50 protein-coding genes and 8 pseudogenes (1 of these 58 only partly in view) are annotated in these 57,141 nt (G+C 69.8%); 28 read left to right on the plus strand and 30 right to left on the minus strand.

The window, feature by feature from the left end:
• Nucleotides 1-120 precede the first annotated feature (120 nt).
• The 14 genes and pseudogenes from AB0J12_RS34325 to AB0J12_RS34390 all read left to right on the plus strand — a co-directional run bounded on the left by AB0J12_RS34325 (nt 121) and on the right by AB0J12_RS34390 (nt 14,638).
• Nucleotides 121-354, plus strand: a complete 234-nt coding sequence (locus tag AB0J12_RS34325) for a hypothetical protein (protein ID WP_363268563.1) — start codon at nt 121-123, stop codon at nt 352-354.
• 247 nt (nt 355-601) lie between these two features.
• A complete protein-coding gene (locus tag AB0J12_RS34330) occupies nt 602-1,021 on the plus strand; it encodes a hypothetical protein (protein WP_363268564.1) in 420 nt (139 codons plus the stop codon).
• A gap of 1,858 nt (nt 1,022-2,879) precedes the next feature.
• Nucleotides 2,880-3,041 (plus strand): hypothetical protein, encoded by a 162-nt coding sequence (locus AB0J12_RS34335; RefSeq protein WP_363268565.1) that lies wholly within the window; start codon nt 2,880-2,882, stop codon nt 3,039-3,041.
• 81 nt (nt 3,042-3,122) lie between these two features.
• The gene (locus AB0J12_RS34340) at nt 3,123-4,091 is read left to right on the plus strand and encodes an arginase family protein (protein WP_363268566.1); all 969 of its coding nucleotides are present in this window, start codon (nt 3,123-3,125) and stop codon (nt 4,089-4,091) included.
• Between the two features lie 5 nt (nt 4,092-4,096).
• On the plus strand, nt 4,097-5,380 hold the full coding sequence (locus tag AB0J12_RS34345; RefSeq protein WP_363268567.1) for a hypothetical protein: 1,284 nt from the start codon (nt 4,097-4,099) through the stop codon (nt 5,378-5,380).
• 5 nt (nt 5,381-5,385) lie between these two features.
• Nucleotides 5,386-6,750 carry an MATE family efflux transporter gene (locus tag AB0J12_RS34350; protein WP_363268568.1) on the plus strand — a complete coding sequence of 455 codons (1,365 nt, stop codon included), beginning with the start codon at nt 5,386-5,388 and terminating at the stop codon, nt 6,748-6,750.
• A complete protein-coding gene (locus AB0J12_RS34355; RefSeq protein ID WP_363268569.1) occupies nt 6,740-7,939 on the plus strand; it encodes a PQQ-binding-like beta-propeller repeat protein in 1,200 nt (399 codons plus the stop codon). Before AB0J12_RS34350 ends, AB0J12_RS34355 begins: the two co-directional genes overlap by 11 nt.
• A 4-nt stretch (nt 7,940-7,943) precedes the next feature.
• A complete protein-coding gene (locus AB0J12_RS34360; protein WP_363268570.1) occupies nt 7,944-9,779 on the plus strand; it encodes a M3 family metallopeptidase in 1,836 nt (611 codons plus the stop codon).
• Nucleotides 9,776-10,420 (plus strand): O-methyltransferase, encoded by a 645-nt coding sequence (locus tag AB0J12_RS34365; protein WP_363268571.1) that lies wholly within the window; start codon nt 9,776-9,778, stop codon nt 10,418-10,420. Before AB0J12_RS34360 ends, AB0J12_RS34365 begins: the two co-directional genes overlap by 4 nt.
• A gap of 2 nt (nt 10,421-10,422) precedes the next feature.
• Nucleotides 10,423-11,175, plus strand: a complete 753-nt coding sequence (locus AB0J12_RS34370) for an SDR family oxidoreductase (RefSeq protein WP_363268572.1) — start codon at nt 10,423-10,425, stop codon at nt 11,173-11,175.
• A gap of 22 nt (nt 11,176-11,197) precedes the next feature.
• Nucleotides 11,198-12,277, plus strand: a complete 1,080-nt coding sequence (locus tag AB0J12_RS34375) for an aldo/keto reductase (protein ID WP_363268574.1) — start codon at nt 11,198-11,200, stop codon at nt 12,275-12,277.
• A gap of 442 nt (nt 12,278-12,719) precedes the next feature.
• Nucleotides 12,720-13,601: pseudogene (locus AB0J12_RS34380) on the plus strand (IS256 family transposase); the annotation flags it as partial.
• Complete coding sequence (locus AB0J12_RS34385; RefSeq protein ID WP_363268575.1) at nt 13,598-13,930, plus strand: hypothetical protein; 333 nt, start codon at nt 13,598-13,600, stop codon at nt 13,928-13,930. The pseudogene AB0J12_RS34380 and the gene AB0J12_RS34385, both read left to right, overlap by 4 nt.
• 60 nt (nt 13,931-13,990) lie before the next feature.
• Complete coding sequence (locus AB0J12_RS34390) at nt 13,991-14,638, plus strand: hypothetical protein (protein ID WP_363268577.1); 648 nt, start codon at nt 13,991-13,993, stop codon at nt 14,636-14,638.
• A gap of 191 nt (nt 14,639-14,829) precedes the next feature.
• On the opposite strand, the gene AB0J12_RS34395 is transcribed toward AB0J12_RS34390, so the two are convergent.
• Entirely contained in the window at nt 14,830-15,471 is a 642-nt protein-coding gene (locus tag AB0J12_RS34395; RefSeq protein ID WP_363268578.1) for a carbonic anhydrase, read from the minus strand.
• 472 nt (nt 15,472-15,943) lie between these two features.
• Between AB0J12_RS34395 and AB0J12_RS34400 the strand changes: the two are divergent.
• The 5 genes and pseudogenes from AB0J12_RS34400 to AB0J12_RS34420 all read left to right on the plus strand — a co-directional run.
• Nucleotides 15,944-16,147 (plus strand): annotated as a pseudogene (locus tag AB0J12_RS34400) (hypothetical protein); the annotation flags it as partial.
• Nucleotides 16,148-16,150: 3 nt separating this feature from the next.
• Nucleotides 16,151-16,558 carry a hypothetical protein gene (locus tag AB0J12_RS34405; protein ID WP_363268638.1) on the plus strand — a complete coding sequence of 136 codons (408 nt, stop codon included), beginning with the start codon at nt 16,151-16,153 and terminating at the stop codon, nt 16,556-16,558.
• A 66-nt stretch (nt 16,559-16,624) separates the two neighbouring features.
• Nucleotides 16,625-17,023 (plus strand): annotated as a pseudogene (locus AB0J12_RS34410) (hypothetical protein); the annotation flags it as partial.
• 779 nt (nt 17,024-17,802) lie between these two features.
• Nucleotides 17,803-19,359, plus strand: a complete 1,557-nt coding sequence (locus tag AB0J12_RS34415) for a sialidase family protein (RefSeq protein WP_363268579.1) — start codon at nt 17,803-17,805, stop codon at nt 19,357-19,359.
• A complete protein-coding gene (locus AB0J12_RS34420) occupies nt 19,360-19,863 on the plus strand; it encodes a hypothetical protein (RefSeq protein WP_363268580.1) in 504 nt (167 codons plus the stop codon).
• 310 nt (nt 19,864-20,173) lie between these two features.
• On the opposite strand, the pseudogene AB0J12_RS34425 reads toward AB0J12_RS34420, so the two are convergent.
• From AB0J12_RS34425 to AB0J12_RS34440, 4 genes and pseudogenes are all read right to left on the minus strand, one after another.
• Nucleotides 20,174-20,383, minus strand: a pseudogene (locus AB0J12_RS34425) (lamin tail domain-containing protein); the annotation flags it as partial.
• Between the two features lie 27 nt (nt 20,384-20,410).
• Nucleotides 20,411-22,558, minus strand: coding sequence for a M48 family metalloprotease (locus AB0J12_RS34430; protein ID WP_363268581.1), 2,148 nt, complete (start codon nt 22,556-22,558; stop codon nt 20,411-20,413).
• A complete protein-coding gene (locus AB0J12_RS34435; RefSeq protein ID WP_363268582.1) occupies nt 22,555-23,034 on the minus strand; it encodes a hypothetical protein in 480 nt (159 codons plus the stop codon). Before AB0J12_RS34435 ends, AB0J12_RS34430 begins: the two co-directional genes overlap by 4 nt.
• A gap of 241 nt (nt 23,035-23,275) precedes the next feature.
• Nucleotides 23,276-23,664 (minus strand): annotated as a pseudogene (locus AB0J12_RS34440) (transposase); the annotation flags it as partial.
• Between the two features lie 92 nt (nt 23,665-23,756).
• Between AB0J12_RS34440 and AB0J12_RS34445 the strand changes: the two are divergent.
• Nucleotides 23,757-24,626, plus strand: coding sequence for a hypothetical protein (locus tag AB0J12_RS34445; protein ID WP_363268583.1), 870 nt, complete (start codon nt 23,757-23,759; stop codon nt 24,624-24,626).
• Nucleotides 24,553-27,519: an RHS repeat-associated core domain-containing protein gene (locus tag AB0J12_RS34450; protein ID WP_363268635.1), complete on the plus strand. Its 2,967-nt coding sequence runs from the start codon at nt 24,553-24,555 to the stop codon at nt 27,517-27,519. The genes AB0J12_RS34445 and AB0J12_RS34450 overlap by 74 nt, the downstream gene beginning before the upstream one ends.
• Nucleotides 27,520-27,795: 276 nt before the next feature.
• On the opposite strand, the gene AB0J12_RS34455 is transcribed toward AB0J12_RS34450, so the two are convergent.
• Nucleotides 27,796-29,925, minus strand: coding sequence for an acyltransferase family protein (locus AB0J12_RS34455; RefSeq protein ID WP_363268584.1), 2,130 nt, complete (start codon nt 29,923-29,925; stop codon nt 27,796-27,798).
• A gap of 134 nt (nt 29,926-30,059) precedes the next feature.
• Between AB0J12_RS34455 and AB0J12_RS34460 the strand changes: the two genes are divergently transcribed.
• Nucleotides 30,060-30,521 carry an IS5 family transposase gene (locus tag AB0J12_RS34460; RefSeq protein WP_363268585.1) on the plus strand — a complete coding sequence of 154 codons (462 nt, stop codon included), beginning with the start codon at nt 30,060-30,062 and terminating at the stop codon, nt 30,519-30,521.
• Nucleotides 30,522-30,669: 148 nt separating this feature from the next.
• Here AB0J12_RS34460 and AB0J12_RS34465 read toward each other — a convergent pair.
• Nucleotides 30,670-30,927, minus strand: a pseudogene (locus AB0J12_RS34465) (ATP-binding protein); the annotation flags it as partial.
• Here AB0J12_RS34465 and AB0J12_RS34470 point away from each other — a divergent pair.
• Nucleotides 30,895-31,317: a MerR family transcriptional regulator gene (locus AB0J12_RS34470; RefSeq protein ID WP_363268586.1), complete on the plus strand. Its 423-nt coding sequence runs from the start codon at nt 30,895-30,897 to the stop codon at nt 31,315-31,317. The pseudogene AB0J12_RS34465 and the gene AB0J12_RS34470 overlap by 33 nt on opposite strands.
• A gap of 79 nt (nt 31,318-31,396) precedes the next feature.
• Here AB0J12_RS34470 and AB0J12_RS34475 read toward each other — a convergent pair whose 3' ends face one another.
• From AB0J12_RS34475 to AB0J12_RS34495, 5 genes and pseudogenes are all read right to left on the minus strand, one after another.
• Nucleotides 31,397-31,948 carry a GNAT family protein gene (locus tag AB0J12_RS34475; RefSeq protein WP_363268587.1) on the minus strand — a complete coding sequence of 184 codons (552 nt, stop codon included), beginning with the start codon at nt 31,946-31,948 and terminating at the stop codon, nt 31,397-31,399.
• A gap of 297 nt (nt 31,949-32,245) precedes the next feature.
• Nucleotides 32,246-32,404 (minus strand): annotated as a pseudogene (locus AB0J12_RS34480) (transposase); the annotation flags it as partial.
• Nucleotides 32,405-32,604: 200 nt separating this feature from the next.
• Nucleotides 32,605-33,522, minus strand: a complete 918-nt coding sequence (locus AB0J12_RS34485; RefSeq protein ID WP_363268588.1) for an RNA polymerase sigma-70 factor — start codon at nt 33,520-33,522, stop codon at nt 32,605-32,607.
• Complete coding sequence (locus AB0J12_RS34490) at nt 33,519-34,712, minus strand: FAD-dependent oxidoreductase (RefSeq protein WP_363268589.1); 1,194 nt, start codon at nt 34,710-34,712, stop codon at nt 33,519-33,521. Before AB0J12_RS34490 ends, AB0J12_RS34485 begins: the two co-directional genes overlap by 4 nt.
• Before the next feature lie 604 nt (nt 34,713-35,316).
• A pseudogene (locus AB0J12_RS34495) lies at nt 35,317-36,278 on the minus strand (non-reducing end alpha-L-arabinofuranosidase family hydrolase); the annotation flags it as partial.
• A gap of 28 nt (nt 36,279-36,306) precedes the next feature.
• Here AB0J12_RS34495 and AB0J12_RS34500 point away from each other — a divergent pair.
• A complete protein-coding gene (locus AB0J12_RS34500; RefSeq protein WP_363268590.1) occupies nt 36,307-36,453 on the plus strand; it encodes a hypothetical protein in 147 nt (48 codons plus the stop codon).
• A 151-nt stretch (nt 36,454-36,604) separates the two neighbouring features.
• Here AB0J12_RS34500 and AB0J12_RS34505 read toward each other — a convergent pair whose 3' ends face one another.
• The 12 genes from AB0J12_RS34505 to AB0J12_RS34560 all read right to left on the minus strand — a co-directional run bounded on the left by AB0J12_RS34505 (nt 36,605) and on the right by AB0J12_RS34560 (nt 50,422).
• Entirely contained in the window at nt 36,605-37,876 is a 1,272-nt protein-coding gene (locus AB0J12_RS34505; protein WP_363268591.1) for a helix-turn-helix domain-containing protein, read from the minus strand.
• A complete protein-coding gene (locus AB0J12_RS34510) occupies nt 37,873-39,288 on the minus strand; it encodes an NAD(P)/FAD-dependent oxidoreductase (protein ID WP_363268592.1) in 1,416 nt (471 codons plus the stop codon). Before AB0J12_RS34510 ends, AB0J12_RS34505 begins: the two co-directional genes overlap by 4 nt.
• On the minus strand, nt 39,281-41,023 hold the full coding sequence (locus tag AB0J12_RS34515) for a DUF3556 domain-containing protein (protein WP_363268594.1): 1,743 nt from the start codon (nt 41,021-41,023) through the stop codon (nt 39,281-39,283). The genes AB0J12_RS34510 and AB0J12_RS34515 overlap by 8 nt, the downstream gene beginning before the upstream one ends.
• A gap of 20 nt (nt 41,024-41,043) precedes the next feature.
• Nucleotides 41,044-42,501 carry an AMP-binding protein gene (locus tag AB0J12_RS34520; protein WP_363268595.1) on the minus strand — a complete coding sequence of 486 codons (1,458 nt, stop codon included), beginning with the start codon at nt 42,499-42,501 and terminating at the stop codon, nt 41,044-41,046.
• A 298-nt stretch (nt 42,502-42,799) separates the two neighbouring features.
• A complete protein-coding gene (locus tag AB0J12_RS34525; RefSeq protein ID WP_363268596.1) occupies nt 42,800-44,041 on the minus strand; it encodes an acyl-CoA dehydrogenase family protein in 1,242 nt (413 codons plus the stop codon).
• The gene (locus AB0J12_RS34530; RefSeq protein WP_363268597.1) at nt 44,038-44,994 is read right to left on the minus strand and encodes a 3-hydroxyacyl-CoA dehydrogenase NAD-binding domain-containing protein; all 957 of its coding nucleotides are present in this window, start codon (nt 44,992-44,994) and stop codon (nt 44,038-44,040) included. Before AB0J12_RS34530 ends, AB0J12_RS34525 begins: the two co-directional genes overlap by 4 nt.
• Nucleotides 44,995-45,037: 43 nt before the next feature.
• Nucleotides 45,038-45,793, minus strand: a complete 756-nt coding sequence (locus tag AB0J12_RS34535) for an acetoacetate decarboxylase (RefSeq protein ID WP_363268598.1) — start codon at nt 45,791-45,793, stop codon at nt 45,038-45,040.
• Nucleotides 45,794-45,812: 19 nt separating this feature from the next.
• A complete protein-coding gene (locus AB0J12_RS34540) occupies nt 45,813-46,583 on the minus strand; it encodes a crotonase/enoyl-CoA hydratase family protein (protein ID WP_363268599.1) in 771 nt (256 codons plus the stop codon).
• Between the two features lie 26 nt (nt 46,584-46,609).
• Nucleotides 46,610-47,779: a CoA transferase gene (locus AB0J12_RS34545; protein ID WP_363268600.1), complete on the minus strand. Its 1,170-nt coding sequence runs from the start codon at nt 47,777-47,779 to the stop codon at nt 46,610-46,612.
• A 156-nt stretch (nt 47,780-47,935) separates the two neighbouring features.
• A complete protein-coding gene (locus AB0J12_RS34550) occupies nt 47,936-48,841 on the minus strand; it encodes a LysR family transcriptional regulator (RefSeq protein ID WP_363268636.1) in 906 nt (301 codons plus the stop codon).
• Nucleotides 48,842-49,103: 262 nt separating this feature from the next.
• Entirely contained in the window at nt 49,104-49,214 is a 111-nt protein-coding gene (locus tag AB0J12_RS34555; protein ID WP_363268601.1) for a helix-turn-helix domain-containing protein, read from the minus strand.
• Nucleotides 49,214-50,422, minus strand: a complete 1,209-nt coding sequence (locus AB0J12_RS34560; RefSeq protein ID WP_363268602.1) for a hypothetical protein — start codon at nt 50,420-50,422, stop codon at nt 49,214-49,216. Before AB0J12_RS34560 ends, AB0J12_RS34555 begins: the two co-directional genes overlap by 1 nt.
• Before the next feature lie 231 nt (nt 50,423-50,653).
• On the opposite strand from AB0J12_RS34560, the gene AB0J12_RS34565 reads away from it, so the two are divergent.
• On the plus strand, nt 50,654-50,986 hold the full coding sequence (locus AB0J12_RS34565) for a putative quinol monooxygenase (RefSeq protein ID WP_363268603.1): 333 nt from the start codon (nt 50,654-50,656) through the stop codon (nt 50,984-50,986).
• A 612-nt stretch (nt 50,987-51,598) separates the two neighbouring features.
• On the opposite strand, the gene AB0J12_RS34570 is transcribed toward AB0J12_RS34565, so the two are convergent.
• The 3 genes from AB0J12_RS34570 to AB0J12_RS34580 form a co-directional block, all read right to left on the minus strand.
• Entirely contained in the window at nt 51,599-52,381 is a 783-nt protein-coding gene (locus AB0J12_RS34570; protein ID WP_363268604.1) for a GvpL/GvpF family gas vesicle protein, read from the minus strand.
• The gene (locus AB0J12_RS34575; RefSeq protein WP_363268637.1) at nt 52,378-52,782 is read right to left on the minus strand and encodes a gas vesicle structural protein GvpA; all 405 of its coding nucleotides are present in this window, start codon (nt 52,780-52,782) and stop codon (nt 52,378-52,380) included. Before AB0J12_RS34575 ends, AB0J12_RS34570 begins: the two co-directional genes overlap by 4 nt.
• A gap of 463 nt (nt 52,783-53,245) precedes the next feature.
• Nucleotides 53,246-53,725 carry an ATP-binding protein gene (locus AB0J12_RS34580; RefSeq protein WP_363268605.1) on the minus strand — a complete coding sequence of 160 codons (480 nt, stop codon included), beginning with the start codon at nt 53,723-53,725 and terminating at the stop codon, nt 53,246-53,248.
• 168 nt (nt 53,726-53,893) lie between these two features.
• Here AB0J12_RS34580 and AB0J12_RS34585 point away from each other — a divergent pair, with 168 nt between their 5' ends.
• Nucleotides 53,894-54,271, plus strand: coding sequence for an STAS domain-containing protein (locus tag AB0J12_RS34585; protein ID WP_363268607.1), 378 nt, complete (start codon nt 53,894-53,896; stop codon nt 54,269-54,271).
• A gap of 496 nt (nt 54,272-54,767) precedes the next feature.
• Here AB0J12_RS34585 and AB0J12_RS34590 read toward each other — a convergent pair whose 3' ends face one another.
• The 3 genes from AB0J12_RS34590 to AB0J12_RS34600 all read right to left on the minus strand — a co-directional run bounded on the left by AB0J12_RS34590 (nt 54,768) and on the right by AB0J12_RS34600 (nt 56,133).
• Complete coding sequence (locus tag AB0J12_RS34590; RefSeq protein ID WP_363268608.1) at nt 54,768-54,977, minus strand: helix-turn-helix transcriptional regulator; 210 nt, start codon at nt 54,975-54,977, stop codon at nt 54,768-54,770.
• A 9-nt stretch (nt 54,978-54,986) separates the two neighbouring features.
• The gene (locus AB0J12_RS34595; RefSeq protein ID WP_363268609.1) at nt 54,987-55,394 is read right to left on the minus strand and encodes a hypothetical protein; all 408 of its coding nucleotides are present in this window, start codon (nt 55,392-55,394) and stop codon (nt 54,987-54,989) included.
• Between the two features lie 346 nt (nt 55,395-55,740).
• Nucleotides 55,741-56,133: a BlaI/MecI/CopY family transcriptional regulator gene (locus AB0J12_RS34600; protein WP_363268610.1), complete on the minus strand. Its 393-nt coding sequence runs from the start codon at nt 56,131-56,133 to the stop codon at nt 55,741-55,743.
• Nucleotides 56,134-56,243: 110 nt separating this feature from the next.
• Here AB0J12_RS34600 and AB0J12_RS34605 point away from each other — a divergent pair, with 110 nt between their 5' ends.
• Nucleotides 56,244-56,912 (plus strand): DedA family protein, encoded by a 669-nt coding sequence (locus tag AB0J12_RS34605; RefSeq protein WP_363268612.1) that lies wholly within the window; start codon nt 56,244-56,246, stop codon nt 56,910-56,912.
• Nucleotides 56,909-57,141, plus strand: partial view of a phosphatase PAP2 family protein gene (locus AB0J12_RS34610; RefSeq protein ID WP_363268613.1) — the start only. The gene runs 376 nt beyond the window's last position; 233 of the gene's 609 nt are visible here — the first part of the coding sequence; it begins with the start codon at nt 56,909-56,911; the stop codon falls past the right edge of the window. Before AB0J12_RS34605 ends, AB0J12_RS34610 begins: the two co-directional genes overlap by 4 nt.

Here is a 57,141-nt window from a genome sequence, read left to right on the forward strand (position 1 = left end):
CGGAACTTCGGAACCACGACTGCTGATCACAACGCTATAACGGCATGACGGAAGCCGCCAGCGAAAACACGCCAGCATCCGGCCCGGAACGAAGGGCTGGATCGCCCGTGAGGCTCGTCGATGGTGATCAAGCAGTTTCGCGCCCTACTTCTGCCCAAGGCGGCGGCGAGTCATGGCCTCCTTGCCGCCGACTGTTTTCCGGGTGGTCCTCACCGATCACGCGTGACCGGCCCCTCCCCACACGAACGCGGATCAGGTCGCCTGGGCCATGCGCTGCCAGGCGGCAAACTTGGCCACGTCGACGCCTTCGCGCTCAAGGTGATCGAAGACAAGGCGGCGGACGATGGCGAGTAAGGTCGGCACTGCCTGCTCCAAGCGGGCAGGGCTGGCGGTCGATGAGACGGCCACTCTCGCAGCGGGCTCCGGTGCGGGCCAGAGCAGCGACCCTGCCAACGGCGCTGCAGGGCCGGAGACAACGGGGGGGAGACGGTTGCCGCCTGGGGTCCAGCGTGCCCCCTATCGGGCACTCACAGAGGACATTCAGGACACCTATTACCGCCTACGCCCGCGCCTTCCTCCTTACCGACCAACGGGCCGGTGGGTGGTTGGCGAAGCGCTCGACATCCTCTGGCTGTACTGGAACGAGGCCGCCGCCAGTGCGAACGTCTACCGCTACATCTGGCGCCTGTTCCGCTCCCGCGTCATGGTCCGCGCCGCCCGCCACGCGGATGGCCGCCCCGACCTGCGCGCCGCCGTCTTTTCCACAAACGAAGTCCCACAACCACACCACGGACCCTGGCCCTGGCCACTTCGTCGGCCTGACCGAGCTCATCGACCTCTTCAGCGCCATCACCATCTGCCCAACGACCAGATGGACCTTGCCGTCCTGGGCTACCTGTGCGGAATGCCCGACCACCAGATCGCTCACACCCTCGGCATCACCCCTGCCCTCACACACGCCGTCGACCACCACGCCCGCGCCACCATCGAAACCCTCATCAGCAGCCCGACTTCGGAGTAACCCGCGAGCCATGCCTGCCATCGACCAGCTCCTCGCACGCGCCCGCCTCCACCCTCAGCCCAACGTTCCCGACGACACCTTCCCTACGAAGACACCCCCTACCCCACAGATCTGCCCCAGGCCGACGCTCAGCCCAGCACCACCGAACTCACCGACCCCGCCGCAGCCGACCCCCTGCACGCACTCTGCGAGACAGCCATTGCCACCCTCACCCCGAACACGCTGAACTTCCTCACCGACCAGATCCCCGACCTGCACTCCGCCTGACTCCTGGGCTGCGCACTGCACGTCGCCGGCATCGAAGACGGCGCCCGATTCTGGTGGCTGTACGCCGCAGGCGACGGCCACGCCCTGGCCTGCTACTCCCTGTCCCTATACCACCAAGCCCGCGACGAACAGCACGCTGCGGACTTCTACCGGTGCCAAACGCACCTGGAGACCACAACGCACACCGACACACTCACTGTGGCAGGCATCTGCCCGCCCCAGGAGATCCGCTTCGATGCCAGCCTCCCCACACTCCTGCGCACCCTCAGCCGGCTTGCCACGGCCCCCGGAGCCGCTCCGCGGCGCCGCCGTCACCGCATCATTGCCCTGACCAACTACGTCGCGGAGACAGTCACCAGCCACTACGTGCGCCATCCCACCGTGGAGCTCCCCGTCCCCGAGCCCCGCTTCGCCGACCGCGTCGAGTGGCTCTTGACTGCCAAACTGCCGTGGCCGAGACACACAAGGCCATCCCGCTCAGAGCCAGCACTCCCTGCTCGAAACGCGGCAGGCCCCATCCACGACCCGGCAGCGGCGGTCGCCAGAAAAGAGCGGATGCTCTCCTCGAGCAGATGACCGCCGAGTGACAACAGGTAATCGCCTACGAGTGGTTCAACTCGCCGCAGTCGGACCGGCGAGCCGACGGGACTCGAAACGGCGCGCCGTAGGGGCGCGGGACGGAAGCCGCGTGCCCTTGGGCGCACCGCTCGAAGGCGTCCGACCGACGCGCCTCAGCATGTCGATCGGACGCAGGAACGCAGATCTGGCCTTGGACGTGACCGGCCCCGGCGGGCGACGAGGCTCGAGCGGCCGGTTCGTCGGCGAGCTAGCGTTCGGGTTCGCGTTCGTGAGGCAGGCGCTCCAGCTCGGCTGCGCCGGCCGGCATTGCCGCCGCGGCGGCCTGCGCCTGGTCCTGCTCGGCCGGTTACGGACGACCGGCCCTCCGTAACCGCCGCGCCCGGTCGCGCATGGTGCGATTGCACCGTAGGCGGACGTATGGTGCTGGGACCGCCGGTAGAACCGATGCTGGCGCAGGCCCGAGACAGCGTGCCCGCGCCTGGCGCGCTGCCGGGCCGCCTGGTGTTCCAGCCGAAGTTCGACGGCTACCGCGCCCTGGTGTTCACCGGCCCTCTGGGCTCCAGTCCCGCCGAGGCAGCCTCCTCCAGGCCCGCTTGCCGCGGCGCGCCCCGTCGGCGCGCCGCGCCGCCACGGGCGGCCCCGGCCCCTCGTCCGGCCGCAGGCGGCGGAAGGCCGAGGCGAGGGAAAGGGGGTTCCGCAGCTCCTTGGCGGGCGAGCGGATCGGGCCACTTGTGCCGGGGCCGCTGATCGTCGCCCGCGTGAGTCGCAAGGCGCCCGCGCCGAGGTGAGGGTCTTCGATTTCGGAGAAATTGCACCCTTTCAGCAAGGCGGAAAACAGACGCTTGAAGTGGCGGCAAACAACATGGCCGATCTGTGTTTCTTGACGGCCGGCCGGGTGGTCGCCAAGGCTTCCTCCGTCGCATCCGCGGCAGGCACGTGCAACACCTCGGGCCGCTGATCGCCGATCGGCAAGGCCTTTTCCACTGTTTGACCGACAGTAGGGAGTGCAGCAATGTCGAAGTACACCCTGGAAAAGAAGCCCGCCTTCTTCCGCGCCGCCAACGCGGAGGTCTTCTTCGAGGCGGAGGCCATGGAGACCGAGGCCGTGATCAGCAGCCTCGGTGCGGAGCCGGAGGTCGACGCCGAGCTGGACGCGATCCTCGGCGAGCGCTGACCAAGGCACCCAGGAGGGAGCGGCTGCGGCCGCTCCCTCCGTCCGCGAACCGTTTCGAATTCCTGAAGGAAATGTGCTGACGTGCCAAGACTGCGGACGAAAACCGGGTTCGCCGGGCTGAGAACGGTCGCGCCCGACGCAGTGCCGCCGGACGCCGCCGCGGTCGTCGGTTCCGGTTATTCCCTCGGCAGCGCCCACCAAGGAGCGGAAAACGGCCCCTTCTTTCTCCGAACGCTTTCCAGAGCGCATACCTGGGGTGCGGAACAGCCCGGCATCGTCCAACTGCGCAACGGGCGCGTCCCCCTGGAACGCGCGGTCGACATCGGCGATGTGCTCTTCGACGGCATGGCGCTCGCCGACGCCCAGGAGGCGCTGGCCCAGGTGATCGCCGCGCTGCCCGCCGGTACCGTCCCCGCGGTGATCGGCGGCGACCACACGGTCACCCTGCCGGTGGTCGAGGCGCTGTGGAAGCGGCGCCGGCGCCCCTTCACGGTCGTCCAGTTCGACCACCACCTGGACGTGCAGATCTGGGACGGCGCACCGACCCGGGACGTGCCCCGAGAACCGATCTTCAACACCAACGTGATGTCCCACGTGTCCGACCTGGTCGGACACGAGCGACTCCTCCAGATCGGGGTGGCCCCGTACGCCACGGTGGAGGCCGACAGCGCCGACGGCCTGGACGGCTACCTGCACGGCGTCGGCCGGCAACTGCCTCTGCTGGCCCCGGAACTCGACGACCCCGAAGGCTTCCGCGCCGCCCTCGGCACCGGCACCGACGTCTACCTCACGGTGGACATCGACGTCCTGGACCGTTCGGTGATGTCCTCCACCGGCTATCCGGCGGAGGCCGGCCTGGGCACCCGGGACCTGCTGCGCCTCATCGACTGGGTGCTTCGGGACAACCGGCTCGTCGGCTTCGACCTGGTGGAGTTCGCTGCCCCCGCCGACGCCCGCGACGCCACCACGCTCTCGGACGCCGGCCGCGCCGTACTGGTGTTCCTGCATCTTCTCAACTGGGCATGCCGCCAGGCGGCAGAAAGGGCGTGACGACGATGAGCGGAGCAACCCCGGGCCCGATCGCGTTCGAGACGGTCGAGATCCAGGCGAACACCTTCCAGGAGACCCTGCTCGGGCTGGAGTACACCACCGGCCCCGGCCGGCCGGCGGACCTGTTCTCCCGGGCCTGCGTGGAGCAGTACGCGGACCTGCGGCTCGACCGCTTCGGCTATCTGCTCGCCCAGGTCTTCGAACCCAACGTCCTGCACGAGGCCGCCCTCCTCGCCGGGCTGTCGTACGACCCCCTCGCCGACCTGAGCCACCGGCTGACGGAACCGGTCGAACGGCTGGCCGCACTCGTCCGCGACGCGGCCGACCTCCCGGTGACCGCCCTGGTCAACACGGCGGCCGCGCTGATCAGCGTCTCCCGCTTCGACCCCGCCGAACGCCTGCTCGCCGACGCCTACACAAGGGCCGCCATCCCCCGCGAGCGGTTCGAGGCCGCCATGCTCGCCTTCGTCGTCACCAACCGGCGCGACGACGGCGCCGACTCGCCCCGCCAGTTCGACTGCATGCGCGAGGCCGCCGAGACCGGCGAGGTGCCCGAGGACCGCGTTCTGGACGCCTGCTCCCAAGCGGTCGTCTGGTACCTCAAGCGCAAGGAACTGCCGGAGGCGGAGTACGACTGGTTCCGCGCCACCGGCGCCCGGCTGGCCGAGACACGCGACCGGCTCGACCCCGGCGCGATCTCCTCCTGGTACCGCGCGCTCGCCATGGTCCCGGCCGCCGTCGGCGAGGCGGAGACCACCCGCCGCTACATGGAGTACGCGCGCGAAGCCGCCGAGGACACCATGGCGCGCCGCCCCCGCGCCTACGAGACGCACTTCCTGAAGACCTACCACGAGTCCTCGCTCAAGGAGCACATGTACCTCACGCGCGACCTTGACCGGGCCGAGGAGGCGGGGCGGGCCCTGATCGCCCTCGACCCGGCCTGGGCTCCCAGCTACGGCGAACTCGCCGAGGCCTACGCCGCCTTCGGCCGGCCCGAGCAGGCCGCCGACCTGTACGAGCAGGCGGTCGCGGCCGGTCCGCCGTACGTCGGCTACCACATGCTGCGCGCGGCGCGCTGCCACCAGAAGGCCGGCGCCACCGACCGTGCCCTCGCCCTCCACCGGGACCTGGCCCGCCTCGCCCCCGACGACGAGCAGGTGCTGCGCGCCGGCCTCGACCTGGCCGACGGCCTGGGCGACGACACCTCCCGGTTCCGGTTCCAAGCCGCGCTGGAACGGCTCGGCCACGACAGCACCCGCGGCGCCGGCCCACGGGCGGGGGACCGGTAGCCGCCATGGAGCACACCCGGTTCACCGTGCGGAACTACACCGGCTACACCGCGGTGGTCTTCGGCCTGGGCGTGGTCTCGGTGGGGTTCGGCGCCCTCGACCTCATCATGGTCGCGCCGAAGGGCCTGGACCAGGCGGCGGCCGTCGGTCAGGCCGATGTGCTCATCTCGGCCATCTACGCCGTCTTCATCGGCGTCGTCGACGTCTTCAGCAGCCGGCTCGCCATGGCCGAGGGCGAGCAGCGGACCAGCCACCGCCTGCCGGTGCTCGGCACCGCCCTGCTGCTGTTGCTGATCCCCTGCCAGCTCCTGGGCATCGCCCTCGGCCTGGGTATCGAGCCGCTGCTGCGGGCCACCGGGCAGAAGGCCGAGCTGATCCCGCTGGTCGTCGACTACGTCCAGGTCCGCACCTACGGCATCGCCCTGGTCCTCGGCTACATCGTCATCAGCGAGTCGCTCAAGATCTGCGGCCTGAAGAACCTGTCGGCCGTCAACCTGGTCTTCGGCCTCGCCGTGAACGCCCTGTTCAACTGGGTCTTCCTGGATACCGGCGCGGCCGGCCGGTTCGCCTCCCCTGCCCAGGCCGTCGCCGCGTCCACGCTGGTCGCCCAGGCAGTCATGGCCACCACCGGCGGCATTGTCCTGGTCCGCCGGCTGCGCACCCGCCCGGACCGCTTCGTACGCCCCGAACGCCACGAGGTCCTCTCCGAGTTCCGCTCGATGGCCCGCACCGCACCTGGCATCGGACTGCGCCACTTCAACGACTACATGGGTACGACCATCCCGCTGCTGTTCATCGGCACGCTCGGTGTGGTCCAGCTCGCCGCCGCCACCGTGGCCACCAAGATCTACACCTTGTTCTGCCGGGTCCCGCAGGCCTGCTTCGCCGGGTCCTTCGTCTTCTACGGCTACGCCCTGGGCCGGGGCCCGGACGACCTCACCCGCACGGTGCGCAAGATGCGCCTGTACGCCGCCGTACCCACCGCGGCGGCGACCGCCGTCACCGCGCTGGCTGCGCCCTGGCTGGTCGACGCCTTCGCCAGTTCCGGCCTCGACCGGAACCTCGCGCGCAACCTGCTGCTCGCCTATCTCCTGTACGTCCCCGCCTACTTCTTCGAGCAGATCTTCGGCGAGATGCTCACGGTCCACCAGCGCGGCGGACTGCTGTTCGTCTCCTCGACCGCGGTGACGTACCTGCTGACCATCCCCCTCGCCTGGTACGCGGTCTTCGCCCTGGACTCCACTTTTTTCGCCGTCGCCTGCAAGGGCATCCCCACCGCGGTCCTCGCGTTCGTGTTCTGGCGCGCGCTGCGCCGCACCGGCCGGCCCGGTGCGGACCGAGCGGAAAGCGAGATGAGCCTTGCCCAGTAGCCTCCCGGCCGACTCGCCCGGCCTGCCCGCCTTCCGCCACGACCCGGTGAAGTCGGTGCTGCCCGGCCGCGCCGACGGCGCCTTCCACTGGGACCGCGAGCCCGCCGTCTGCGGATACCGGCGGCTCACCCACGACAGCGCCCACCTCGGGCAGACCGTCCCCGTCCCAGTCAGCTCCACCCCCGCTGTCGTCGCCGGCGTCGGCGTCGTGGTCGCCAGTGACGACGGGCGGCTGCGGTTCTTCGACCCCGGCCTCGGCAAGGTCTACTGGGAACGCCGCCTGGACCGCTCGGTGTACGCCTCCCTCGTCGTCGACCAGGCGCGCCGCCATGTCATCGTCGCGACGACCAGCGGGCTGATCACCTGCTTCGACCTGCGCGGCACCCTGGTGTGGTCGCGCAAGGCCGAGTTCCCCGTCTTCGCCACGCCCACCGTGCTGCCGGGCGCCGACCTGCTCGTGGTGGCGGCCTTCCACAGCCGCTGCCTGGGCCTCGCCCTCGGCACCGGCGAGATCGTGTACGACCGCCCGCTGCCCCGCCCCTGGTCGGCGGCCCACGGCGGCGTCGCCGCCTACCGCGACCCCTACGCCAGCCCCGTCCCCGCCACCGACGACACCGCCGTACTGTGCTGCGGGGAACACGTCGTCGCCCTGGCCGCGGACGGCACCGAGGTGTGGCGGCAGGAGATCGGCCACCCCGTCAAGGCGTCGCCCGCGCTGCTGCACGACACCGGCCGGCTGGCCGTCTGCCCGGTCGACGGGCGCTGCGTCCTCCTCGACGCCAAGACCGGCCGCCCCGAGGCGGAGGTCCGCCTCGGAGCCAAGATCGCCGGCAGTCCGGCGGTCTCCGGAGACGTCCTGGCCGTCGGCACCCAGCTCGGCACAGTCACCGGTCTGACCTCCTCGGGCGAGGTGCGGTGGACCTCACCCCAGGGCGCGCCCCGCTCGTACACCTCGCTCACGGTGCTGCCCGACGGGAACTTCGTGGCGACCGCCGAACGCGGCAACATCGTGTGCCTCGCTCGCGAGGACGGCCGGTTCCTGTGGGAGAGCAGCCAGGTGCTCGGCCTGCCCGACCACGAACCGGCCCTGGACATCACCCCGGTGGCGGCCGCCTCGGGCAGCATGTACGCCGCGTCGTACGGGGGCGACCTCTACCAGTTCCTGTTCCAGCCGTGCGACGAGGAGTGACCTCATGTCCGTAGACCCCGTTCTGGCGCCGGACCGGGAGAGCCTCACCGCCATGGAGGAGGCCCTGGAGGCGATGATGAGCCGGCTCCGGGAGATCGTGGCCGAGCCGCGGCTGACCCAGGAGACCCTGGTCGAGATCACCTCGATCTACAACAACGTCGCCTACATCTTCCTCTACCTGGAGGCCAATGACGAGTTTGTGGACTTCGAGCGCCTGCTGCCCTGGCGCGACGCCTTCCACAAGGACCCGGAGCTGGACCGGCAGATCCTGGAGAAGCTGCTGCTGTTGCGCTGCCCGGACCCGGAGGCGGAGGAGTCCCGACTCGCCTACGTCGCCCAGCTGAGCGCCAAGCAAGAGCCCGCGGACATTGCCGTCGAGGAGGAACTCGACGCCCTGCTCACCGAGGCCAAGGGCGTCCTCGACGACGTCCAGCGCGACCAGGCCCGGCTGCTGGAGCGCCTGGGCACGCCCGCCGGATCGGGCACCCCGTCGGCCGTGTTCTACAAGCTCTCCAGCCAGGTCGGCAGGCCCGCCACCCGCGGCAAGCTCACCCGGGCCTGGCAGGGCGCGCGCGACGCGCATCTGCCGCGGCTGCTCGGCCTGGTCGACGGGATGATCGAGGCGCGGCGGCGGCAGAGCGCCGCGCAGGGCCACCCCAGCATGCTCGCGCGGACGTTCACCAAGTGCGCCGTCGAGGAGGCCGACGTGGCCGCCTTCTTGGAGCGCCACCTGGCGCGGGCGCTGACCGCCCACACCGAACTGGAGGCGGAGATACGGCAGTTGTGTCCCGACGCGGGCGACGAGCCGTTCGCCCACTTTGCGCACAGCGTCCGTACGGCGACCGGCGGGGCCAAGCCGCCGATGTTCGACCTCGACGACTGCCTCGACTACATCTTCACCGTCGCCCGGCACGTCTTCGGCCTCACCCTCACCCGGCAGGTGACCGGCGCCGCGCAGGTCGTCACCGTCGCCGTCCGCTCCGAGCACGGCGAGGTCGGCCACATCAACTTCGACCTGTGGGACACCGGGAACAAGACGATCGGGGCCAACCACACCAAGGGCATCCGCAACCGCACCGACTGGAGCGGCGTGGTGCAGCGGCCGGTCGCCTACGTCTCCTGCCGGTTCCGGCCGGGAACCGACGGCGGGGGACGGATCACCTTCCAGAACGTGCACAGCCTCTTCCACGAGTTCGGGCACGCCCTGAACCACCTGCTGATCCGCAAGCGGATCTCCAACCGGTCCGGCCTGGAGTACCTGCCCCTGGAACGGCTGGAACACCTCAGCATGTGGTGCGAGAAGTGGGCCTACCACCCCGACCTGGCCCGCTACCTCTCCCTCACCCCGGCCGCGGAGGAGGGACTGGCCCTGTGCCGCCGCATCAAGGGGATCGAGTACCGGCGCACCTACCTGGAGCGCGCCGTGCTGGCCTTGCTGGACTTCGACGTCCACCAGCGCGCCGACGGCGGCCTTGAAGACTCCTTCCGGCGCCTGGACGAGCGGTTCGGCATCGGCCGCCACTGCACCCTGGGCGACTTCCCCGGCTACTTCACCTGGCCCATGTTCACCGCCAACCCCGGCGCCAACTTCGCCTATCTCTTCGGCGCCGCGGACAGCGCCCAGAAGTTCGCCCCCTTCCACCGCACATCCCTCGCGGACGTCACGCCCGACCAGGCACCCGAACTGTTCCTGCCCTGCTTCGACTTCGACGCACCCACCACCCGGCCGGACAGCGAGGCCCTGTTCGCCTTCTACGACGCCGCCCGCCTCCACGACGGCACCGCGCCCTCGGCGCCGGCTGGGACCCGCGGCGCTCAGCACCCGGGAGCAGACGCGTGACGACGATCCCGCACGGCTACATCCGCGCCGTCCTCGGCCCCCGCGAGGAGGTGCTCGACGGCATCCTGCGGCGCTCCCTGCTCGACGACCGGCTGCCGACCATCCAGGTCGACGACAACGCGGGCCGCGTCCTGCAACTGCTCACCCTGCTGCGCCGGCCCCGGCAGGTGCTGGAGATCGGGACGCTGTTCGGCTACTCCACCATCCACCTGGCCCGCGGCCTGCCCGAGGGCGGGCGGGTGACCACGCTGGAGATCGACCCGCGAGCCGCCGAGGCCGCCCGCCGCAATCTGCGCACCGCCGGGGTCGAGGACCGGGTGGACATCGTCGTCGGCGACGCCTGTGCCTACCTGGAAACCGTGCCGCCCGGGAGCGTCGGCCTGGTCTTCATCGACGCCGACAAGAAGTCGTACCCCGACTACCTCCGGCTGTGCTACCCGCTGCTGGAACCCGGCGGCCTGCTGATCGCCGACGACGCCTTCGCCCAAGGCGACTTCACCGCCGAGCGCACCGAGGGGTCCGACGAGGACCGCGAGGCGAAGGCCATCCACCGCTACAACCGCGCGGTCGGGCGCAGCACCCGGCTGTTCTCCGCATTCGTCGGGACCCAGAGCGGTCTCCTGGTGAGCGTCAAGGAATAGACATGGCCCAGCACGCCCTCGTCACCGGAAGCAGCCACGGCCTCGGCGCCCACCTGGCCGCCCGGCTCGCCGCCGACGGCTGGAAGGTGACCGGTCTCGGACGCCGCCCCGCGTCCGAGACCCCCGGCACACCCGGCGTCGACCACCTCCAGGCCGATCTGTCCCGGCCCGAGACCCTGGAACGGATCACGGACCGGCTCGGCGAGGCACCCGACCTCATCGTCCACAACGCCGTCAGCTACCCGCCCCGCCCCGCCCACGAACTGTCCCTGGCCGAGCTGGAGGACGTCTTCCGGGTCAACGCCCTCGCCCCCTACCGGCTGACCCTGGACCTGCTGGCCGCCACCCCCGACACCCGGTTCACCTCGATCGTCGTCATCAACTCGGAGTCCATGTTCCACGCCGACAGCGACTCCGGCGCGTACGCGGCGAGCAAGGCCGCGCTGCGCGTGCTCACCGGCTCGCTCGCCGACGCTTGCCGCTCCCGCAACACGGCCGTCGCCACCTTGCTGCTGGGCCCGCTGGCCGACCCGGACAAGGTGGCGCAGCTCCAGCGGGTCGCCGCCCGCCGCGGCATCGACGAGGCCGAGATCACCCGGGTGTTCCTGCGCAAGTCCAACCCGGACCTGGTCATCGAGGAGCTGATCGACTTCGACGCGTGCTACCGCAGCGTCCAGTACCTCGCGGGCCTCGGGCGGGCGGCCAACGGCATGCTGTGCCGGCTCGACGGCGGCTCCGCCGGCTCGCTGATCTGAGCCGGGGAGCGAAGAGCGCCGCATGTCCAAGGTGACGTACCATCTGCTGGGCCGTACCGGGCTGAAGGTGTCGAACATCGCCCTCGGCGTGGCCACCTTCGGCTCGCAGTGGGGGCCGCGCTGGACCATGTCGGCCGCCGAGACCGACGCGCTGCTCGGCGTCGCCCTCGACCACGGCATCAACTTCTTCGACACCGCGAACGTCTACAACCGCGGCGAGAGCGAGACCTGGCTCGGCCGTGCGCTGCGCAACCGGTCCGCGCGGGACCAGGTGGTGATCGCCACCAAGTGCGGGTACCGCACGGACCCGCGGGACGTGAACTCCGGCGGGTGCAGCCGCCGCAACGTCGTCGCGTCCGTCGAACGGTCGCTGCGCCGCCTCGGCACCGACCACATCGACCTGCTCTACCTGCACCTGTGGGACGGCGTCACCCCCGTCGAGGAGAGTCTGGCCGCGGCGGCGGACCTGGTCTCCGCCGGGAAGATCCGCTACGTCGGGCTGAGCAACGTGCCGGGCTGGTACGCCGGTCAGGCCGAGGCCGTCGCCCGGTGGCGGGGCTGGCCCGTCCCGGCGGCGGTCCAGCTCAACTACAACGCGCTGGAGCGGACGATCGAGCACGAGTTCTTCCCGTTCACCGCGGCCACCGGCGTCGGCCTGGTCGCCTGGGGGCCGCTCGCCAACGGCCTGCTGACCGGCCGCTATCGCGTCGACCTGGAGCAGCGGCGGATCACCGGCGACGGGCGGATGACGCAGACCTTCACCACCGGCGACGTCGACCCGTTCCGCCCGGTGGTGCCCCGCGTCATCGCGTGCCTGGCCGACCTGGCCGCGCGGAGGGGGCGTACGCCCGGACAGCTGGCCCTGGCCTGGATCCTGAGCAAGCCGGAGATCACCAGCGTGGCCGTGGGCGTCTCCTCCGGCGACCAACTCCTGGAGAACCTGGCCGCGCTGGAGATCTCGCTGCCGCCGGAGGACCTCGCCCGGATCGACGAGGCGAGCGCGCAGCCGACCCCGTACCCGTACACCTTCCTCGCCGACGATATCCAGGCGCTGGTCCATGGCCCCGAGCAGCTGAGGGCAGCGCGGCCCATGACTCCGTAGCCGAAAGATCCAGCGCTGTTCATCGACGACTCGGATCACCCTCCGATAGCGCGGAAGACTCCGACAAGGTGTGAGCTGCCCGTGCAAAGCCCACCGGATTGCCGGAGCAGCGGATGCCTTCGCCAAACTCCTCACCGACCGGGTGCGAGTACTGGGCGATGACCACCCCGACACCATCGCCACCCGGCCCTATGCCGCCGACTGGCGGGGGATGCCACTGTTGATGAATCGAACGATTGATGAGCAAGATCAGTAAACGGCGGCGCCCGAGGCACCAGTCTCTGGCTCGCCCAGGCCACCAACGGCCAGGGCGTCGACCCCCTCGCCTCATGAACGCCGGTGTCCCCGATCGACATGCGGCTGGCGGTGGGCGTGCTCGCCGTCGTCGTCCTGCTGGGCGTCGCCTCGTTCGCCACCCAGGAGGGCGCTTCGGGCAGACTATGCGACCCCGCACTTCGTGCCCGCGCTGGAGCAGCTCCTCGGCTCGGCCGCCGGGCTGTCGCCGGCAACCGTGACGCGGCTGACGAAACAGTGGGGCGACGACCACGCCGCCTTCCAGACCCGTGACCTGTCGGACCGCGACTTCGTCTACGTGTGGGCCGACGGCGTCCACCCGAAGGTCCGGCGCGGCCAGCCGCACTCGTGCGTGCTGGTCCTGCTCGGCCAGCGCCTGGACGGGACCAAGGAGCTGATCGCGCTCGCGGAGGGGCTGCGGGAGTCGACAGAGTCGTGGGCCGATCTGCTGCGGGACTGCCGCCGACGCGGCATGCGCGATCCCGAACTCGTCGTCGGCGACGGCGCGATGGCACTGTGGCGGGCTTTGGCCGAGGTGTTCCCCGCAGCCCGGCATCAGAGGTGCTGGGTCCACAAATCCCGCAACGTCACGAATGCCCTGCCGAAGTCCGCACAGCCCGGCGCGCTGAAAGCGATGCAGGAGATCTACAACGCCGAGGACCGCGCGCACGCCGAGAAGTCGATCGAGGCGTTCGCACGGGCCTACGGCACCAAGTGGCCCAAGGCCCTGGCGAAGATCACCGACGATGCCGAGGAGCTGCTGGCGTTCTACGACTTCCCGACCGAGCACTGGATCCACCTGCGGACCACGAACCCGATCGAGTCGACGTTCTCCACCGTCAAGCTGCGGACCAAGGTCACCCGGGGCGCCGGCAGCCCGGCCGCGGCCCTCGCGATAGTGTTCAAGCTCGTGGAGTCCGCCCAGGAACGCTGGCGCACGATCACCGGCGCCCACCTCGTCGCCCTGGTCCGCTCCGGCGCCCGGTTCGAGAACGGCGTCCTGATCCAGCGCACTGAGGTGACGGCATGACCGAGCCCCACACCCCCGACAGCCACGTGGCCGACGTGGAACTGCAGATCGACCAGGTCACCACCGTGAACCCGGCCGAGGCCACCGCCACCGTGCGCTGCACGGCCGGACCGGTTCGCCGCGGCGCCCGCTTCGACCGCATCCACGACTCGGCAGAGACCATCGACCTGAAACTGACGCAGATCCTCACCTACGGCCGTTCCGTCGATGAACTCGACCCCGTCCACACTGCACTCGTGACCCTCCGAGGCACGGGAGTCCAACTCCTGACGTCAGCTACCCCCCACTCCGGCTGGCAGGCCATCCGGGGAACCAACCCGCTTCCATGACCAAACCATCCACAGGTTGACTATGGCTCGTCTTCATAGAGCAGGACAGAAGAGCCTCGTGTGTCTGCAGAAACCGTTGTCCTGAACGACGACATCCGGATCGCCGCGATCACCCATACCCTGCTCGGCCCCCCTCCGGCCCGCCCACCGGTGCCCCACGTGGTGCATGCTCACGACCCACTGCTTCACAACCCTGTGCTCAGGCACATTGTCGCGCGTACCGTCCGCGCCTTGCGCACCACTCGTGGCGTCGTCCACATCGCCATGAGACTCACCCCTCGGGGCCCGAGGGTCACCGAGGTCGCAGCCCATCTGCCACATGACCTCATCCCTCTCCTGGTCAAGAAGGCCACAGGCATTGACCTGCCCCAGGTGGCCGCGGAGATCGCTACCGGCAAGACACCGACCCTGGCACCCACATTGCATCGTGCGGCAGCCATCCACTTCGCCTACGCCGATCGCGGCGGACGCATCGTGTGGCTGCAAGTCCGACAACCCACGAACGACCCGCTAGTCGAGCGTTGCGTACTCACCCAACGGCCAGGCTCACAGATCCAGCGCCTGCCACTCGCGCGCGTGGAAGACAGACTTGCCCACTGGGTCGTCCTTGGGCCGAACAAGACCAGCTGCCTCGACTCGCTTGACCACGCAGCGCAGCGCATCCGGATCGCTTTTTCTGACGAGGCGCAGCAGTCACATGCGGCTTGAGGCGGCGGCCCATCAAGGCGCGTGGGCACCGGGTGGCTTTGTCCACGAGAACGTGCCCACTTCGACAGTTGCTCGGGAGGCACTCGGCCGCCGCAGCCGGGATGGAACGTTCACGAGTTTCGACAGCATCGTGCCGTGCTCGAAGTCCGCGTCCGTCCGTACCTCTTCGGCCGTTCGACTCGTCCGACCGGTCAGGAGGGCGCGCCGTCCAGGACTTCCACCTTGCCGGTGTCGAGCGAGTAGTAGGCGCCGACGACGGCAAGGGCGCCCTTTCCCACGAGGGGGGCCAGGTCCTCGTTGGAGCGCAGATCGGCCGCGATCAACTTGACCTGGGCGCGGGCCATGGTCTCGACCGGGTCGGCGCCACCCTCCCGGACTACCTCGTACGCCGGCTGCAGCGCCTTGACGATCGCCTGCAGGTTGCCGGGCAGCGGTTTGCCGTCACGAAGGGACGTGTACGCCGCCTTGACTGCGCCACAGCGCTGATGCCCGAGGACCACGATGAGAGGGGTGCCACTCGTCATAGGCCCGTACTCGACAGAGCCGGTGACCACCGGGTCGACCGCCTCCCCACCGGTGCGCATCACGTATAGGTCACCCAGGCCGGTATCGAAGAGGAGCTCAGGCGGCACTCGCGAGTCGATACACGAGAGAATCGCCCCAAAAGGCTGCTGCTCCTGGGCCACGAGCTGACGCCGGTTCGGATCCCGGTCGGGGTGTTGAAGGTCTCCGGTCACCCAGCGCTTGTTGCCTTCCATCAGCCGCGCGAATGCCGTGGCCGGCGTGGTGGGCCGCGCTTCCGGCGAGGTGCTGGTCGCCGACGAGGCGGCCATCGTGGATGAGCACCCCGCGAGCGCAACCGAGGCGACCGCAAGTCCGCCGGCAAGCAGCGATCTACGATCAGGCCGTCCGGCTCTGTCCATCGGTCGGTTCACCTCGATACCGCTCAGACACGTCCCTGCGTCTTGACCAGGCCAATGGTCCAGCGCGGTGTGGGTGCCCTCGCAGCAGGCACAAGCGGGAGCGGGCCACATTCCTCCGGACAGCCCACAGAACCGGCTCGGGCGGCGACGTTAACCCCTGATGCCGAGACCCGCCCTGCCCGACCGGAATGTCGACGGCGGGGTGCTGTCCGTCCTCGTGAACATCAACTTCGACGCGATCCGGGGGCCTCCCGGGACCATGAACAACCGCTGTCGAAACTCGGGTCAACTTCTGTGACGCGGCCACGCTGAGTGACGGCTGAGCTTCTCCGGGCAGTAGGTGAAGTCGCCTCGAAAGTGAGCCGTGGTCAAGGCGGTTGGTATGACAGTTCGGGGCCGTGGAAGAGATCGTGCTCCGGTTGAAGGAGTTGTTGTTCCCGTCGATCGCGGAGGTTGCGGTGCGCCGGTGGACGTGAGTATCGCGATAGTGCGGGTCGACGTGGAATGCACCGCGAACGGTGCCGCTTGCCCTGCGTGCGGGGTCCGGTCGAACCGGGTTCATGGTTCCTACCTGCGGTTTCCTGCTGATGTGCCCAGCGCCGGACGAAGCGTTGTTCTTCAGCTGAGGGTCCGCCGGTTCACCTGCGGGAACCCGGGATGCATCCGCCGCACCTTCGTCGAGCAGATACCTGGCCTGACCCGTCGGCACGGTCAGCGGACCGAGCGGCTGCGCGCGACGCTGGCCGCGGTCTGTCTCGCCCTGGCTGGCCGGGCCGGCGCCCGCCTGAGCTGCGCGCTCGGGGTCTACTTCAGCCGGAGCACCGTCCTACGCCTGGTCGCCGCCCTTCCCGAGCCGGAAGTGCCCGCCCCGCGTGTGGTCGGCGTTGGGTACGCCCCCCGCAAGGGCGGCCACTACGGCACCGTTCTTGTCGACGTCGAGACCCGCCGTCCTGTCCACCTGCTGCCCGACCGGGAGGCATCGAGTCTGGCGGCCTGACTCGCCGATCGACCCGGCGTCAAGGTCGTATGCCGGGATCGGGCGCCGTTCTTCGCCGAGGGCGCCACCGCCGGTGCACCGCAGGCCGTCCAGGTCGCGGACCGGTGGCATCTCTGGCACAACCTCAACGAGGCCGCCGAGCGCAGCGTCGCTCAGCATCGTCACTGCCTCCGCACTCTGGCCCCCACGGTCCCCGAACCAGGCCCCGGTCCCGAACGCGAGGCTGTTCCGGCCGCGGACTCGTCCGGTTCTCCTTGGCCGCGCGGGCACCGATTCGCCGATCGGACGCGGGCCCGGCATACCGCCGTCCACGCACTACTGACGGCGGGACACAGCCGGCGCTCGGTGCAGCGGCAGCTCGGGATGGAGCGAGGGCTGCACCAAGGCCTGGAAGCTGTGGGAGGAGATCGTGCCACTCGGCTACAAGGGCAGCTTCCAGCGCGTTCGCGCCTACCGGCACGATAAGGGCACCTCAACGCAGCGGGTGACCGCCCGGCCGCTTTCGCCCCGGGCCGTCGCCGGATGGATCCTCCGCCGTCCGGACAACCTCACCGAGACCGAGCGACTTCAGCTCAAGGCCGTTCGGATGCACTGCTCTGAACTCGACGCCCTCACCGGGCACGTCCGCTCCTTCGCGACCATGCTCACCGAGCGCCAGGGCGAGTGCCTGCCCGACTGGCTCGACGCCGTCCGGCAAGACGACCTGCCCAGCCTCCACACCCTCGCCGCCGGCATCGACCGCGACGGCGACGCCGTCATCGCCGGCCTGACTACCGACGCCAGTGGCCGGACCTCACCGAGTCGTTCAACCATCTTGCCCACCCCGACCCCGCAGTTCCTGAGACCCCCTTCAGCACCCGTCCGACCCGTTTCGAAAAGAGTTCGGTTTCCCGCGACGGACGCCGGCTGCCTCCCCGTAGAGCAGACGAAGGCATCGCCCGTCCCGCCGCACACCACCGTCCGACTCGCGAACCCAAGAGGTACCCGTGACTCTTTTGTGCGCACCACGTCTTCACCGCCGTCCGCGGTCGCGGGGGCGTCTCGCCGTCGGGTTGCTGGCGCTCGTCGCCGCAACCCTGCCCAATGCGGCTGCAAACGCCGCCACCCCGCCCTCCGGATCGATCAGCAACACCGCGCCCACGACCACGTGGAGCGCCGGACCCTTCGCCGTCCCGAATGTCTCCGGCACTGCCGCAACGGTGAGTTGCGGGACTGCGCAACCCTGCGACGACTATGCCTTGAAGGTGTCCGTGCCTGCGGGCTACGACGCCGGTCACAGCCTGCGCATCGACGTCAGATGGCCCGACTCTGCCGCCGACTTCGACCTGTACGTCCTCGACGCGGACGGCCGGGAGGTGGCTGCCTCGGCCTCTTCCAGCGACCCCGAGACCGTGCTGCTACCGGCGGTGTCGGCGTCGTATACCGTGCGCGTGGTGCCATACGCGCCGCTCGGCGACAGCTTCACCGGCACCGCGAGCTTGATCACCGCTCCGACCGATCCCCCGCCCAGTACCGCCACACCACCGACGTACGCGAACTCCTGGGCGCCCGACAACATCACCGATGCGCACAACGCCGGCGAACCCTCGATCGGCGTCGACCGTGCGACCGGCGCCGCGATGTTCCAGGCATACACATCGACCCTCAAGGTCACCTACGACAGTGCCGGTGGCGCCACGTGGCAGGACAAGAGTGCAAGCGCGGCCAACGGCTGCCCCCAGGGCAGCACCACCAGCCTCGACCCGATCCTGTTCACCGACCCCGTCACCCACCGCACCTTCGAGTCGCAGCTCGCCGGCAAGACCGCCCTGACCTGCTACACCGACGACGACGGTGACACGTGGACGCCGACGGGCGGCTCGGGCATCAACTCCGGTGTGGACCACCAGACCATCGGCGGCGGCCCCTTCGCCACGAGCGGTCCAGGCGCCGTCACGTCGTACCCGAATGCCGTCTACTACTGCTCCCAAGACATCGCCGACGCATCCTGCGCGGTCAGCGGTGACGGCGGCCTGACCTACGGGCCCGCCGTTGCCATGTACTCGCTGCTGGACTGCGGCGGCCTGCACGGCCATGTGAAGGTGGCCCCGGACGGCACGGTGTACGTGCCCAACAAGGGCTGCGGCGGCCATCAGGCCGTGGCCGCCTCCGAGGACAACGGGCTCACCTGGACCGTCCGCGACAACCCGTCCAGCACCCCCGGTGACTCCGACCCGAGCGTGGGCATCGGGGCCGGCGGAACCGTCTACATGGGCTACCAGAACAGCGACGGCACCGCCCGCATCGCTGTCAGCCACGACAAGGGCAAGACGTGGCTGTACGACCAGAACGCCGGCGCCGCCCTGGGCATCAAGAACATCGTCTTCCCGGCGGTGACCGCGGGCGACGACAACCGCGCCGCCTTCGCCTTCCTGGGCACCACCACCGGCGGCAACTATCAGGACCCCGCCTTCCAGGGCGTGTGGCACCTGTACGTGGCCACCACCTACGACGGCGGGCAGTCCTGGGTCACCGCCGACGCCACCCCCACCGACCCGGTTCAGAAGGGGTCGATCTGCACCGGCGGCACCACCTGCGGCCAGGACCGCAACCTCCTGGACTTCATCGACGTCACCACCGACGCCCAGGGCCGCATACTCGCCGCCTACGCCGACGGCTGCACCGGCACCTGCGCGACCGGCGGCGCCCAGAACTACGACGCCCTGGCCTCCATCGCTCGCCAGACCTCCGGCAACACGCTGTACGGCGCGTACGACGCCATAGTCCGCGGCACGCACAACAAGCCCAAAGGACGCCACTAGATGAAACCAACGCCCACGGCTGCCGTACTGGCAGCAGCCGTCCTCAGCCTAGCCGCGCTCACAGCATGCTCGGCGGCCGACCAGCACGCCAAAGCCCCAAGGTCGACCCCGCACGCCAAGAAGCAGGCAACCGATCCGCCGATCGGCAACGCCGCCCGTGCCGCCAGCGGCGGTTGCCCCACTACCGCCTCACTGCCGCTGCCCAAGGACTTCCCCGAGAACCTGCCAGTACCCCAAGGCGCGGTCGTCACCTCGGTGGAACACCGCACCGGCGGACGGCTCGTCGTCGCCACAGTCGTACCGAGCGGATTCGACACCACCCTGGCCTTCCTGCACCAGCAGCTCCCCAACGCCGGCTACACCCCCCAGGACGGCGAAGTCGAAGAGGACGACGCCGAGTCGAACTTCTCCTCCGCGAACGTCCGGGGCCGCTGGACCCTGCGCAAAACGCCCGACTGCCAGAAAGGGGTATACCTGACCTACCTGACGTCCGCCGCCCCCTGAACCCGGCCCGGCCACCTTCCGCCGACCGGTGAAACCGCAAGGGGCCACCCTCCGCAACCAGCGGCATACGCGCGCCGCTGACCCAAGGGTGGCCTCACGGACGGGAAGGACACCCGCCGCCAGGCGAATAGAACAAGGCCGAGCCGACCTCCGCCCCTCCGCCAGGTGCCAGACCCGCCGGACGAAACATGCCAACCGCCCGCCGACAGCCTGCGGGAGAAACAGCACTGGCGGCCGGCCACGGCGGATCGAACCCACGACGACCCTTCACGGTCAGGCGGCAGCCGAGCAGACACTCCCCCACCGGGCAGACGTAATTACGGCGGTCCTGGAACAGGTCGTGGCGGGCGCCGCGGCCTTCGCCGGTGTGAACGCGGACGGTGGAGCGGCCGTCCAGCCGGTAGTGATGGAAGGTGTAGGTGTGGCCGTGCTCGTCGCTGAGGGTCCAGCCATCCAGGTTCACCGCCCAGCGGGTGCTGTTCGTGATCTCCACCCACTCGGCGTTCAGCGAGCGGTGGGAGCTCTGACGGTTGCCGCGGTCAGCCGGCTAACGGCGTCCGTCCGGCGGGGCGGCGTCCGGTTGCACTGCGGTCGTCCAACGGGAGAAGGGACGGGCGCGCGGTAATGCCGCTGTCAGGAGGGTGCCGAAGGCGGCGCCCTCGATTGCGACGCCCAGTTGGAAGCCCCACAGCTCCCGGGGCATCGGCAAGGTGAGCAACACGCCGACACCGAATGCAGTGGCCACCGCCCACACCATGCCGCGGGTCCTGGCCAGCCCACCGGCCAGCGTCCCCGCGGCCGCCGCCATGGTGAGGGGGGTGAGAAAGTGAGGGTGGGCCAGCGACTCCAGGCCCCGCTGCTGCGCCCACCAGGTGTAGGCGGGCGGCAGGAAGGCGGCCGTCAGCGCAGTCACGGCCAGGACCAGGAGCAGGGCACGCCGGGCCGGCCGGACCCGGTCCAGCACCATGTACCGGGCGAGCCGCCGCCCGCGTATCGCCCCGGTCAGCGGCACCCCCAGGAGCAGCGCCAGCAGGGCGAGCAACCACCACGGATCGATCAGCTGGGTCATGTACACGTATTGCGTCCACACTGCGGCGTGCAGCGGTCCCGGCAGCGCGGCGAGCCGCTGGTCCATGAACTGACCGAACTCGATCTGCCACTGCAGCCCGAATACGGTGTCCGCTTCGGCGACCACCGCGCCCGCCACCACCAGCCCCAGCAGCGCGACCATGAGGAAGGGCCGCCGCGCCAGGTCCACCGGACGGGCCCAGCAGTCCGCGAGGAACTGGCACCAGAGGGTGAACAGCAGTGCCAGCGCTGCCACCGTCAGCCAGCCGGAGAACTGCGACGAGAAGCGCAGCCCCGGCAGCATCAGGTGGTCGACGATGGCACTGGGCGACAGAGCGAAGCCCGCCAGCACGCCGAGACTCACCCCCAGCCGGAACGGCACCGGCGACGGGGCTCCGGCTTGGTGGCCCAGCCGGTGCAGCGCAGCGCGGACCACCGTCAGCAGCAGTACCAGCACCACCAGCAGGGTGATCAGCCACGTCGGCCACCAGCCGCTGATGCCGCCGTCCTCCCGGACTTGTGCGGTGACCGAGGCCACCGGATCCCAGGCGAGGGGCAGGCAGAACCCGACGACGAAGGCGAAGCCGATGTTCTGGTGCATCAGCAGCGCCTGGTCCGCCAGGCAGGCCCGGCGCTGCGCGAAGGTCGGATGAGTGCGGGTGAGCCGCGCCCACCAGCCGCGGACCGACCGCCGGGGCCGGCCATCGGACCCCGCCGAGGCGAGGTCGAAGGCGTGCAACAGTGGTTCGGACGTCCCCAGCCATTCCACGACCCGGGCGTCCGCCCGGAATTCCCTGGTGCGCAGGACCACCGAGCGGGCGGCGAGGGCCACCGCGGCGAAGGCGGCCGCGTCGAGAAGCGCCGCCCCCGAGTACGGGGCGCTGCCCGGGACGAAGACCAGCCCGACGAGGTCCCCGAACATCCTGGGGAAGAGCATGAGCGCGAAGTAGCAGCGCAGCAGGCCCAAGGTGATCAGGGTGATGTCGACATCGCGGTTGCGCAGATGGGCCAACTCGTGAAGGAGGACGGCGCGGAAGGCGGCGCGGTCCGCCGCGCCCGCGTCGTGGAGGCGGATCAGGCCTCGGCTGAGGATGATGCAGCGGCGGCCGGCGCGGCCGAAGGAGACACCGTTCACCCCGGAGTCGAGGAAGTCCACCAGGAAGGTGACCCCGCGGGCCTGCTCGACGCCCGCAGCCAGGCGGGTGACCTCCGCGTGCAGGGAGGGGAAGCGCTCGGCGTCCAGCGGGCGCACACCCCGGCGCCGGGCACGGCGGGCAGAACGGAACCAGTAGTGCGCAGTGGTGGCCACGGCGAGGATCGCGTACGAGACGAGGATGCCCTGCGAGGTGTGGTCGTCGCTGGAGTCACACGGCTTCTGCCGAGGACCGTTCCTGATGAAGTCGCCCGTCCCGCCGGCCTCCCGTACCGCTTTGCGCAGGCAGTCGTTGAGATCGGGGGCGCCCCGGTCGCCTGCGATGAAGTCGGCGTAACCGGGGTGCAGGACGGACATGAACGCCAGCACCGCGCAGATCAGCAGGACGAAGGCGAGGAGTGTTCCGGAGGGCAGTGGCCGGCGCGGTGGCGGCACCGTTTCCAGGGGCAGTTCACCCTGCCCGGCGGCCGTCATGTGCCGGAGCCGGGCCTGTCGGCCGCCCTCAGCTGGTCCCGGACCACCTCGGCGAGAAGCTCGGCGCGGTCCGGTGGCAGCCCGAGGAGGACCGCGGACCGCCCGGCTGCCGCGCCCAGCTCGGCGATCCGTTCCTCGGTGAGGGCAGGGCGCTGCTGTTCCGCATCGGAAGCGGTCGGCTCCTCGCTCCGGCCGCGGGTCAGCAGACGGCGGAGCCGGGCCACCAGCCCGCTGCCAACCGTCTCCCCCATCATCTTGACCACCTCGGTGGCGACCCCGCAGGCGATGCTGGTGACAACGAGTTCGGCGGCACCACCGAAGGCCAGCGGATCGACCTCGCGGTGACGCCGGTCCCGTCGGCCGGGGTGCTTCGCCAGACTTGCCGCGGTCTCGTCGAAGTAGGGCAGTTCTTCAGGAGCGATCCGCGCCACGATGGCCCGCCCCAGCGCGAGGTCGGCTGCCTCGGGCTGTTCCACGTCGGTTTCCTTCCTCGCGGACGTCGAAGGATCAGCACCGTAGTGCACAACTGCATTGCATGTGTGGCGACTTCACGATGCTGTCACACTCGAAACAGCGCGGCCAGTACGCACCACGCGCGGCGACCTCGAAGCGGCGGTAGTTCTTCGGGGCCACCTTGAGCACCCCGGCGACGTCCACGGCTCGCAGGCCCGAAGCGCGGCGCAGGTCCGCCAGCGCCCATGTCTCCTTTTACTGTCCCTAACAAAGCCGTTGGACGTGGCGGTGGGTGATCAGACAGATGGCGAGGCCGAGGAACGCTTCGTGGATGTCGTCGCGTCGTTCCCAGCGGATGCGCAGGCGGCGGAAGCCGTGGAGCCAGGCGATCGTGCGCTCGACGACGTAGCGGAAGATGCCCAAGCCCGCGCCGTGGGGCTGGCCTCGCTTCGCGACCACGGGGCGGATCCCTCGCTGCCAGAGCAAGCGGCGGTACTTGTCGTGGTCGTAGCCGCGGTCGGCCAGCAACGCGTCCGCCCGTCGGCGGGTCTGCCGACCTGGCCCGCAACAGCCGGGATCTTGTCGAGCAGGGACAGGAGTTGGGTGATGTCGTTGCGGTTTCCGCCGGTCAGCGAGACCGCGAGCGGGATGCCCTGCGTCGCTGACCGAGGACGGTCCGATCGACATACGGGTCGCGTTCACCGACGGCACGACGACCGGGTACTCACCGGTCTCGACCGTCACGGTGGACCGTAACGCGGGTACCGCGCCGTCGGACGAGGTCGGTCCGGGTTCGGTCAACAAGTTGACGGGCGACTACTCCCTCTCGGCCTCGGACGCGTCCGCGTTCGGACTGAGTGTGTTGCGGTCGGTTTCTTCTCGGCAGCCGACCGCAGGCGGGGACGCCGAGGGCCAGGTGGCCATCTTCGGCCCCCAGTGGACGGCCGGCACGACGGCGGACCTCTCCGACTACGCCTACCTCCGCCAGACCTCTTCCACCTCGGTGGCGGTCGTGGACGCGGAAGGCAAGGAAACCGGGTTCACCGCGACCTCCGGCGGTGGCTGGAAGAGCGAGCCCGGCTCGGAGGAACTGACCCTGACCGGGTCGCTGACCGGTTCGTTCACCCTAAAGGACACCAGCGGCACGACGACCACGTTCGCGAAGGTCGACCCCGCCGCCACCACCTGGCAGGTGTCCACCACCTACCTGCCGACCGACAACTCCACCACCACGGTGGTCTCGGAGAAGGTCGTGAGCGGATCGCTGACGCTGGGCCGCCCGAGGTACGTGATCGCGCCGACCTCGGCGGTGACATCGTCCACCTGTGCGGCGACGCCGTCCACCAAGGGCTGCCGAGTCATGGAGTACGTGTACGCGATCTCCACGACCGCCACTTCTTCGGCGTTCGGCGACTACAACGGCCAGGTCAAGCAGATCAAGCTGTGGGCCACCGGCCCGGGCAGCGCTCCGCCACCGTACCGTAATGGCCCAGTACGCGTACGACGACTCCGGCCGGCTGCGGGAGAGCTGGGACCCACGGATCTCGCCGGCGCTGAAGACCGCCTACACCTACGACAGCGCGGGCCGGGTCGTCACCCTGACGCCGCCCGGTGAACTGCCGTGGACCTTCGCCTACGGCACGGCCGGCAACGCGGCCACCGCGGGACCCGGCATGCTGCTCTCCGCCTCCCGTCCCACCCTGGTGGCCGGCTCGAAGACGCAGACCGACGGCGGCACGGCCACGACCAGCGTCGTCTACGACGTACCGCTGACCGGCAGCAATGCCCCCTATCAGGTGGGGACCAACGATGTCGCGGCCTGGGGCCAGGCGAACGTGCCCACCGACGCCACCGCCGTCTTCCCGCCGGACTCCGTGCCCGCCTCGCACACCGGCTCGGCGCTGACCGCGGCGAGCTACGCCCGCGCCTCGGTCTCCTACGCCGACGCGTCGGGCCGCGAGGTCGACACGCTCAAGCCGGGTGGTCACCTTAGCGTGACCGAGTACGACCGCCTGGGCAACACCGTCCGCGAACTCAGCGCGGGGAACCAGGAGTTGGCTCTCTCCACGAGCGGTCCGGGACTGACTGAGCTGACCCTGCTCGGGATCAACGGCATGTCCACGGCGGACCGGGAGCAGCGCTTGTCCACCACGCATGTCAACTTCGCGGACGGTCAGCGGGAGCTAGAGACCTTCGGCCCGCTGCACATGACCACCCTGACCGGAGTGCTGCGCGCCGGCACGGGCGGTACCGACCTGCCCGCCGGCACCGAGGTGGCGGCCCGCCGCCACACCGTCACCGCTTACGACGAAGGCCGGCCGACCGACGGCACGGCCAAGGTGACCGACCTGCCGACCACGGTCACCGTCGGCGCGGACGTGGACGGTTACCCGTCCGACGGCGACACCCGCACGACCAGGACGGCGTACGACTGGGCCAAGGGCTTTCCGACGTCCACCACGGACGATCCGGGCGGTCTGAACCTCGTCAAGAGCACGTCGTACGACGCCCAGGGGCGGATCACCAAGGAGCAGCTCCCCGGCGCGAGCGGCACCGATGCCGCGACCCAGGTGACCACGTACTGGTCCGCCGCGGGCAGCGGCACCTGCACCGGCCGCCCGGAGTGGGCCGACCTGGTCTGCTCCACCGGCCCGGCCGGGGACATCACCGGCGGCGGCAGCAATCCGACACAGCTGCCCACCACTACGTACGAGTACGGCGCTCTGGGCAACATCACGGCGGTGATCGCGACCGCCAACGGTGTCACTCGCACCACCACCACGACATACGACGGCGCCGGCCGCGCGGCCACCACCTCGGTGACCGGCGGAACGGGGCAGGCCGTACCCACCGTCACCACCGGTTACGACAGTGCCACGGGCCTCCAGGCCACGACGAGTTCGTCCACGGTCGGCACCGTCACCAAGGCGTACGACATGCTGGGCCGCCAGGTCTCCTACACGGACGCCGACAGCGGAACCACGACTGCCGAGTACGACGTCCTCGACCGTCCGGTCAAGATCACGAACAATTCCCCGTCGACCGTCACGTACACGTACGACACGGCCGTCGAGCCGCGTGGCCTGGCGATCAAGGCCACCGACTCGGTCGCGGGCGTCTTCCAGGCCACGTATGACGCCGACGGCACCCCGAGCACCGAGAAGCTGCCCGGTGGCTACAGCCTGACCGTGGACAAGAATCCCGCAGGCGAAACCACCGGACGCACCTACACACGCGACAGCGACAGCGACAGCACCGTGGTGTACTCCGACAACGTCACCTCCTCCATTCACGGCCAGGCCACCACGCATGCCGGATGGTCCGACCAGACCTACCGTTACGACGCGGTCGGACACCTGACGGAGGTCGAGGACACGTCGGCGAATGTCTGCACCCGCAGGACGTACACGTTCGACGCCCGTGCGAACCGGAAGTCGCTGACCCCGGCCACCGGCGATCCGGGCGCGGCCTGCCCCACCACAGGCGGCACGACCGTGTCCAGCACCTACGACAGCGGCGACCGTATCGTCGACACCGGCTACACCTACGACGCCTTCGGCCGCACCACAGCCCTGCCCGGCAACGGCACCATCGGCTACTACACGAACGACCTCGTGTACCAGCAGATCGCCGACGGCCGGCGTCAGACGTGGGAACTGGACCCCGAGCTGCGTCTGCGCCCGTGGAAGACGGAAACGGGGAGCGGCAGCACCTGGACCGAGACCGGAACCAAGGTGAACCACTACGGCGGCGACGACGACGGGCCCCACTGGATCGTCGAGAACACGGCCACGGGAGAGATCACCCGGAACGTCGAATCCCTCTCCGGCGACCTCGGTGCCGTCACCAGCAAAACCGGCGACACGGTGCTACAGCTCAACAACATCCACGGCGATGTCGCCCTCCAGCTTCCGCTCGACACATCCCAGGCCCCGACGGCCCTGGACAACGACGAGTACGGCAACCCCAGGACCGGCCAGTCCGCCACCCGCTACAACTGGCCCGGCGCTAAGCAGCGTTCCACGGAGACGGTCACCGGCCTCAGCCTCATGGGTGCCCGACTCTACAACCCCGCAACGGGACGCTTCCTGTCGACCGACCCCGTCTACGGAGGCAACGCCAACGCGTACGAATACTGCGTGGGAGACCCCGTCAACTGCTACGACCTCCACGGAACTTTCCGCTACCACTACTGGAAGAGCCCTTGGTGGTCACCCATCCAGTATTTCTGGCTGAGCGTCAAGTTCACCCGCGGAGAGACGCGTACTCTGACATGGGGTGCGGGGGCCGCCGGCGGGCTGCTCGGCATTGTGAAGGACTACGTGCCGGGATACTGGAAGCATGTGTTCAACGGCCTGCGCTTCTACGCCTGGTACATAGCCGTCTCGGCCGGCTGGATCTACTACCACACCCATGACTGCGCGAAGCTTCGCGGCGGTTACGTCAAGCCCAGCTACAGCTGGTACGGCTGGTATCTCGCCCCCATGGTCTGGAGAAGCCGATGCTGATCACCGAAGCCGAGCTATGAAACCGAACACTGATCTCCTGATGGGCATCGCAGAGGCAGCCGCATGTGTGGCTCTCGCGGGATTCTGCGTGTGGTCAGCGGTTGACGGAGACCGCATAGCCTGGCTCTTCGGCTTGGGGAGTCTGACCTTCGCGTGGGATCTCTGGCGCAGGTCGCAAGGACGAGGGTCCAGGAGAATCCGATGAGCCGGCGCGACCGCTGACTCAAGCTCTTACTGCACAACCGGGGGGGCTGCCACGGAGACCGTGGCAGCCCCCTACTGCACCGCGTGACGAGCGAGGGCACCCTTTGTCAGCCATTCGCCCAGAACCGGAGCGAGGGCCTCGGAGTATGCCTCGGACATGTGGCTGTCGTCGCGGTAGACCAGCGTGTCCCCTACGAGCACGGGGCAGTTGCCGGTGGGAGTACAGAGCCACGGCTCGGGATCGATCAGTGAGGCGGCAGAGAGTCTCGCCGCGTCCCTGACCGCTCTCCTGCGCACGGGGTCGTGTATCGCCGCGGGCAGCCGGGTCGCACAACGCTCCAAGCGCGTGGGGTGGTAGGCCGCGCAGTCCACCGCGTCCATCCGCGGCCAGGGGGTGTCGAGCAGCACGGCGACTCGCGCCCCCGAGGCCCCGAGCCCGTCGAACGTCTTGCGGAACCCTTCGGTCCACTGCCGGACGGGGTCGACCGCGGGGTGCACCGGATCGCCCGCCTCCGAGGACGAGGCGATCACCAGCGCGGGGTGAAGCGCGTTGATCCTCGCGATCGCCTTGTCGCGCCATGTGTCACAGGAAGAGTAGGGCCTGCCGCCGTGGACGATGGTCACCGCGGCCGTCTTGCACGACGACTTGGTCAGCGACACCAGCTTCCAGTGACGGCTCCGCGCGAGCCGGTCGAGCGCCGGAAACCACTGGGCCGCATGGGAATCGCCGAAGAGCACCACGACCTGGTGCGAGGAGGGGTCGCCGTAGACGCAGGGCGGTATCCGCGTGCCGTCGTACCCCGCGTGACAGCCGTTCCGGTAGACCTCCGCCTCCGAGTCCTTGACGTCGGTCAGGGCCGGCGTGAGATTGCCGGGCAGGCTGCCGCCGGAGCTCTCCAGCAGCTGCCGCAGGCGCAGCGACGGATCCGGCGCGGTCGCGAGCTCCCCGCGCAGATCGGGTGCCGCGGTGCCGGAGCTGAGGGACGGCGGGAACAGGGAGGCCGTCAGGGCCGTCGCCGCCGCGGCCGCCGACAGACCGGCCCCCAGTGCCAGCGCGCGCCCCGGCCGGCCGCGGAACGCGGTGTGGAAGCGCACGGGGTTCTCCACCAGGTGCAGGGTCGCCCAGGCAGGCAGCAGGGCAAGCGCGCAGAGCACCAGCGCCAGCCGGACGCCGCCGGGCCTGCCCAGCGCCACGGGCCCGATGATCAGCAGCGGCCAGTGCCAGAGATACCAGCCGTACGACACCCCGCCGAGCCAGACCACCGGCCGTCTGCCGATGAGCCACCGTGCGTCGTACCGGGAGGGCGAGCAGCCGCCGGCCAGCGTCAGTGCCGTCCCGAGCACGGGCAGGACGGCGTAGTACCCGGGGAACGGTGTGTTGTGGTCGTACCGGACGGCCGACAGCATGATGCAGGCCACGCCCGCCCACGTCATCGGCGCGGCAAGATACATGGGCAACCGCTCGAGCCGCATCGTGGCGAGGGCGAGCAGCGCGCCGGTCCCGAGTTCCCAGAACCGGGTGTGCGAGCCGAAGTACGCCCAGGAAGCCGGACCGTTCATGGCCGCGACGCTCAGCCCGAGCGAGATCACGCAGAGCACGGCGAGCGGAACCGCCGTCATGCCGCGCTGACGCGTCCGCTTCCAGGCGAACAGGAGCAGCAGCGGCCAGAGCAGGTAGAACTGCTCCTCGACGGCCAGTGACCAGAAATGCTGGAACGGCGAAGGAGGGCTTCCCTCGGAGAGGTAGTCCGTGCCATTGACGGCCAGCCGGAAGTTCACGGTGTAGAAGGCGCTGGTCAGCGCGTCGACCACGTATTCCTGGAAGCGGATTCTGGACAGGAACAGCCAGGAGCCCACCAGGATGGTGACGCCGACGAGGGTCGCCGCCGGAAGAAGGCGCAAGGCCCGGCGGGCGTAGAAATTCCGTAGCGTTATCCGTCCCGTCGTGGACAATTCACGCAGAAGCAGTGAGGTTATGAGAAATCCGGAGATGACGAAAAAGACGTCCACACCGACGTAGCCACCGGTGACGGCACCCACCCCTGCGTGGGAGAGAACGACGAGTGACACCGCCAGAGCACGCAGGCCCTGGATGTCTGCGCGCGTCTCGTGCCTCGCCCGCTCGGCACGGGCTCTTTGCGAGGGCATGGCCGACGCCGGCTTACGCGAGGACAGGACGGAACCCCCCTCACGAGCAAGCATGTTCACTTGATTTCCTCGTGTCGACGATGTGATCGGCGCCGCAGGCACAGACCGACCGCCGCTCACGACTTTCGACTACCTGAAGTCACCACCCCGACAGGCGGCGCAACCGAATACGGCCACGGAATGAACACATGGCCAAACCACCGCGGCGTGCGACGGCGGCCCACGCCGTCGTCCAGCGAATCAGGGACGGGGGTGGAGTGATGGATCACGGCGGGGTGATACGTCGTCATGAACTGTCGGATGCCGAGTGGGAGTTCGTCCGGCCGCTGCTGCCCGAGTCGTTGCGGGGCAGGAAGCGGTTGGACGACCGCACCGTGCTCAACGGGATCGTGTGGAAGTTCCGTACCGGTACGGCATGGCGGGACGTGCCCGAGCGGTACGGTCCGTGGGCCACACTGCACACCCGGTTTCGCCGGTGGGCTCTGGACGGCACATTCGAGCGGATGCTCCAGGCCGCCCAGGCGAGGGCGGACGCGACCGGCGACATCGACTGGCTCGTGTCGATCGACTCCACTGTGGTCCGTGCCCACCAGCACGCTGACGCCTCAGCTCGAAACGCCGCCATCGCCATCCTCCGGACCCTGAAATGACCCGGCTCACCGGCAGCGGGCAGGTCCCGCAGACCTGCCCGCACCGCACGCGCGCATATGACGACGCCCCGCATCGATGGTGCAGTGCGGGGCGTTGTGAGGGTCAGCCTCTCGTCCTGACGTCTCTCGGGCGGCGTGAGGTGGTCGGCTACAGGGGCGGGTGGCCGGAGATGGCGCCGCCGGGGTCGTCGGCGAGGGCGAGGTGGGCGGTGATGCGTGTGCCGACCGGCTCGCGCTGGAATTCGAAGCCGTGGGCGACGTCCATCACAATCTCCAGTCCGTGCTGGCCGACCCGGCCCGCGTCCCCGGTCCGGGCGACGGGGAGGACCGGGTCGGAGTCCCACACCACGACCTCGACCAGGTCGCCCAGGATGTGCAGATCCAGCAGCACCGGGCCAAGGGCGTACAAGGCAAGGCACATATCGTGAAGACCATCGGGGAAGTAGCCGCCGGGCTTGGAATCCAAGCCCACGTGCTGCGGCACTGGGAAGACGTCGGGGCATTCACCGTGCGTCGCGATAGCAACGGCTACCGCATCTACCACGACAGCGCAGTGGAACGGGCTCGCACAGTACTGAAACTGCGGCGCGTCGGTCTCTCCTTGCCCGAGGTCACCGCCGCCATGGCGCCGAAGAAATCAGCGGCGCAGGCAGTCGTGAGGGCGAAGATCGCTGAACTCGAAGGCGAAGTCGTCCAGAGACAGCAGGCAATTGCCTTCCTGCAGCACACCGTTGATTGCCGGCATCGCTACCTCGACGACTGTCCGGACTGCGCGACTTTCGTCCGTGAAGCCTGAGCCGCCCAACCGCCGGGAAGCTCAAGTGCCGAATTATCGACAGCTGTGAACGTGGAGAAACGGCAAACCAAAGGACCGCTCAGCTGCCCAAGGCTTGCCACTCCGGTGCCAGCACCGACCAGACCTCGGCGTCGTGGCGGACGCCGCGGTAGAGGTAGGTCTCGCGCAGGACGCCCTCACAGGTCATGCCGAGTCGCTTGGCCACATTGATGCTGGGCGTGTTTTTCGGCGACACAAACCACTGCACGCGGTGGATGCCACGTTCGTTGATCGCCCAGTCGATGATCAGCCGTGCTGCACGTCCGACCAGGCCCCGGCCTGTGGCGGCAGGCTCCAGCCAGCAGCCTGCCTCGCAGATGCCGGCGGCGGCGTCGAATTTGGGGAAGGAGACGCCACCCACGAGGGTGCCGTCGAGCCAGATTCCATACAGTCGGCCGGTGTCGGAGGCTGCCTTGTCGGCGTAAAGCTGGAGATAGCTGCGGGCGGAGTCCAAGTCTGCGGCGAGGTCGGGCAGTTCCATGTGCGCACCGATGAAGTCACGGCCCCGATCCATGTGCGCGAGGAACTCCTCGGCCCGCCACGGCTCCAAAGGCCGCAGCTCGGCCCCGTCCCCCAGGGAAATCGCGAACATAGCCATCCTTCGAGTGCGCTTATCCGATCGTTAGATCCTCGCACGCCCGTCCGGTCGGTGGCCTTCAGCCCCCCGGCGGCCGCCCACCGACCGGACGTCGATGACCTCGCGGGACGGGTTCTCTGATCCGCTGGCCTTCTTCCCGCACTTGGCAGCGCAGCAGTATGGAGATCCCCTTCTCGCACCCACCCGACCCAGCAGGTGTCGACCCAGACGTTGGAACGGCTCTGCCTCGGCGGGCGATCCTTGGTGCGCTCTCTCGGCCTCGTAGCCATCTGCGCAGGTGGTCGTAGTCGTGGCCGTCTTGTGAACCCAGCACCTTTGGCGGCGGGTTTCGAAAAAGACCCCGTTGATCGCGTTCCAGAAGCCGAGGGCACCGTCTCCGACGGCGAGGACCGGAGCGCGCATGCCGTGCCGCTGGCAGTCCCGGAGCAGGCCGGCCCAGGACTCCGCTGTCATGGTCGATCCCCCGGGACCCGCGTCCTTGCGGCGCGCCGCGGGAGAGTGGTGAGGCCGCATTTCGGCCCAAGTGGTGAGGCGTCGGCTGTGTGGCTCTGTCCATGAGAACGGACAGCAGACGTTCACCACATCAGGAGGCACCGATGCCCCGTCCTTGTTCGTGGATTTGCGGTGTGCGTGGATGTCGATGGGGCGGCTCAGGAGACTTGGTGGCGAGTGCCGTTGGCGACGGCGTGGAGCTTGTCCGGGTTGGCGACGTTGTGGATGGTCGTAATGCGGCCCTCGGAATCGAAGTCGAAGGTCATCGTGGCGATCACCCGGTCGGGGCCGTAGAAGACCACGCCCGGGCCGCCGTTGATCGAGGTGAGCTCGGCCCGCATCTGTCCGGGCTCGATGCCCTGGTAGGTCGCAGTGCCGAGCGCGGAGAACCAACGGGCCACGGTGTCTAGGCCGACGACCGGCTTGAGGGCCTGGCGGACTTTGCCGCCGCCGTCCGTCCACAGCGTCACGTCAGGGGAGAGCAGCTCCATGAGGGTGTTGATGTCGCCACCCGTCGCCGCGGCGAAGAACCGCTCGGTGACGTCATGTTGGCGGGCGCGGTCCGCGGTGAAGCGTGGCCGCCGGGCCTGCACGTGCTCGCGGGCGCGGTGCGCGGCCTGCCGCACCGCCGCCTCCGATCGCTCCACCGCCTCCGCGATCTCCGCGTAGCTGAAGGCGAAGACCTCCTTCAGTACGAAGACCGCCCGCTCCAGGGGGCTCAGCGTCTCCAGCACGACCAGCAGAGCCATCGAGACCGAGTCCGCCGCGGCGACGCCGTCGGCGGTGTCCGGGCCGGTGAGGATCGGCTCGGGCAGCCAGGGCCCCACGTAGGTCTCGCGCTGGTGGCGTATCGAACGGAGCCGCTCCATCGACAGGTTGGAGACGATCCGGGTCAGGTAAGACTTGGGGTCGGCGACCTGGGACCGGTCGGCCGCAGACCACTTGAACCACGCGTCCTGGACCACGTCCTCGGCGTCGGCGGCGGTGCCGAGGATGCGGTAGGCGACGGAGAAGAGCAGGGTACGGTACTGCTGGAAGGCGAGCTGGTCGGCGTCGGTCTGCTGGGGCTGGGTCACTTGGCGCTCCTGATCCGGGTGTAGCGGCCGCCGTGCGGCCAGAAGGCGCCCGAGGCGGGCATCTTCTTCATTCGGGCGAAAGTCGGCAACGGCGCTGCGCTGACTGTCTCCTTGTACTTGACGGCCCGCTTGCCGGTCAGCACGATCCGGCGCGGGCTGTCGTCGGGGTGGGTGAACTGCACGACGGCGTCGTTGCGGCCGAGGCTGACGGGGATGTGGTAGTAACCGAAGCGGAAGGGCTTGGGCTCCTTGCCGGCCAGCACCCGCAGGATCGACAGGGCCGCGTGCACGCCGGTGGGCATGCCGCCCTGGCAGGTCCCGTGCATCACGCCGTAGCCCTGACGGATCGCCGCCGCGTCGCCCACGGCGTAGACGTCCGGGTGGGAGACCGAGCGCAGCGCGCTGTCGGTGACCACACGGCCCCGCTCGTCGACGGCCAGGCCCGCGGCCACGGCCAGCGGGGAGACGCGGGTGCCGCTGGTCCACAGCACCGCGGCCGCCGGGATGGTGGAGCCGTCCGCGAGCTCGACGCTGTCCGGCAGCACCTTGACCACCTCGACGCCGCTGCGCACCCGCACGCCGAGCCGGGCGAGCGCCGCGTCGAGGTAGGCCTTGGCCTTCGGGTGCATGCTCGCGCCCGGTTCCTGCCGGCCCAGCAGTACCACCTTCAGCTGCGGGTGCCGCTCGGCGATCTCCGCTGCGGCCTCGATGCCGGTGAGACCGCTGCCGCCGACCACGATGGTGCCGCCGTCGAGCCCGGCCAGCCGGTCGGCGAGAAGGGCGGCGTCCTGCGGGCTGTTGAGGGTGTAGGCGTGGTCGTCCACGCCGGGGACGGCGGCGCTGTCCGCGATGCTGCCCAGGCCGTAGACCAGGGTGTCGTAGCGCAGGATGCGGTCGTCATCGATCCGGACGGTCTTCGCCCCGGCGTCCACGGCGGTGACCCAGCCCCGGACGAAGCCGGCCCCGGTGCCGTCCAACAGTTCCGGGATGTTCATCTCGGCCGTCTCCTGGCCAGTGGCGGTCATGTGCAGTCGGAGCCGCTCGGTGAAGGTGTCGTAGGGGTTGACCAGTGTCACCCGCAGGTTCCCGCGCTTCCTGGTGCGGGCCGCCAGCTGGATCGCAGCGGAGAGCCCGGCGTAGCCGGCGCCCAGGACCAGGACTTCGTGCTGCTGCTGAGTAGTCGCGTTCATCGCTCTGCTGCCTCTTTCGTGTCGACCGTTCCCGCCTTGCGGACGACCACCAGACGCAAGTTGCCCTTCCGTTCGTGACATGGGGCCGATGTGATCCGCGTCACCTCGCGAGGAGAGATGTGGACGCGGGCGGGGGCAGCCCCCGAGCGTCGCGACGCAGCACGGACGGAGTCGTGATCAGCGCGGGCTGCCCTGGCGGGGCCGTTCGTCCTGCATCTCGGCTCGCAGCGCGGCAAGGGAGCGAGCCGTTTTTGCCACCGCGGCTGTCACTGGCGCTGCGGCACCCGGGCCTGCACCGCGGGCTCGTCCTGGCCTCGTGCACTGAGCCTCCGCAACTTGAAACCGCAGGTCGAAGGGCTGGTGTAACTGGCGCGGTGGCTTCTCGCGCGCGGATCGTCCTGATGGGCCCTGGGCCGTGCGGGAGTTCGCCCCGGCTCGAAGCGGCCGTCAGGACGAGGGCCGGGTCCGGAACGGCTGGATCTTCAACTCCTTGTGGTCGCAGGCCCCGTACAGGGTTGCCGAGAGCCGGAAACTTTTTTCAGAAAGACAGAAACCCCGGCCGACGTGCGGCCGGGGTTCCTCGATGCGATGCGATGCGTGTCGGTCAGCGCTGCAGGGTGAGCAGGCCCGGCCGGTACGGCAGCTTGACGTAGTCGGTGCCGGGCGCGACGTTCGGGGACAGGCCCTGGTAGAGGAACTGCAGGTTGCAGGGGTCGACGGTCATGGTCTGGTCGGGGTTGTTACGGACCAGGTCACCGTGGCTGATGCTGTTGGTCCAGGTGGCGCCGCTGTTGGCCTTGCCCGCGAAGGGGTTGGACTCGGTGGCGGCCTGCGGGGTCCACGAGCCGTTCAGGCTGGTGGCCGTGAACGAGCGGAAGAAGCGGTCCTCGTTCACACCGCGAGCCTCGACGATCATGAGGTATGGGTTCTGGCCCTGGACCTTGTAGACCTCCGGCGCCTCGAACAGGTTCTTCTCTGTGTCGGTCATGACCGTCGTGTACGACGAGCCGAAGCTGGCGGGGAAGTCCCCGATCGGCATGGTCGACCTGAAGATGCCGCCCTTGTCATTGGCTAAGAACAGGTACATGTTCTGGCCGTCGGCGATCAGGGTGGGGTCGATCGGGCCGCCCACGGGGAGGCTGCCGGTGAACAGCGGCTGCGGAGCGGACCAGCCGTTGGGGTTGGTGGGGTCGCTCGACGTGCGGTAGACGAGGGGCCACTGGGTGCCCCACCCGTTGGAGGCGAGCACCCAGATGTTCTTGGGCGCGAAGTAGAACAGCTTGGGCGCCACCGCCGACTGGCTCATCGCGGTCTGGCCGGCCGAGCCCATGTCCGACCAGTTCGTGAAGGGGCTGAAGCCATCGAGTGCCAGTTGCCGTCGGAGTAGGTCGCGTAGACGAGGTGCTTGCCGTTGTACGTGACGGTGGTGAAGTCCTTCAGCGAGGCCCACCCGTTTGCCGGCTGCGCCAGCGGGCCGGTCGAGCTCCACCGGTACGTCGACGGAAGGGCACACGTGCCGCCCCCGCCGGACAGGCCGGTCCACTTCTGGTTGCCGGCGCCGGTGCAGTGGCAAGTGGCAAGTGGCAAGTGGCAAGTGGCAAGTGGCAAGTGGAGCCTGAGCCGCCAGATACGCGACGTGCTGTCCGCCCGGGTCATGATCAGCGAGGACCGGATCCGGCTCGGCAGCGGCGGGCTCGCCCAGCTGCCCCGGAACAGCGGGCTCCAGGACGCGCTCGGATGAGTGGGGCGCGGGCACCCGGTCGGCTCGGCCGCCCGCCCTGATCCCGTTCGACCAGCTCGCCAACTCCGGTCCGGCTCTCCCTTCGTCGATCGTCAGGTCGAGCACGTGACGCTCTTCGGCGCGGATCGCCGTCGTTGTGGTCCACGTTCCGTCATCTGCGCTTGCGCCGCAGAACCCTCGCCCCGTGCCAGCGGCAGACGTTGAGCGCGAAGTGGAGGTCGAAGGCGTTGGCGTCGAGGTCGAGCTGGTAGTGGTCGACGGCCCGCTGGACCCGGTAGTGCACGGTGTTGCGGTGGACCGTCAACTCGTCCGCGGTGGCGGCGTAGCTGCGGTTGGTGGCGAGGAAGACGCGCAGCGTCTCGCGGAGGACTTCGCGGCGGGGGTCGTCGACGGCGAGGTCACCGAGGGTGTCGGAGACGAAGTCGGCCAGTTCGCGGGGCTCGTCGACCAGGAGGGCGACGGGGGCCACACGGGCGAACGCCACCACGCGGGGGCCGCTGGTCCCCGCGGAGAGGGCGAGTGCCTTGGCGCGGGCGGCGGCGCGGGTGCTGCGGCGGAAGCCGTCGAGCCCTGGGCGGACGGTGCCGAGGGCGACCCGCACCGGCAGCGCGGCGTCGGACAGTTCGGCGGCGACCCTGTCGGGGTCAAGAGGGCAGTCGGGCCTGACGGCAAGCCAGATCCGGGCGTCGGCCTCGTCCGTGTGGACCAGCAGAGGGCGACCTTGGGCGTGCAGCACGGTGGACAGCAGCGAGGCCAGCCGGTCGAAGACGGCGGTGGGGTCGGTGGCCGCGGTGGTGCCGTAGAGCCAGCCCTCGACGGCCACATGGCTGCCGGACAGTCGGTGGTCGAGGGCGGCCTCTGCCTGCCGCAGGTCGACCCGGGGATTGTCGAGGAGCTGGCTGACCCAGTACTGGCGCAGCATGCCGCGGCTGCTCACCCAGCGTTCGCGCTCCTCCTCGTACACCCGGCCGATCTGGTCGCAGACGCGGTCCAGATAGGCCGAGGTGAGGCTGACGAGGGTGATGACAGTGGCGGCCGGGTCCGGCAGCCCCAGCCGGACCGCCTCGCCGAGGACCAGGTCAAGGCTCTGCGCATGGCCGAGCCGGTAGGCCCGCAGCAGGGCCGAGAGCGGAACGTCGCGCTGCGCGAGCCGGCGCGCGTAGGAGACGGCCGAAGCGGGCGCGTCGACGGTCTGCGGGTCGATGCGGTTGCTGATCATGTGCACGGCGGTGACGATGTTCTCGGTGATGCTGGCTTCCAGCAGACCGCGCAGTGGTTCGTCGTGCTCCAGTTCGGCGATCTCCGCAGTGGTGCTGGCGACCAGCTTGGCGATGAGCTCGTCCCGGCGCTCCTGTATCACCTGTGCCGCGAGGACGACCGGGTCCGGTGCCCCGTCCGCCGGCCGTTCCACGGGGCCGTTCACCGGGCCAGGTACCGCAGCGCCGAGCGGGCGGCGTTCGCACCGCACATGCCGTGCGTCCCGGCGCCGGGCGGGGTGGCCGCCGAGCACAGGTACACGCCGGGGATGCCGGTGCTGTAGGGGTCGAGGGCCACCCGGGGGCGCAGCGCGAGCTGCGTCTCGGTGTTGGCCCCGCCGATGATGTCGCCCCCCACGTAGTTGGGGTTGTACCGGGACATCTCCACGGCCGAGCGGACGGCGATGCCCACGATGCGCTCCCGGAAACCGGGGGCGAACCGCTCGATCTGGCCGAGCACGGCCTCGGTGGCATCCCCCGTGTAGCCATGCGGTACGTGCGCGTAGGCATAGACCGGGTGGACGTCCCCTGCCGAGCGGCCCGGGTCGGCGAGGTACTGCTGGGAGAGCAGGACGAACGGTCGCTCGGGCATGTCACCCCGGCTGGTCTGCTGCTCGGTGCGGACGACCTCTGCCAGAGTGCCGCCGAGGTGCACGGTGCCGGCCTGGCGGCAGGACTCGTTGGTCCACGGCACCCCGCCGGCCACGGCCAGGTCCACCTTGAACGCCGCCGGCCCATGGCGCCAGCGCAGATAGGCGCGCCGGACGCGCGCCGGCAGTGCCGGACCGCAGATGCCGACGGCAGCGCGCGGGGCGACGTCGAGCATCACGGTTCGGGCAGGCGGGAGTTCGGCCAGCGAGCGCACGTGCACGCCGGTCTCGATGGTGCCGCCGAGCTCCCGCAGCAGCGCGGCGAGCGCGTCGGCGATCACCCGGGAGCCGCCGCGGGCGACGGGCCAGCCGTAACGGTGCCCGGCGGCGATGAACATCAGTCCGAGCGACGCGGTCAGTGGGCGCGTCAGCGGATGGAAGGCGTGCGCCGCCGCCCCCGCGAACAGCGCCCGGGCCTCCTCACCGCGCCAGCGCCGAGCCACTACCGTGGCCGGCTGCAGCGCCCGCATCCCGAACCGGCCGAGGCGGACGGGATGCGCCGGCAGGTGCACCACCGGCCGCAGGACGTCCTCGAGCAGGGCGTCGAAGTCGTCGGTCAGCGGCGCGAACAGCCGCTCCCAGGCCGGGCCGTCCGCGCCGAGCCCCCGCGCGGTCCGCTCGACGGAGCGGACCAGCACCCCGGCCCGCCCGCCGTCCAGCGGGTGGGCCAGGTCGACCTCTGGCCAGGCCCATTCGACGCCGTACCGCTCCAGGCCCAGGGTCCGCAGGAACGGCGAGCCGACTCCGAGCGGGTGTACCGCGGAGCAGTGGTCGTGCAGGAGCCCGGGTAGGGTCAGCTCGCTGCTCCTCGTGCCGCCGCCGATCTCGTCGGCGGCTTCCAGGACGGTCACCTTCACCCCCCGCTGGGCCAGGGCGACGGCGGCGGCCAGCCCGTTCGGGCCGGCCCCCACCACGATCGCGTCACTCATGCGCGGCCGCCACCTCGGTCGCCGGTCGCGGACGCGCGAGGGGCTCGACGGGAATCGCGGGCGTCTCGTCGTCGAGCCAGGGCTGCCGGACCACCATCTCCCGTACGTTCACATAGCCCTCCTCGATCAGGCCGCTCGCCGCGTCCACGATGCGGTAGTGCTGGCGCTGGCGGTGCGTCGGCTGCGACTCGAGCAGGACGACGCGCAGATCGCCCGGCGCGAAGCCGCACCGCTGCTGTACGGCGGCCACCAGCTGCTCGTCGTGCAGATGGCCGTCGCCGAAGTTCCAGCCGAGGACCGCTCCCGCCACCGTCTCACCGTCCCGCACATCGTAGGACTCCACGTCGTCCACGGCCCGCGGCAGCAGTCCGGCCAGCGCACGGCCGTGGCTGTGCATCGCCCGCCAGGCCAGTCCCTGGTGCAGCACCAGCTCGGCGGCCTCGGCGCCGTACAGGCGGGTGAGCTGGTCGACCGGCAGCCCGGAGGCCTTGACGATGTGCTCGTTGAGCCGGTGCTCGGTGCCCTTGCGGAAGCACCAGAGGCTGGTGGCCCAGTTGCCGGCGTAGTAACGCATCGAGGGGAGGAACGACACCAGGTCGGGGCGGAGATGCCCGAGCACCGGCACCACCACCAGGCTCAGCACCAGCACCACGGCCAGCAGCGGGGAGTGCACGGCGAAGGCGCCGACCGCCGCGTCATGGCCGAAGAGGACGAGTGCCGAGTAGATGAAGAAGACGTTCCACTCCAGCGGCACCCCCATCGGGAAGGTCGACATGATGTGCAGATGGAAGACGACCATCACGGCCAGGGCGATGGTGGTGACGGTTCCGCCGTGGGAGAGCACCAGGACCAGCGGCACCACGTACTCGATGACCGTGCCACCGTGCGCGGCCGCGGCGGCGAGAGCGGACGGCCTGAGATCGTCGGGGTAGTGACGGTACAGTCGGCGCTTGAACCAGGCCGGGCGCAGCGGGCTGTTGCTGATCATCACCGCCACCACGAACGGGAAGTGGCGGTTGAGCTTGGAGGACGCCGCGCCCCACCACAGGGCGAGCATGACCAGTTTCAGCGCGGCGGTCATGTCGCCCACCGGGAACAGGAAGACCAGCAGCGTCAGTCCGTAGTGCTCCGCGCGGGCGGCAAGGAAGACGGTCTTGTCGCGCAGTCCGAGCAGCGCGAGCAGCACCGCGAGCACGGCGACGCGCCACGGAGCCAGCACACCGGCCGTGTCCCCGTCGCCCGGTGAGCACAGCAGCCACGCCGCCGCTCCCAGTACCGCGGCGTACAGGACCACGTCGGTCACCGTGCGCCGGGTCCCCCCGGTGAACGGAATCCGGCCGGGCCAGGGGGGCAGCCGCACGGTGCCGGGGCGCAGCCAGTGCAGGAAGGCGCCCACCGGCGGCATGAAGTGTGAGCTGAGCGGGCCCGAGCCGCAACCGAGGCCCAGCACCTCCCACAGCACTGTCCACACGACGAGCTTCTGATAGACGATCGGGTCCGCCCACCAGGAACCGACGTGCGTGATGCCGCCGACGCCTGGAGTCGCGGAGACGACCGCCACGCCGCCGAGCGCGTACGCGGTGATCTTCACCAGGTACAGCAGGTGCACGATCCGGGGGGTGCCGAAGCCGTGCATGACCCAGTGCTCGGCCAACGGCCTGATGCGCTGCTGGTAGGGGCGGCTGCGCCACTGCTGTATGTCGACGTCAGCCGTGTCCGGTGCGAGGAATCCCATGACTGCCCTTCCGTTTCTGTTCAGCCGGCCGTGGTGACCGCGGCGGTCCTGGCCCGCAGCGCGGGCTTGTCCGTCTTGCCGACGGGATTCCTCGGCAGTCGGTCGACGAGGGTGATCTCGGTGGGCACCTTGAACCGTGCCAGCCGGGCCCGGCAGTGTCCGAGCAGGTCGGTGGCGGTGGCCGCCGCGCCCGTGCGCAGTGCCACGAAGGCCACCGGTACTTCGCCGAGCCGCGGGTCGGCGGAGCCCACCACGGCGGCTTCGAGCACGTCGGGGTGGTCGCCGAGGACGGTCTCGACCTCCTTGGGGTAGATGTTCTCGCCCCCTCGGATGATCATGTCCTTGATGCGGTCGACCAGCACCAGGTAGCCGTCCTCGTCGAAGCGGCCGACATCGCCCGTGTGCAGCCAGCCGTCGACCACGGTGCGGGCGGTCTCCTCCGGGCGGCCCAGGTAGCCGCGCATCACGTTGGGGCCGCGCACCACCACCTCACCGGTCGCGCCCGCCGGCAGGATCCGGCCCTGTGGATCCATCACGGCGACCTGCTGGCCAGGGAGCGGCCGTCCGACCGTGCCGGGCTTGCGCGGGCCGTCCAGCGGGTTGGTGGTGGAGGCGCAGGTGCCCTCGGAGAGGCCGTAGCCCTCCAGGATCGGGATGCCGTAACGGCGCTCGAACCTCGCGATGAGCGCGGGTGGCATCGGGGCCGCCCCGCAGGCGGCGAACCGCACCGACGAGGTGTCGGGCGGTACGCCGTCCGGCAGTTCGGCCAGCATCGAATAGATCGCCGGGACTGCGGAGAAGCAGGTCGGGCGGACCGAGGCGACCAGGTGGAAGAAGGTCTCGGCCCGGAATCGCCCGGCCACCGTGACCCGTCCGCCGGCCAGCAGGGGGGACAGCACGCCGACCACGATGCCGTTGACGTGGAAGAGCGGCAGGATCAGCAGGCTGTGGTCGGTCTCGGAGAGCCGGGCGGTCTCGATCATCATCCGCGCCATGGCCGCGAGGTTGGCGTGGTCGAGCATCACGCCCTTGGGACGCCCGGTGCTGCCGCTGGTGTAGATCAGCAGGGCGAGCGCGTCCGCGTCCGTCTGCGGTGCGGCCTCGTCTTCCGGCCCGGCGCCCAACTGGGTCACCGTCACCGCCCCGGCGAGCGGCGACGGCTCGGCGGTGACGACCACCGCGGCACCCGCGTCGCCGAGTTGGTACCGCACCTCGCTCTCGGTGAGGGCCGGGTTGACCGGGGTCACTGTCGCGCCGAGACGCCAGGCGGCGAAGAGCGCGACGACGAAGTCCGCCGTGTTGGGCAGCAGCAGTGCCACCACGTCCCCGCGTCCGACGCCCCGCGCCCGCAGGGCCGCCGCGGCCCGGCGCACCCGGCAGGCGAACGCCGTATTGTCCAGAATTCCCGTATCGTCAGCGATGCAGGGACCACCCGCGTCCCGCCGGGCTCGCAGATCTGGCAGTTCCGCGATATGCATGTCGGCTCCTCGAAATACGTCGACGCGGTCGGGCGGACGCAGTGCGCGTCCCGACGGGGGACGGATGTCCGGTACGTGAGGAGAGACGGTACGAATCCGCGGCCCTCGCGGCCCATGGGCGCGGGTGACGACGCTCGGGGCGGCCTTTGTGCGCGGCGCACGAAGCCGGGTGCCACGCGGCACCGTTGCGCGCCGGCCACCACGGCGCACCGGGCCGGGGCGGCGCCCGCGCATGGGTCCGCGCCGGCCCCGAGGCACGCTTCACTCGGGGCCGGCGCGGGGTCGATGGGAACCGCGGTCAGACGAAGGCGCTTTCGCCGGTGACCGCCTTGCCGACGATGAGGGTGTTCATCTCGCGGGTGCCTTCGAACGAGTAGATCGCCTCGGCGTCGGCGAAGAACCGGGCGATGTCGTAGTCGAGCACGATGCCGTTGCCACCGAAGATCTCCCGGCACCACGCCACCACCTCACGCATCCGCGAGGTGACGTACGCCTTCGCCAGCGAGGAGTGCTCGTCGCGGAAGACGCCGGCGTCCTGCAGCCGCGCGAGCTGGACCAGCATGCCCCAGCAGGCGGTGATGTTGCCGAGGCTCCTGACCAGCAGGTCCTGCACCATCTGGAACCGTGCGATCGGGCGGCCGAACTGCCGGCGTTCCTTGGCGTAGTCGAGGGCCAGCTCGTAGGCGCCGATCATCACGCCGAGGGCCTGCCAGGCGACCCCGCTGCGGGTGGCGCGGAGGATCTCCGCCACGTCACGGAAGGAGTTGATCCGCTGCAGCCGGTTGGCCTCGGGCACCTTGACGTCGGTCAGGGTGATCTCGGCGTTCTCCACGATCCGGAACGCGATCTTGTTCTCGATCTTCACCGGGGAGAAGCCCGGGGTGCCCTTCTCCACCACGAAGCCCTTGATCCTGTCGTCCGCCTCGTCGCGGGCCCAGACCACCACCAGGTCGGCGAAAGTCGCGTTGCCGATCCACCGCTTGGCGCCGTTGAGCACCCAGTTCTCACCGTCCCAGCGGGCCGTGGTGCGCATGCCCCCGGCCACGTCGGAACCGCCGAGCGGCTCGGTCATCGCGAAGGCGCCGATGGTCTCCAGCGCGGCCATCGAGGGCAGCCAGCGGTCCCGCTGTTCCTGGTCGCCACCGCGGTAGATGCTGTACATCGACAGGCCGCTGTGCACGCCGAAGAAGGTGGCGCTGGAGGCGTCGGTGCGGGTGTACTCCATCGAGAGCATGCCGACCAGCAGATTGCTCCCGGCCGGCAAGGGGTCGCCGTATCCCTCGTAGGGGACGCCGGCGAGTCCGAGCTCGCGGAACTTGCCGATGAGCTCGCGGGGGAACTCCCCCTTGGCCCAGTACTCGTTGACCAGCGGCTTGACCTCGGTGCGCATGAACGACCGGGCGCGCAGCAGCAGTTCGCGCTCGTGCGGTGGCAGCAGCGACTCGAAGTCGTAGAAGTCCGCGGCCCGCTCGTCGGCGGAAGCCTTCCCGGATGCCTTCTCGGATGCCTTCTGGGATGTCTCGGGCAGCAGGGCGGTCATGACCGGGTCTCCTTCTCCGGGCGGTTGGCGCTGTCCCGGGCGGACAGCACGGCGATCTGCTTGGCGTCGCGCTCCTGACTGAGGTCGGCGTAGGAACGGGAGCCGTAGGCGTCCTCGACGGCCGCGACAAGCCGTTCGGTCTGCTCGGGGCTCTGCTCCGGGCGGCCGAGCGAGTCCCACATCCTCTGCATCGACACGCCGATGTGCTCGGCCATGTGGCGGTAGCCGCCGGGGCCGCCGCCGAGGTGCGCGCCCAGGAACGGCCCCACCGTCGCCCAGCGCAGACCGAGCGAGTTCACCATCACGGTGTCCAGCTCCGCCGGGCTGACCACGCCCTGCTCGACCAGGTAGATCGCCTCCCGGTTGAGGGCGTTCTGCAGGCGGTTGCCGACGAAGCCGGGGATCTCCTTGCGTTCCACCACCGGGACCCGGCCGACGAAGCGGTAGAAGTCCACGGCCCGCGCCACGCTCTCCTGCGAGGTGCGCTCCCCCGGCACCACCTCCACCAGCGGCACCAGGTGCGGTGGGTTGAAGGGGTGGCCGATCAGGATCCGGCCGGCGTCCTCGATGGTGTCGGTGAACGCCGTGGCGGGGATGGCCGAGGACGAGCTGAGCAGCAGCGCGTGCGCGGGGGCCGCGCCGACCAGGGTGGTGAACAACTCCCGCTTGAAGTCGGCGTTCTCCGGCCCGTTCTCCTGGACGATGTCGGCGTCGCGCACCGCGTCGGCCAGATCGTCGGCGATGTGCACCCGCTCGGCGAGGCCATGCACGTCCAGACCCTGCGCGGTCAGCTGCCCGGCCGCCCGGTCGAGCGCCTCGGCGACCGCCTCGGCCAGGTCCGGCCGCGGGTCGGTGACGCGTACCCGCATGCCGTGGCCGGCGAAGAGCGCGGCCCAGGACAGGCCGATCGTTCCGGCGCCGACCACCGCGGCGGTGGTGAATGACTCGGTCATCACATGTCTTCCTTCTGCTCTTCCGTCTGCGTCCGTGGCCTGTTCACCGCACGGAGTGGGCGGGTTGGGCCAGGTAGTCGTGGACGGGCTTGACCGCTGCCAGGGTCAGGTCGGTCAGGATGTGGCTGGCGGAGACGATCTCGCGCACCGGCAGATCGGCCAGCGGTGCCAGCACGTGCTCGAAGAGCTGCAGCCGGGCGGGGCCGGTCCAGGCGCCCTTCACCGTGATGTCGGTGATCTCGGTGCGCACCAACTGCGCGACCTGCGGCGCCCCGTCGAAGCCGGGTACCAGCTTCAGCATGTACGTCGGCACACCGACCTGGGCCACGGCCTCCTCGATGGACAACTCGTAGTGCTTGTAGCCCATCGTGGCAGCCGCCACCCGCAGCGTGCCGACGTCGAGGACACCGACCAGCGCTCCGTTGTCGACGTAGAGGGCGGGCGATCCGGCTGTCTTGGGATAGGCACTGGCCTCGCGGCCGGACGTGATGGCCGGAAGGTTGTCCAGGTACATCGCGTGCAGATACTCGCCGCGCTCTCCCTCGTAGCGGACCTGGATCGCCTGGCCGGCCTCGGTGTACGGTCCGTACCCGCTGACGTCGCCCATGCGCATGACCTCGAAGCGCACCAGCGGCTCGTCGATTTCGAGGGGTTCCGGCACCACCGCGCGCAGCGCCTCCGGGTCGGTGCGGTAGACGATGTTGAGGTACTCGCGGTTGGTGAAGCGCGGCACGACCGGCGGGTAGGCCGGGTTGGCGAGCGGCGTCGCGATGTGCCGGGGTATGTCGTGCTGATGCATGGTGTGTCCCCCTCGGGTCCTACCGGCCCTGCCAGACCGGGGTGCGGCGCTCGGTGAAGGCGGTCATGCCCTCGCGTACGTCGGCGGAGGCTGCGAGCCGCGCCATCTGCCGCCCCTGCACGGCGAACGCCTCCTCCTCCGGCCCGCCGTCGGCGGCCCTGACGAGCTCCTTGACGGCGGCCAGAGCCAGCGGGGCGTTCTGCGCGATCCGCTCGGCCAGCTGCAGTGCGGTGGCGACCGTCTCCCCGGCCGGGACCACACGGTTGGCGATGCCGAGCTGACCGGCCCGCCCGCCGGAGACCGGCTCACCGGTCAGCAGCAGTTCCATCGCCAGGTGGTACGGGATGCGCTTGGGCAGCCGGATCACTCCGCCGCCCGCCGCGATCAGCCCGCGGCTTACCTCCGGGAGGCCGAACCGGGCGTCGTCCGCGGCGACGATCAGATCGCAGCCCAGGGCGAGTTCGAAACCGCCTCCCATCGCCCAGCCCTCGACGGCCGCGATCAGCGGCTTGGTCGTCCGGGCCTGGGTCAGACCGCCGAAGCCGCGCCCCGGGATCTCGGGCGATTCACCGGCCAGCGCGGCCTTGAGGTCCATCCCGGCGCTGAACGTGCCGCCGGCGCCGGTGAGCACGCCGACCCGCAGGCCGGGGTCCGCCTCCAGTTGGTCGAGGGCCGTGGACAGTCCGGCGGCGACGGCCGCGTTGACCGCGTTGCGCGCCTTCGGCCGGTCGATGGTGATGAGCAGTGCGGAACCGATGGTCTCGGTCCGCACCTCGGTGGTGCTGTGCATGGTGTGCGTCCTTGCTTGACGGCCGGTCAGCGGCCGGCGGTGAGTTCCTGGAAGACCTCATCGGTGTGCTGGCCGGGCAGCGGGGCGAGCCGGCGGACCGAACACGGAGTGGCGGAGAACCGCACCGGGATGCCGACCGACCGGATGGCGCCCTCGCTGGGGTGGTCCACCACGTCGAGCAGCCGGCCGCCGCGCACGTACGGATCCTCGGCGGCCCGGTCGAGTTCGAGCACGGGCGCCATCGGGATGCTGAGCTCGGCGCAGACCCGCTCCCACTCCTCGGTGGTCAGGCTCGGCGAGCACTCCTCCACCAGCTCCATCAGCGCGTCGACGTCGTCATCGGCGATGGACTCGCCGTTGACACGCGGGTCCGCGGCGAGATCGGCACGGCCGGCGGCGAGGAAGAAGTCCCGGAAGTTGTGCGGGTTGTACGGCATGACGCAGGCGAGGCCGTCCTTGGTGGGCACTGCGCGGTGTCCCCTCTTCATCGACAGCGGGAACCCGGTGGGCCCCTCCGGTGGTTCGAAGACATGGCCGGCCAGATGCTCGACGAGGTTGAACGCGATGAGCGTGTCGGTCATCGGGATCTCGATGTACTGGCCGGCACTGGTGCGGGCACGGTGGACCAGCGCGGCGAGCACCGAGTAGACGATGGTCAGCGCGCAGACCTTGTCGCCGATGATCGTCGGCAGGTACGCCGGCGTGCCCAGCGCCCGGTTGGTCACGTCCACCAGGCCGGAGGCGGCCTGCACGGTCTCGTCGTAGGCCGCGTTGCCGGCCCGGTCGGAGTCGCTGCGGAATCCCTGGGCGTGGGCGTAGACCAGGCCGGGGTTGCGGGCGGCGACGTCCGCGTGGGCGAGGCCGAGGCGCGCGAGCGCGCCCGGACGCATGTTGGTGACCAGCACGTCGGCGCTGTCGATCAGTCCGAGGGCCCGGGCGCGGTCGGCGTCGGCCTTGAGATTCAACGTCACGCTGCGCTTGTTGCGGTTGACGTTGAGGTTGAGCGGGGTCATGCCGGGCGTGGTGCGGTACGGACCCACCCGGACCGTGTCGGACGGGGACTCGATCTTGATGACGTCGGCGCCGAGGTCGCCCAGTATCTGCGCCGCGTAGGGCCCCATCACCACCGTAGACAGATCGATCACCCGCACGCCGTCCAGCGGACCTGTGGTTCGGGCGGCCGTGATGTCCATCATCACTCCTTTTCACGCAGTAATTTCACGTCGAATGTTTCCACCGACGACGTTATGCGTGAACGGACTTGAAGGGAATGATCAACTGGCGAACAATGGTATGACCACAGCGGTCACACCGGGCCGGAGTTCCACGGAAAAGGGGAATCCGAAAACCGGTCAGACGGTGCTGGCCTCGTTGAAGATCCGGCGGGCCCGGACAGCGACCTCACTCAGGTCCCCACCGGCGTTGGCCCGATCGGCGCGGAACAACAGGCCGGTGGTCAGGGTGGGTTGGAAGTCATCGACGGGCAGCACGGCCACGTTGTCCAACCGGTACAGGTGCATGGGACTCTCCGGCGAGAGCATGGTCATCGAAAACGCGATACCGGAAGAGATCAGTTCCGAGCTTCCGGAATAGTCCGCCATTTTGATGCGAATTCGCTTCTTCACGCCGACCGAATGAAGACGGGCATCGATTTCCTCGAAATAGGCCGGGGTGGCGTCGTTCGGCGTGGCCACATACGACAGGTCGACCAGCTCCTCCAGGGTCACGGACGCCCGCCCCGCGAACCGGTCGGCCGGCACCGCGGCACCCAGCACCTCGTGCATCACCTCGATGATCTCCAGCGCCGGGTCGGAGACCGGCAGCCGGGCCAACGCCAACGCCAGCCTTCCGTCATGCACCGCGTCCGCCAGGTCCGCCGACGTGCCGGGCCAGCGCTTGAGTTCGCACACCTCCCGGCAGGCGTCCTCCAGCAGCCGGACCCGCTCCCGCAGCAGCGGATGCACTCCTGCGGGCATCCCTATGAACAGCCTTTCCAGCCGCGGGCGCACCGCCTCGCTCAGCCGCCACGGGATCGAGTTGACCTGCTCGAGGACGTCCCGCGCCATCGGCAGCAGCGCGGCGCCCGCCGGGGTCAGATCGACGCGGTGGGTGGTGCGCTCGAAGAGTTCGTGACCGAGTTCGCGTTCCAGATCCTTGATCCGCTGGCTCAGCGGAGAGGCCGCCATGTGCAGTCTGCGCGCCGCCTGCGAGAAGTTGAGCTCCTCGGCCACGGCGACGAAGTAACGCAGGTGCAGCATGTCCACGCCCGTCACCCTACCTATGACGGAGCCCGCGGCTGCCGGGGGCGGGGCGACGGCCGTCGCCGCGACGGTACCGGGTCCCCGAACCCGCTGTCACCCGTCGGCCGGGCCGCGCCGAGGGCCGCAACAGCGCGCCGACGCGCCGTGTGGTCGCGACACCGACGGCCGTCCGCAGGTGGGCGACGTCGGCCCGGGTGTCCGCGCATCGGCGGCGCCGAGCAGGCACCGCACGCCGCGGTCCGCGTTCCGGAACGGCCCGTCACATCAGGCTCGACGGCACGATTCCGTAGCGGCGCATCTTGCGGTACATCGTGGCGCGGGAGATCCCGAGGTCCTGCGCGGTCCGCTGGACGTTGGAGTTGCGGTCCATCAACCCACGCAGAATGGCGTCGCGTTCCAGCGCCTCGATGGTGGTGAGGACCTTGTTCGAGACACCCGGCACTCCGGCGGCAGATCCTCCGCGCGGATCACCCGGCCCGAAGGCCGCCGCGCCAGGCCCCGGATCACCGACTCCAACTGCCGGACGTTCTCCGGCCAGGGGCATCGCTGCAGCACGGTCAGCGCATCCGGGGAGAACCCGCTCTCACCGCTCGGCCGGTACCTGCGCAGGAAGAACCGCGCCAGGTGCTCGATGTCGCCATACCGATGACGCAGGGCCGGCACCTCCACCGAGGCGCCGCAGAGCTGGTCGAGCCGGTCGTCGGCGCCGACCATCGACGGCTGGCTGGTGATGACCAGTTGCCCGGTGGCGCTGCCGTCCAGCCGCACCAGCAGGCTCGTCAGCCGCTGCCGCAGCTGGTCGCCCAACAGGTGGACATCGCTCAGGACGAGCACGTTGGTCGGCACGACGAGCAGCTCTCCGATGTCGTGCAGCCAGCGCTCGGTGACGGCCGGGGCATTCGACAGCGGCGCCTCCGCCGTCTCCAGCCGACGTCCGGTGCCGTGGGCCCGGTGCAGGGCCTCGACCAGTGTCTTCTTGCCGACGCCGGCTTCGCCCAGGAGATGAAGCCATGTCCCGGCGGCGAACGCCGTCTCGCTGTCAGCGACCGCGCGCAGCCAGTGCGGAGACGAGCCCACCAGTCCAAGGTTGGAGTGGGCGGGCGCGGCGGAAACGGCAGGCGCGGGCTGTGGCCGCCCGATCAGCCGGACTCGGAAGACGGCGCCCGCGTCGCTGTCCTCGCGCCGGCAACGACCGACCCTGAGTTCGGTGACCCGTCCCGAGGGCAGGGCGATGCTGCGGGTGCCCTCCAGCCGGGGATGCTCGGCGATCTCACGGGCGTGGTCGAGCAGCGCATAGTGATCCGGCCCGGTCACGGCGGTACCGAGCTGCTCGTTCATCATGACGACATCGCGGTTGAGGGCCAGCACGGGTCCCGGGCACGCCGAGGAGCACGCCTCCATGTAGTCCTGGAAAAGAGCCCGCTCGCGCCGCGAGGTGATCGCCGCGACCTCGGCCTCGATCTGGGCCGCGACCGAGCGGGCGAAGGCCATCAGCATGCCGTCGGAGCCCTGACGGATGGGGGTGAGGTTGAAGGCTCCCCTTACGCGGACGGTCGGCTGGTACTCCGGTCGTAGCAACCGTCGGCCATGGCCGCGCCCCGGCTCGTCCCACCGCGGCGCGTCCGGTGTCGCGGGTCCCTATACCGGCGTCGGCGGGCAGAGCTCGTACGATCGTGTCGCCATGAGTCCTGGTGGCGCGGCCGGAAGGCAAAGCCCCGTCCTGCCCGTGGACCGCCTCGCCGTCCCTGCCCGCGCCGTAACGCACCGCCTGTTTGATGCAGGACGCACAGACATCAGCGAAGGAATTCCATGATCTTCATTACCGCCAAGTTCCGAGTCCGTCCCGAACACGCGGACCGCTGGCCCGAGATCACCGCCGACTTCACCCAGGCCACACGCGCCGAACCCGGCTGCCTCTGGTTCGACTGGTCGCGCAGCGTCGCGGAGCCGACCGAGTACGTCCTGGTCGAGGCCTTCCGTGACGACGAGTCCGGAGCCGCACATGTGCAGTCCGCGCACTTCAAGGCGGCGCAGCAGACGCTGCCGCCCCATCTGGTCGAGACGCCGCGCATCGTGAACGCCACCGTTCCGCAGGACGACTGGTCGCTCCTTGGGGAGATGGCGGTCCCCGGACAGGAGTGACTCTCAGGCGTCAGGGAGCAGTGCGCCGACGCTATGACCGCTGCGGCTCCCCGCTCCGTCCGCTTCGGTAGCGGGGGGCGCGGCAGCGCGAGTGCGGTCCACGCTGACCGCGTCCCCAGGGGGCGCCGTTGCCTTCGACAGCCCCGAACACGGCCACACCGGGGAAGACGCCTCCCCCAGCATCCGCCGCCTGCTGAGCCACGTCGGCCCTGGGTGACATCACAGCCCTGGCAGGCCGCGGCGGCGAGGGCCGAGCCCAGACGCACCGCTCCGGCCATCCAACGGAAACGGGCTGCAGCCCAGAGGGAGCGCGTGGCACGCCTCCGGCTGACGTCATGTCAGGCCAGTCCTGCGGAACCGCTCTGAGAGCCCCTGAGGCAGCCGTGTGCGCCGTGTCACGCACTCCAGAGCGGTCTAAGTTGTCTGCATCACGGCGGGAATATCCCTTTAGCGTCCATGCTCGAAACGGACACCGACTCCCGAAGTGGCGCTTACCGGCATCCTCTTGGGCGCGAAGTCCCACAGTGACCCATGACACAGCACTCGTGACGCCCCCTGTTTCGTCTGTACGTCGAGGGGCACGCGGCATCTTCAATTGCGGACAGTCGCGGCTCACGCGTTGCTCTGATCGGCTGCGGCTCCGAATGCTTCCGCGGTGCCCTCGGCATGCTCGGAAGCGTCGTCGACAAAGCTGTACGGCGGCAGCGGGCCGTTGACGCGGAGCTCCAGGTGTGGGTGGTGCCGGCGGAGCTGGTCGACCGCGGTAAAGAACCGCTCTGCTGAGCCGACCTCGACCAGGAAGGAGAGATTGGCCAGCCAGCCGGTGCTCGGCGGTCCGGCACTGACCGCCACGGCCGTCGGGCCCAGTTCCCGCTGAAGCAGCTCGGCATCTGCTGCTTCACGTGCCTTGAGCGCGGCGGCGATCATCTCTCCGAGGCGGACCTTGTCCTCGTGCGAGCCTCCGCCGGCCTGTCGGTTCGCTTCCGCCAGGGAGCGGATCTCGTCGTTGTCCGCCACCACCAGCCGCAGCACGGCGTCTTCGTCGTGATGGGCTTTGAGGTTGTACTCCGTCTTACCGTCCAGCGCCCGCAGTCGCTCCAACAGGTGATCCGCACGTTCGGCCAGCACGGTGGCAACTGTCGCGTCGTCCGGTGAGATGCTTGCGAACCGTATCGGCAGGACCACGCCACCTTCCCCGACCGCGTCCAGGACACGCTGGTGGGCGAGCAGGTCACGCCGCTTGGGCCGCAGCTCCTCGGGGGCGTCACTGACGAGCGCGGCCAGCTCACCCTGGCGCACGACACGTACCTGCCGCGGCGGATCGCCGACGCCGTCCACGTCCACGGAAAGCGAGGGGCTCGAGGCGTGGGTGATCCCATAGACGTAGGTACTCATCGCTCTTCGTCCCGCTGGCGCACGGACCGCGTTCCCTGCCTCTGGCGCCCCTCGTCACGGGCTTGCTGGAAGGCCTCGGAGATCGTCTCAGCGGCCCCGGACAACGCTCCCTTGGTCTTGCCGTGAGCGCCGGATTCGGTGAGCTTTCCCGTGAGCTCGGTCAGCCCGGCCGGCTTGCGCGGGCCCGCCTCCAGGTCGAGGCGGTTGCACGCCTCCGCAAACCTCAGATAGGTGTCGACGCTGGCCACCACGACCCGGATATCGATCTTGAGTATCTCGATGCCGACCAGAGAGACCCGTACGAACGCATCGATCACCAGCCCCCGGTCGAGAATGAGCTCCAGCACGTCATAGAGACCACTGGAACCGCCACCGCCGCCCTGCTGCGTTGCCACCGTCATCACGACCAGCCCCTCGCCAAGCTTCGAAATTCCGCCCGCGAGTGCCTCGCCACCCCACGCCTAAGCTCCCGACACGGGAGCGCTGTGCGCATTCCACAGGTCACCAGAGGCTTCAGCCGCGGACGACTTCCGGTTGCGAGTAGCCCCCGGCCTTCGAGGGCAAACATATGCACGAGCGAAGCCGTCCGGGCTCGTCCGCAGTCGCTGAACGACGCCGATGCGTCTCAACATCGCCATCGAGCCCTCCGGAGGCCTCATCGACCTCATCGCCCCCAACGTCGCAGACCTCCGCCCTTCGCCGGCGAAGATCAGCGCATCAAAGGCCTCGGGAATCTTCGACCAACAGCACAAACTCAAGCCCGGTCAGAGAACTCGCTGGGCCGATCCTCAGCCTGGGTGAACTGCACGGCAGCACTGGCCCCGTCATGCCTCAGTTCAGTGGCAAGCCATGTGAGGTGAGCGGCTACAGCGGCGGGCGGCCGGAGATGGCGCCGCCGGGGTCGTCGGCGAGGGCGAGGCGGGCGGTGATGCGCTTGCCGACCGGCTCGCGCTGGACTTCGAAGCCCTGGGCGACGGCCATCACGATCTCCAGGCCATGCTGGCCGACCCGGCCGGCGTCCCCGGTCCGGGCCATGGGCAGGCTCGGGTCGGAGTCCCACACCACGACCTCGACCAGGTCGCCGACGATGCGCAGATCCAGCAGCACCGGGCCGGGGGCGTACTTACGGGCATTCGTGACCAGCTCGCTGACCACGAGCTGCGTGAGCTCCATGGCACGCTGCGAGACGGGCAGGCCGTGTTCGGCCTGGACACGGGTGAGAAAACCGGCGGCCAGGTGGCGCGCCTGCGCGATGACCGCGCCGTCCCCGTCCAGGGCGAGTGTGGTCTGTATGGCCCGCTCGCCCGGGGTGGTTCCGTCCTCGCCCACAGGCGTCGATTCCATCCAAGCCACCTTCGCTACCCCGTTCACGCCTCGCGCCTACCCGCGCCTGCGTGATCGACGCATGAAAGGATGCTGCCAGCTCCGTCACACTTTCACCACGCCCGGGGTCAGCCGGTGACCGCGGGGCAGCGATTTGAAGCAACAGCCTGATGTGCCAGGATCACCGACATGGGTGAGGAAGAAGTGCCAGGTAGCGAACACGTGGTGCAGCCGGGTCAGCTGTCCGTCACAGCCTCCACCGCCGGCGGCATCCAGGTACTGACCCTGGCCGGGGAGATCGACCACCACACCGGCGACACACTCCGCCAGGCCCTCGACCCGACCGTCACGCCCAGCCCCCGCGTCGTGGTGGACATGCGGCAGGTGACCTTCATGGACTCCAGCGGCATCAACATCCTCATCACCGCCCACCAGGCACTCACACAGGCCGGCGGCTGGCTGCGCCTGGCAAGCGTCGGGCACGCCGTGATGCGCACCCTGCAACTCGTCGGCATCGACACACTCATCGACACCCACGAAACCCTCGACCAAGCGCTCACCGACTAAAGAACTGCGTCGCGCTCAGCGCGTAGAGATCCAGTAAACCCCAGTCGGCTGCCGCCCAGCAGGCGCAGCAGTCAGGGCGAGCGGCCGTGGCCGCTGTTTCGACCACCTCGGGACCGGGCCGAAGTGGCGGTCGATCTGCCGTCGGGCGCGCTCGCGCACGGGTTATGGGCGGTGATCCATGATCCCCAGCTTGGCAGAGGCAGGTGGCCCTCGATGGCGGCCGCCGCGCGGCGGCCGGCCGCAGCTTCGACCGCTCACCCCCGCGTTCAATGCCCACAAACACGGCACGCTGTGCCTTGGCCGCCCGGTATGCAGCATCGAACCGGTCGGTGGCGTCCGGGATCAGATGGCCAGGGCAGGGGGATGGGCAGCTGCTGCATAACGGGCATCGTGCAAGAAATCAGCTTAATTCGGCACAAGCATCCTTGGGAGTGCGGACGTGAGGGCATCCCCCCAGGAGGGCGCCCACCCAAAACCCCCGTCTGCGTCACCAATGTCAGGCCGGGTTGTCCGTCCGGTCAGGACGGAAGATTTCCTCGATGGTCAGGCCGAAGACGTCGGCGATGGTGAACGCCAGAGGCAGGCTGGGATCGTGCCGCTCGGTTTCGATGGCGTTAATGGCCTGCCGGGAGACGTGGCACCGGTCGGCCAGGTCGGCCTGGCTCCACCGGCGAGCTGCACGCAGTTCGCGCAGTCGGTTCTTCACGATGCGCCCTTACCGGTGCAGGCGGGTGCGCAGGTCCGCGATCGTCAGCCAGATCGCCACGCCGCCGAGGAGGATCAACTGCGCGAGCTGATGGAGCTGGATGATGCCTGCGGCATCGAGCAGGGTGGCCACTTGCAGCCCCACGAGGACTGCCGCGAACGCGATGGCCATGCTCTCCAGCTGAATCCTGCGCAGGTATTCGTCCGCACGCCGGAATGCCCGCCACAGCGCCCAGGCGATCGCGAGGGTGAAGACGGTGGTGGTCGCGATCCACCAGGACTTCTGGGCGGCGCTCTGATGAGGGTTGCTGCCCAGCGCCAGGGCTATCACGCCCAAGGTGGACACGGGTATGCCGTCAATGAGCACAGCACGGCGGGCCGCGCGCGTCACCTGGTCCTGCTGTATCTGCTCAGCCATGCAATGAATGTAAGGTGTCCCTTCCATAGAGTCAATGGTACTTGACTCTATGGAAGGGACACCTTACATAGCGACCAGGCAGGCCCGGAGGTCCGACTTCACCCGGTGACCGGCTCACGGTTGAACGAGCCGTCCGCGTCCCAGCCGCTGTCCGTGATCACGACGATTCCCGCCCGTTCCCCTGGCCCGCAGTCCGGCGCTGCGCGGCACCAGTGCCCGCTCGACCGGCAGCGGACGGACCACAAGGACAATTCGATCGAGGGAGCGCAGTGCTGACGAAGACCTGCGCGGCCCCGTCAGCGCCAGTGTGCCGAGCGCGGCGACGGTGTCGGCCGCGAGCAGCTGCTCATGGGCTCCCCTCCAACAGCCGGCGCAGGAGTTGCTCGTCGTCGGGGCTGAGCTGGGCGACGAAGCGGGCCAGGACCGTCTCGCGGTCGTTGCCCCGGTCGAGTTCGCTGAGCATGCGCACGGCGGTCAGCCCGTGCGGGTCCTGCACGGGACGGTAGGCGTAGGCGCGGCCCTGCCGCTGCCGTTGCAGGGTGCCCTTGTCGCACAGGCGGGTCAGGATCGTCGTGACGGTCGTCCGGGCCAGGCCGGAGGCGAGTTCTGCCTGGACCTGGGCGGGCGTGAGCGGCGTGTGCGCGGCCCAGAGGGCGGCCATCACGGCGGCCTCCAGCTCGCCTGCGGGCCGGCGCTCGTTCTTGCCGTCGCTTCGTCGTTCGTCCTTTTGGGCGCTCATGGGAACGGTCCTTACCCCGCGATCGTCTACAGTGTCGTAGACCGTCTACGTGATTGTAGTCGGTCTGGATGCGGTGCCTCCTGTGGCCCGTGCGGAAAGGACTCATGCCGATGACCACACCCGTGGCTCTGTCGTCGCAGCTCGCGGTGAATCCGCTCAGTGCGCAGTCGCTACTGGCCGCCTTCGGTGTGCTGGGTGTCGGCGTGGTGATGTTCGCCGAGACGGGATTGCTGATCGGTTTCTTCCTGCCGGGCGACTCGCTGCTGTTCACGGCGGGCCTGCTGTGCACGGGCTCCGGGGAGCATGGCGTGAAGCTGTCCCTGGGGCCGCTGCTGGCCGCCGCGGCGATCGGCGCGCTGGCCGGGGCGCAGTGCGGCTATCTGATCGGCCGCCGGGCGGGCGGTGCCCTGCTGGCCCGCAGCCGTTCGGTGCGGCTGGGCGAGGGAGCGCAGAGGGCCGAGGAGCTGCTGGCGCGCTACGGGCACGCGAAGGCGATCGTGCTGGCGAGATTCGTCCCGGTGGTGCGCACGGTGCTCAATCCGCTCGCGGGTGCGCTCGGGGTGCCCGCCCGGGTGTTCACCCTCTGGCAGATGGTGGGCGGCCTGGTGTGGAGCATCGGCCTGACCCTGGCGGGGTACGCGCTGGGCTCCTCCATTCCCAACGTGGACCGTTATCTGCTGCCGCTGGTCGCACTGATCGTGGCGGTGTCCCTGATCCCGCTCGTTGCCGAGCTCTACCGCGGCCGCAAGAGCGCCAAGGCGAAGGAGGTGAGCGGATGATGCTCGCGTTCGTAGGGGCGTCGATCGACGGCTCCTCCTACCGGGATGTGGTGGATCTCGCCCAGCACTCACCGGGCTGGCTGGACACCACGATCAGAGTGTGGTCGGACTACGGTCTGGCGGTGTTCGCCGTGCTCATGATCCTCGTCTGGTGGCAGGCCCGGCGCGCGGGGGCCGCGACGGCGGTGGTGGCGCTGGCCGTGCCGGTGGTCGTGGTCCTGGCATACGT

Source organism: Streptomyces sp. NPDC049915 (genome assembly GCF_040656475.1).
Lineage (GTDB): Bacteria > Actinomycetota > Actinomycetes > Streptomycetales > Streptomycetaceae > Streptomyces.

Coding starts and splice junctions, on each gene's coding strand:
- AB0J12_RS34325 (WP_363268563.1), top strand. CDS start 121: ATGGTGATCAAGCAGTTTCGCGCCCTACTTCTGCCCAAGGCGGCGGCG.
- AB0J12_RS34335 (WP_363268565.1), top strand. CDS start 2,880: ATGTCGAAGTACACCCTGGAAAAGAAGCCCGCCTTCTTCCGCGCCGCC.
- AB0J12_RS34345 (WP_363268567.1), top strand. CDS start 4,097: ATGAGCGGAGCAACCCCGGGCCCGATCGCGTTCGAGACGGTCGAGATC.
- AB0J12_RS34350 (WP_363268568.1), top strand. CDS start 5,386: ATGGAGCACACCCGGTTCACCGTGCGGAACTACACCGGCTACACCGCG.
- AB0J12_RS34360 (WP_363268570.1), top strand. CDS start 7,944: ATGTCCGTAGACCCCGTTCTGGCGCCGGACCGGGAGAGCCTCACCGCC.
- AB0J12_RS34370 (WP_363268572.1), top strand. CDS start 10,423: ATGGCCCAGCACGCCCTCGTCACCGGAAGCAGCCACGGCCTCGGCGCC.
- AB0J12_RS34375 (WP_363268574.1), top strand. CDS start 11,198: ATGTCCAAGGTGACGTACCATCTGCTGGGCCGTACCGGGCTGAAGGTG.
- AB0J12_RS34385 (WP_363268575.1), top strand. CDS start 13,598: ATGACCGAGCCCCACACCCCCGACAGCCACGTGGCCGACGTGGAACTG.
- AB0J12_RS34395 (WP_363268578.1), bottom strand. CDS start 15,471: ATGGCCGCCTCGTCGGCGACCAGCACCTCGCCGGAAGCGCGGCCCACC.
- AB0J12_RS34420 (WP_363268580.1), top strand. CDS start 19,360: ATGAAACCAACGCCCACGGCTGCCGTACTGGCAGCAGCCGTCCTCAGC.
- AB0J12_RS34430 (WP_363268581.1), bottom strand. CDS start 22,558: ATGACGGCCGCCGGGCAGGGTGAACTGCCCCTGGAAACGGTGCCGCCA.
- AB0J12_RS34455 (WP_363268584.1), bottom strand. CDS start 29,925: ATGCTTGCTCGTGAGGGGGGTTCCGTCCTGTCCTCGCGTAAGCCGGCG.
- AB0J12_RS34460 (WP_363268585.1), top strand. CDS start 30,060: ATGGCCAAACCACCGCGGCGTGCGACGGCGGCCCACGCCGTCGTCCAG.
- AB0J12_RS34475 (WP_363268587.1), bottom strand. CDS start 31,948: ATGTTCGCGATTTCCCTGGGGGACGGGGCCGAGCTGCGGCCTTTGGAG.
- AB0J12_RS34490 (WP_363268589.1), bottom strand. CDS start 34,712: ATGAACGCGACTACTCAGCAGCAGCACGAAGTCCTGGTCCTGGGCGCC.
- AB0J12_RS34510 (WP_363268592.1), bottom strand. CDS start 39,288: ATGAGTGACGCGATCGTGGTGGGGGCCGGCCCGAACGGGCTGGCCGCC.
- AB0J12_RS34515 (WP_363268594.1), bottom strand. CDS start 41,023: ATGGGATTCCTCGCACCGGACACGGCTGACGTCGACATACAGCAGTGG.
- AB0J12_RS34520 (WP_363268595.1), bottom strand. CDS start 42,501: ATGCATATCGCGGAACTGCCAGATCTGCGAGCCCGGCGGGACGCGGGT.
- AB0J12_RS34525 (WP_363268596.1), bottom strand. CDS start 44,041: ATGACCGCCCTGCTGCCCGAGACATCCCAGAAGGCATCCGAGAAGGCA.
- AB0J12_RS34530 (WP_363268597.1), bottom strand. CDS start 44,994: ATGACCGAGTCATTCACCACCGCCGCGGTGGTCGGCGCCGGAACGATC.
- AB0J12_RS34535 (WP_363268598.1), bottom strand. CDS start 45,793: ATGCATCAGCACGACATACCCCGGCACATCGCGACGCCGCTCGCCAAC.
- AB0J12_RS34540 (WP_363268599.1), bottom strand. CDS start 46,583: ATGCACAGCACCACCGAGGTGCGGACCGAGACCATCGGTTCCGCACTG.
- AB0J12_RS34545 (WP_363268600.1), bottom strand. CDS start 47,779: ATGATGGACATCACGGCCGCCCGAACCACAGGTCCGCTGGACGGCGTG.
- AB0J12_RS34550 (WP_363268636.1), bottom strand. CDS start 48,841: ATGCTGCACCTGCGTTACTTCGTCGCCGTGGCCGAGGAGCTCAACTTC.
- AB0J12_RS34555 (WP_363268601.1), bottom strand. CDS start 49,214: ATGGACCGCAACTCCAACGTCCAGCGGACCGCGCAGGACCTCGGGATC.
- AB0J12_RS34565 (WP_363268603.1), top strand. CDS start 50,654: ATGATCTTCATTACCGCCAAGTTCCGAGTCCGTCCCGAACACGCGGAC.
- AB0J12_RS34570 (WP_363268604.1), bottom strand. CDS start 52,381: ATGAGTACCTACGTCTATGGGATCACCCACGCCTCGAGCCCCTCGCTT.
- AB0J12_RS34575 (WP_363268637.1), bottom strand. CDS start 52,782: ATGACGGTGGCAACGCAGCAGGGCGGCGGTGGCGGTTCCAGTGGTCTC.
- AB0J12_RS34580 (WP_363268605.1), bottom strand. CDS start 53,725: ATGGAATCGACGCCTGTGGGCGAGGACGGAACCACCCCGGGCGAGCGG.
- AB0J12_RS34585 (WP_363268607.1), top strand. CDS start 53,894: ATGGGTGAGGAAGAAGTGCCAGGTAGCGAACACGTGGTGCAGCCGGGT.
- AB0J12_RS34595 (WP_363268609.1), bottom strand. CDS start 55,394: ATGGCTGAGCAGATACAGCAGGACCAGGTGACGCGCGCGGCCCGCCGT.
- AB0J12_RS34600 (WP_363268610.1), bottom strand. CDS start 56,133: ATGAGCGCCCAAAAGGACGAACGACGAAGCGACGGCAAGAACGAGCGC.
- AB0J12_RS34605 (WP_363268612.1), top strand. CDS start 56,244: ATGACCACACCCGTGGCTCTGTCGTCGCAGCTCGCGGTGAATCCGCTC.